52 protein-coding genes and 1 tRNA gene (1 of these 53 cut by a window edge) are annotated in these 51,281 nt (G+C 46.8%); 28 read left to right on the forward strand and 25 right to left on the reverse strand.

Translation table 11 applies throughout. From position 1 onward, the window contains the following. Positions 1–806, forward strand: the 3' portion of a protein-coding gene (gene clpX / locus AB3R30_RS02415) for an ATP-dependent protease ATP-binding subunit ClpX (RefSeq protein ID WP_458647544.1). Its footprint begins 538 nt before the window's first position; only the last 806 of its 1,344 coding nucleotides appear in the window; its start codon lies off the left edge, out of view; its stop codon occupies positions 804–806. 210 nt (positions 807–1,016) lie between these two features. Further along, positions 1,017–1,931, forward strand: a complete 915-nt coding sequence (locus tag AB3R30_RS02420) for an alpha/beta fold hydrolase (protein WP_458647545.1) — start codon at positions 1,017–1,019, stop codon at positions 1,929–1,931. Here the strand turns inward: AB3R30_RS02420 and pheA are convergent. Then, a complete protein-coding gene (gene pheA, locus AB3R30_RS02425) occupies positions 1,911–2,777 on the reverse strand; it encodes a prephenate dehydratase (protein WP_458647546.1) in 867 nt (288 codons plus the stop codon). The genes AB3R30_RS02420 and pheA overlap by 21 nt on opposite strands. Before the next feature lie 372 nt (positions 2,778–3,149). Between pheA and AB3R30_RS02430 the strand changes: the two genes are divergently transcribed. Further along, positions 3,150–3,731 (forward strand): DUF1997 domain-containing protein, encoded by a 582-nt coding sequence (locus AB3R30_RS02430; protein ID WP_458647547.1) that lies wholly within the window; start codon positions 3,150–3,152, stop codon positions 3,729–3,731. On the opposite strand, the gene AB3R30_RS02435 is transcribed toward AB3R30_RS02430, so the two are convergent. Together AB3R30_RS02435 and rne are read right to left on the reverse strand one after the other, a co-directional pair. Continuing rightward, entirely contained in the window at positions 3,711–4,415 is a 705-nt protein-coding gene (locus tag AB3R30_RS02435; protein WP_458647548.1) for a ribonuclease HII, read from the reverse strand. The genes AB3R30_RS02430 and AB3R30_RS02435 overlap by 21 nt on opposite strands. 10 nt (positions 4,416–4,425) lie before the next feature. Beyond that, positions 4,426–6,669 carry a ribonuclease E gene (gene rne / locus AB3R30_RS02440; RefSeq protein ID WP_458647549.1) on the reverse strand — a complete coding sequence of 748 codons (2,244 nt, stop codon included), beginning with the start codon at positions 6,667–6,669 and terminating at the stop codon, positions 4,426–4,428. 392 nt (positions 6,670–7,061) lie between these two features. Between rne and AB3R30_RS02445 the strand changes: the two genes are divergently transcribed. Next, a complete protein-coding gene (locus AB3R30_RS02445; RefSeq protein ID WP_458647550.1) occupies positions 7,062–7,184 on the forward strand; it encodes a hypothetical protein in 123 nt (40 codons plus the stop codon). Here AB3R30_RS02445 and AB3R30_RS02450 read toward each other — a convergent pair. Both AB3R30_RS02450 and radA read right to left on the reverse strand, forming a co-directional pair. After that, positions 7,181–7,657, reverse strand: coding sequence for a DUF2141 domain-containing protein (locus AB3R30_RS02450; protein WP_458647551.1), 477 nt, complete (start codon positions 7,655–7,657; stop codon positions 7,181–7,183). The two genes, AB3R30_RS02445 and AB3R30_RS02450, sit on opposite strands and share 4 nt — an antisense overlap. 82 nt (positions 7,658–7,739) lie before the next feature. Continuing rightward, a complete protein-coding gene (gene radA / locus AB3R30_RS02455; protein WP_458647552.1) occupies positions 7,740–9,272 on the reverse strand; it encodes a DNA repair protein RadA in 1,533 nt (510 codons plus the stop codon). A 182-nt stretch (positions 9,273–9,454) separates the two neighbouring features. On the opposite strand from radA, the gene rpaB reads away from it, so the two are divergent. The 3 genes from rpaB (at position 9,455) to AB3R30_RS02470 (ending at position 12,160) form a co-directional block, all read left to right on the forward strand. Continuing rightward, complete coding sequence (gene rpaB, locus AB3R30_RS02460; protein WP_171574246.1) at positions 9,455–10,192, forward strand: response regulator transcription factor RpaB; 738 nt, start codon at positions 9,455–9,457, stop codon at positions 10,190–10,192. Between the two features lie 36 nt (positions 10,193–10,228). Further along, positions 10,229–11,392, forward strand: coding sequence for a cysteine desulfurase family protein (locus tag AB3R30_RS02465; RefSeq protein WP_458647553.1), 1,164 nt, complete (start codon positions 10,229–10,231; stop codon positions 11,390–11,392). Positions 11,393–11,479: 87 nt separating this feature from the next. Continuing rightward, positions 11,480–12,160 (forward strand): GAP family protein, encoded by a 681-nt coding sequence (locus AB3R30_RS02470; RefSeq protein ID WP_458647554.1) that lies wholly within the window; start codon positions 11,480–11,482, stop codon positions 12,158–12,160. A gap of 25 nt (positions 12,161–12,185) precedes the next feature. Here the strand turns inward: AB3R30_RS02470 and AB3R30_RS02475 are convergent, their stop codons facing one another. After that, on the reverse strand, positions 12,186–12,596 hold the full coding sequence (locus tag AB3R30_RS02475; protein ID WP_458647555.1) for a hypothetical protein: 411 nt from the start codon (positions 12,594–12,596) through the stop codon (positions 12,186–12,188). Between the two features lie 267 nt (positions 12,597–12,863). Between AB3R30_RS02475 and ftsH3 the strand changes: the two genes are divergently transcribed. Next, positions 12,864–14,738, forward strand: coding sequence for an ATP-dependent zinc metalloprotease FtsH3 (gene ftsH3 / locus AB3R30_RS02480; protein WP_458647556.1), 1,875 nt, complete (start codon positions 12,864–12,866; stop codon positions 14,736–14,738). 60 nt (positions 14,739–14,798) lie between these two features. Here ftsH3 and AB3R30_RS02485 read toward each other — a convergent pair whose 3' ends face one another. The 4 genes from AB3R30_RS02485 to glpX form a co-directional block, all read right to left on the reverse strand. Continuing rightward, positions 14,799–15,338 carry a dihydrofolate reductase family protein gene (locus AB3R30_RS02485; RefSeq protein ID WP_458647557.1) on the reverse strand — a complete coding sequence of 180 codons (540 nt, stop codon included), beginning with the start codon at positions 15,336–15,338 and terminating at the stop codon, positions 14,799–14,801. A 99-nt stretch (positions 15,339–15,437) separates the two neighbouring features. Further along, positions 15,438–15,926 carry a GNAT family N-acetyltransferase gene (locus AB3R30_RS02490; protein ID WP_458647558.1) on the reverse strand — a complete coding sequence of 163 codons (489 nt, stop codon included), beginning with the start codon at positions 15,924–15,926 and terminating at the stop codon, positions 15,438–15,440. A 92-nt stretch (positions 15,927–16,018) separates the two neighbouring features. Next, complete coding sequence (locus tag AB3R30_RS02495) at positions 16,019–17,311, reverse strand: glutamyl-tRNA reductase (protein ID WP_458647559.1); 1,293 nt, start codon at positions 17,309–17,311, stop codon at positions 16,019–16,021. Positions 17,312–17,427: 116 nt separating this feature from the next. Beyond that, on the reverse strand, positions 17,428–18,465 hold the full coding sequence (glpX, locus tag AB3R30_RS02500) for a class II fructose-bisphosphatase (protein ID WP_458647560.1): 1,038 nt from the start codon (positions 18,463–18,465) through the stop codon (positions 17,428–17,430). A 372-nt stretch (positions 18,466–18,837) separates the two neighbouring features. Between glpX and AB3R30_RS02505 the strand changes: the two genes are divergently transcribed. Further along, positions 18,838–19,320 (forward strand): NUDIX hydrolase, encoded by a 483-nt coding sequence (locus tag AB3R30_RS02505; RefSeq protein WP_458647561.1) that lies wholly within the window; start codon positions 18,838–18,840, stop codon positions 19,318–19,320. A 270-nt stretch (positions 19,321–19,590) separates the two neighbouring features. Beyond that, entirely contained in the window at positions 19,591–21,558 is a 1,968-nt protein-coding gene (locus AB3R30_RS02510; RefSeq protein WP_458647562.1) for a hypothetical protein, read from the forward strand. An 8-nt stretch (positions 21,559–21,566) separates the two neighbouring features. On the opposite strand, the gene AB3R30_RS02515 is transcribed toward AB3R30_RS02510, so the two are convergent. Then, complete coding sequence (locus AB3R30_RS02515) at positions 21,567–23,765, reverse strand: NAD(P)/FAD-dependent oxidoreductase (RefSeq protein WP_458647563.1); 2,199 nt, start codon at positions 23,763–23,765, stop codon at positions 21,567–21,569. Positions 23,766–23,906: 141 nt separating this feature from the next. Here AB3R30_RS02515 and AB3R30_RS02520 point away from each other — a divergent pair, with 141 nt between their 5' ends. Together AB3R30_RS02520 and AB3R30_RS02525 are read left to right on the forward strand one after the other, a co-directional pair. Then, complete coding sequence (locus tag AB3R30_RS02520) at positions 23,907–24,149, forward strand: hypothetical protein (protein ID WP_458647564.1); 243 nt, start codon at positions 23,907–23,909, stop codon at positions 24,147–24,149. A 105-nt stretch (positions 24,150–24,254) separates the two neighbouring features. After that, a complete protein-coding gene (locus AB3R30_RS02525; protein ID WP_458647565.1) occupies positions 24,255–25,409 on the forward strand; it encodes a pyridoxal-phosphate-dependent aminotransferase family protein in 1,155 nt (384 codons plus the stop codon). A gap of 84 nt (positions 25,410–25,493) precedes the next feature. Here AB3R30_RS02525 and AB3R30_RS02530 read toward each other — a convergent pair whose 3' ends face one another. From AB3R30_RS02530 to AB3R30_RS02550, 5 genes are all read right to left on the reverse strand, one after another. Then, positions 25,494–25,685 (reverse strand): DUF2949 domain-containing protein, encoded by a 192-nt coding sequence (locus tag AB3R30_RS02530; protein WP_458647566.1) that lies wholly within the window; start codon positions 25,683–25,685, stop codon positions 25,494–25,496. Positions 25,686–26,016: 331 nt separating this feature from the next. Beyond that, positions 26,017–26,583, reverse strand: a complete 567-nt coding sequence (locus tag AB3R30_RS02535; RefSeq protein WP_458647567.1) for a DUF192 domain-containing protein — start codon at positions 26,581–26,583, stop codon at positions 26,017–26,019. 49 nt (positions 26,584–26,632) lie between these two features. Then, on the reverse strand, positions 26,633–27,325 hold the full coding sequence (nblR, locus tag AB3R30_RS02540; protein WP_458647568.1) for a response regulator transcription factor NblR: 693 nt from the start codon (positions 27,323–27,325) through the stop codon (positions 26,633–26,635). A gap of 216 nt (positions 27,326–27,541) precedes the next feature. Then, positions 27,542–28,459 carry an NAD(+) kinase gene (locus AB3R30_RS02545; protein WP_458647569.1) on the reverse strand — a complete coding sequence of 306 codons (918 nt, stop codon included), beginning with the start codon at positions 28,457–28,459 and terminating at the stop codon, positions 27,542–27,544. A gap of 128 nt (positions 28,460–28,587) precedes the next feature. Further along, positions 28,588–29,580, reverse strand: coding sequence for an SDR family oxidoreductase (locus AB3R30_RS02550; protein WP_458647570.1), 993 nt, complete (start codon positions 29,578–29,580; stop codon positions 28,588–28,590). 394 nt (positions 29,581–29,974) lie between these two features. Between AB3R30_RS02550 and AB3R30_RS02555 the strand changes: the two genes are divergently transcribed. Beyond that, the gene (locus tag AB3R30_RS02555; protein WP_458647571.1) at positions 29,975–30,340 is read left to right on the forward strand and encodes an ArsR/SmtB family transcription factor; all 366 of its coding nucleotides are present in this window, start codon (positions 29,975–29,977) and stop codon (positions 30,338–30,340) included. A 65-nt stretch (positions 30,341–30,405) separates the two neighbouring features. Here the strand turns inward: AB3R30_RS02555 and petM are convergent, their stop codons facing one another. Continuing rightward, a complete protein-coding gene (gene petM / locus AB3R30_RS02560; protein ID WP_458647572.1) occupies positions 30,406–30,507 on the reverse strand; it encodes a cytochrome b6-f complex subunit PetM in 102 nt (33 codons plus the stop codon). A 111-nt stretch (positions 30,508–30,618) separates the two neighbouring features. Here petM and pdxA point away from each other — a divergent pair, with 111 nt between their 5' ends. Next, a complete protein-coding gene (gene pdxA / locus AB3R30_RS02565) occupies positions 30,619–31,731 on the forward strand; it encodes a 4-hydroxythreonine-4-phosphate dehydrogenase PdxA (protein WP_458647573.1) in 1,113 nt (370 codons plus the stop codon). 377 nt (positions 31,732–32,108) lie between these two features. Next, positions 32,109–32,330 carry a DUF4327 family protein gene (locus AB3R30_RS02570; RefSeq protein ID WP_458647574.1) on the forward strand — a complete coding sequence of 74 codons (222 nt, stop codon included), beginning with the start codon at positions 32,109–32,111 and terminating at the stop codon, positions 32,328–32,330. A gap of 142 nt (positions 32,331–32,472) precedes the next feature. On the opposite strand, the gene AB3R30_RS02575 is transcribed toward AB3R30_RS02570, so the two are convergent. Both AB3R30_RS02575 and AB3R30_RS02580 read right to left on the reverse strand, forming a co-directional pair. Further along, the gene (locus AB3R30_RS02575) at positions 32,473–32,832 is read right to left on the reverse strand and encodes a hypothetical protein (RefSeq protein ID WP_458647575.1); all 360 of its coding nucleotides are present in this window, start codon (positions 32,830–32,832) and stop codon (positions 32,473–32,475) included. Positions 32,833–33,014: 182 nt separating this feature from the next. Next, positions 33,015–33,365 (reverse strand): hypothetical protein, encoded by a 351-nt coding sequence (locus tag AB3R30_RS02580; protein ID WP_458647576.1) that lies wholly within the window; start codon positions 33,363–33,365, stop codon positions 33,015–33,017. A gap of 173 nt (positions 33,366–33,538) precedes the next feature. On the opposite strand from AB3R30_RS02580, the gene AB3R30_RS02585 reads away from it, so the two are divergent. The 3 genes from AB3R30_RS02585 (at position 33,539) to AB3R30_RS02595 (ending at position 36,196) form a co-directional block, all read left to right on the forward strand. Continuing rightward, a complete protein-coding gene (locus AB3R30_RS02585; RefSeq protein ID WP_458647577.1) occupies positions 33,539–34,237 on the forward strand; it encodes a hypothetical protein in 699 nt (232 codons plus the stop codon). Between the two features lie 223 nt (positions 34,238–34,460). Continuing rightward, positions 34,461–36,020 (forward strand): metallophosphoesterase family protein, encoded by a 1,560-nt coding sequence (locus AB3R30_RS02590; protein WP_458647578.1) that lies wholly within the window; start codon positions 34,461–34,463, stop codon positions 36,018–36,020. Positions 36,021–36,123: 103 nt separating this feature from the next. Continuing rightward, positions 36,124–36,196, forward strand: a tRNA-Ile gene (locus AB3R30_RS02595). A gap of 125 nt (positions 36,197–36,321) precedes the next feature. On the opposite strand, the gene AB3R30_RS02600 is transcribed toward AB3R30_RS02595, so the two are convergent. Continuing rightward, positions 36,322–36,819, reverse strand: a complete 498-nt coding sequence (locus AB3R30_RS02600; RefSeq protein WP_458647579.1) for a hypothetical protein — start codon at positions 36,817–36,819, stop codon at positions 36,322–36,324. Positions 36,820–37,150: 331 nt separating this feature from the next. Between AB3R30_RS02600 and pyrE the strand changes: the two genes are divergently transcribed. From pyrE to AB3R30_RS02615, 3 genes are all read left to right on the forward strand, one after another. After that, entirely contained in the window at positions 37,151–37,750 is a 600-nt protein-coding gene (gene pyrE / locus AB3R30_RS02605) for an orotate phosphoribosyltransferase (protein ID WP_458647580.1), read from the forward strand. A 153-nt stretch (positions 37,751–37,903) separates the two neighbouring features. Next, positions 37,904–38,371, forward strand: coding sequence for a hypothetical protein (locus AB3R30_RS02610; RefSeq protein ID WP_458647581.1), 468 nt, complete (start codon positions 37,904–37,906; stop codon positions 38,369–38,371). A 248-nt stretch (positions 38,372–38,619) separates the two neighbouring features. Continuing rightward, positions 38,620–40,986 (forward strand): amylo-alpha-1,6-glucosidase, encoded by a 2,367-nt coding sequence (locus AB3R30_RS02615; protein WP_458647582.1) that lies wholly within the window; start codon positions 38,620–38,622, stop codon positions 40,984–40,986. Positions 40,987–41,098: 112 nt separating this feature from the next. On the opposite strand, the gene mltA is transcribed toward AB3R30_RS02615, so the two are convergent. The 3 genes from mltA to AB3R30_RS02630 all read right to left on the reverse strand — a co-directional run bounded on the left by mltA (position 41,099) and on the right by AB3R30_RS02630 (position 43,668). Next, positions 41,099–42,304, reverse strand: coding sequence for a murein transglycosylase A (mltA, locus tag AB3R30_RS02620; RefSeq protein WP_458647583.1), 1,206 nt, complete (start codon positions 42,302–42,304; stop codon positions 41,099–41,101). A 31-nt stretch (positions 42,305–42,335) separates the two neighbouring features. Continuing rightward, positions 42,336–42,635 carry a hypothetical protein gene (locus tag AB3R30_RS02625; RefSeq protein ID WP_458647584.1) on the reverse strand — a complete coding sequence of 100 codons (300 nt, stop codon included), beginning with the start codon at positions 42,633–42,635 and terminating at the stop codon, positions 42,336–42,338. Between the two features lie 265 nt (positions 42,636–42,900). After that, positions 42,901–43,668: a hypothetical protein gene (locus AB3R30_RS02630; RefSeq protein WP_458647585.1), complete on the reverse strand. Its 768-nt coding sequence runs from the start codon at positions 43,666–43,668 to the stop codon at positions 42,901–42,903. 252 nt (positions 43,669–43,920) lie between these two features. On the opposite strand from AB3R30_RS02630, the gene AB3R30_RS02635 reads away from it, so the two are divergent. Further along, positions 43,921–45,789 carry a sensor histidine kinase gene (locus tag AB3R30_RS02635; protein ID WP_458647586.1) on the forward strand — a complete coding sequence of 623 codons (1,869 nt, stop codon included), beginning with the start codon at positions 43,921–43,923 and terminating at the stop codon, positions 45,787–45,789. 55 nt (positions 45,790–45,844) lie between these two features. Here the strand turns inward: AB3R30_RS02635 and AB3R30_RS02640 are convergent, their stop codons facing one another. Continuing rightward, complete coding sequence (locus AB3R30_RS02640) at positions 45,845–46,213, reverse strand: Mo-dependent nitrogenase C-terminal domain-containing protein (protein WP_458647587.1); 369 nt, start codon at positions 46,211–46,213, stop codon at positions 45,845–45,847. Between the two features lie 399 nt (positions 46,214–46,612). Between AB3R30_RS02640 and AB3R30_RS02645 the strand changes: the two genes are divergently transcribed. From AB3R30_RS02645 to AB3R30_RS02660, 4 genes are all read left to right on the forward strand, one after another. After that, on the forward strand, positions 46,613–47,230 hold the full coding sequence (locus tag AB3R30_RS02645) for a TetR/AcrR family transcriptional regulator (RefSeq protein WP_458647588.1): 618 nt from the start codon (positions 46,613–46,615) through the stop codon (positions 47,228–47,230). A 50-nt stretch (positions 47,231–47,280) separates the two neighbouring features. Next, a complete protein-coding gene (locus tag AB3R30_RS02650; RefSeq protein WP_458647589.1) occupies positions 47,281–47,664 on the forward strand; it encodes an STAS/SEC14 domain-containing protein in 384 nt (127 codons plus the stop codon). Positions 47,665–47,959: 295 nt separating this feature from the next. After that, the gene (locus tag AB3R30_RS02655) at positions 47,960–48,394 is read left to right on the forward strand and encodes an HNH endonuclease (protein ID WP_458647590.1); all 435 of its coding nucleotides are present in this window, start codon (positions 47,960–47,962) and stop codon (positions 48,392–48,394) included. Positions 48,395–48,466: 72 nt separating this feature from the next. Next, positions 48,467–49,849, forward strand: coding sequence for an aminopeptidase P family protein (locus AB3R30_RS02660; RefSeq protein WP_458647591.1), 1,383 nt, complete (start codon positions 48,467–48,469; stop codon positions 49,847–49,849). Positions 49,850–49,955: 106 nt separating this feature from the next. Here the strand turns inward: AB3R30_RS02660 and AB3R30_RS02665 are convergent, their stop codons facing one another. Beyond that, positions 49,956–50,231, reverse strand: coding sequence for a hypothetical protein (locus AB3R30_RS02665; RefSeq protein ID WP_458647592.1), 276 nt, complete (start codon positions 50,229–50,231; stop codon positions 49,956–49,958). Positions 50,232–50,397: 166 nt separating this feature from the next. Here AB3R30_RS02665 and AB3R30_RS02670 point away from each other — a divergent pair, with 166 nt between their 5' ends. Together AB3R30_RS02670 and AB3R30_RS02675 are read left to right on the forward strand one after the other, a co-directional pair. Further along, positions 50,398–50,814 carry a helix-turn-helix domain-containing protein gene (locus AB3R30_RS02670; protein WP_458647593.1) on the forward strand — a complete coding sequence of 139 codons (417 nt, stop codon included), beginning with the start codon at positions 50,398–50,400 and terminating at the stop codon, positions 50,812–50,814. Further along, positions 50,815–51,281, forward strand: a 467-nt coding sequence (locus AB3R30_RS02675; RefSeq protein WP_458647594.1) for a helix-turn-helix domain-containing protein, incomplete at its 3' end; no start/stop codon positions are given. It lies immediately after the preceding gene.

Raw genomic sequence — 51,281 nt, forward strand, 5'->3', positions numbered from 1 at the left:
AAGATGTGGAAAATATCTTACTGCGTTTGCTGCAAGTGGCAGATTTGGACGTGGAAGAGGCTCAACGCGGCATTATCTACATTGATGAAATTGATAAGATTGCCCGGAAAAGCGAAAACCCTTCAATTACGCGAGACGTGTCGGGAGAAGGCGTTCAGCAAGCTCTGCTCAAGATGCTGGAAGGGACGGTCGCAAATGTTCCGCCGCAAGGTGGGCGTAAGCATCCTTACCAAGACTGCATTCAGATTGACACCAGCAATATTTTGTTTATCTGTGGTGGTGCTTTTGTTGGTTTAGATAAGGCGATCGAACAACGAATTGGCAGGAAGTCCATTGGCTTTATTCAGCCAGGAGACAGCCAATCGAAAGATAAGCGAACGGCTGATATGTTAAAACATCTTGAGCCTGACGATCTGGTTAAGTTTGGCATGATCCCAGAGTTTATTGGGCGGATTCCAGTGATGGCAGTGGTCGATCCGCTTGATGAAGATACGTTGACTGCGATTCTGACTGAGCCGCGCAACGCTTTAGTGAAGCAATATCAAAAGCTGCTGAAGATGGATAATGTCGTTCTTGAGTTTAAGCAGGATGCGATTCGGGCGATCGCGCAAGAAGGGTATCGCCGTAAAACAGGGGCAAGGGCGCTTCGTAGCATCGTTGAAGAGCTAATGCTGGATGTGATGTATGAACTGCCATCTCGCAAGGATGTCACCTGTTGCACCATTACTCGTGACATGGTGGAGAAACGTTCTACTGCCGAATTGTTGCTTCATCCGTCGTCCTTGCCAAAGCCAGAATCTGCTTAGAAGATTTCTGACTGGCTAAAACGGTGTTGCTGAATGCAAGCATGATTTGCCCTCATCCCCAACCCTTCTCCCAGCGGGAGAAGGGAGCTAGAAGTCTTGTTCCCTCTCCAGCGGGAGAGGGCTAGGGTGAGGGCGAATTTTGATATTCATACCTCAATTCAGCAACGCCGCTAAAACTGCTCTTTAGATCACTATTAAGCGTCTTTAATCATGCCCTACAGTCTGGTTAACGGGATTAACCACTACTACGAGTGGATTACCTCTACAGAAACTCCTGTGCCGTCTGGGAAACCAGTTATGCTATTTATTCATGGCTGGGGTGGTTCTGCTCGATATTGGGAAAGCACTGCCCAAGCAATTTCTCAAACTTTTGACTGTCTGCTCTGTGACATGCGAGGCTTTGGGCGCTCAACTTTTTCTAATTCTTCAAATTTGGCGATCGCGGATAGTCTTGAGTCTGTATGCCCTAGCTATGAGCTAGAAACCTATGCTCATGATCTTGTTGAGCTACTCAATAATCTGGGATTAAAGCAGGTCTATCTTAACGCTCACTCAATGGGCGCTTCGATCGCAGTTTTTTTCCTAAACTTATATCCAGAGCGGGTTCACCAAGCCATTTTGACTTGCAGCGGCATTTTTGAATACGACAAAAAATCATTTGAGGCGTTCTATACCTTTGGCGGCTATGTTGTAAAGTTTCGCCCCCGCTGGCTCTATCAATTGCCATTTATGGATCGGCTGTTTATGCAGCGCTTTTTGCACCGTCCTTTGGCGGGAACCATCAGCCGTGATTTTCTAAATGATTTTTTGATGGCAGATTATGAAGCGGCTGTGGGCACAATTTTTACCTGTGTTAGCAAAAAAGCAGCGGAAGAGATGCCTGGAGAATTCGCTCGATTAAAGGTGCCAACGCTAATCATTGCCGGCGATCGCGATATCATTATTCCTGCTGAACTAGGGGAAAGAGCCGCCGCCCTTAATCCTGAATACATTCAATACATCGTTATGCCTGATACTGCTCACTTCCCAATGCTGGAGGACGCACCTACTTACCTGAAACATTTATCCAACTTTCTAAAGCTTGACTGTGCTGCCGCCCAACCTTCAACGCCACAAATTAGCTAAATCGACGACACTCTTCGGCAAAATATCGTAACTACCCAACACTTTTAGGGTGTCTGTATGATGTCTCAACTCTGCTAATGCCGATTGAACCGTATCTTGGCGAGCATCCGCTTCTAAGTCAATAAAAAATAAATAATCACCCAGCGATCGCTTTGTAGGACGAGATTCAATTCTGCTAAGATTAATCCCCTTCTGAGCAAAAATATCCAGTGGCTTTACTAGCGCTCCAGGCGCATCATACACACTGAAAGCAAGCGAGGTATGGTTTCCCCCCAAAGAAGAGTGCAAGCCTAACACCCAGAAACGAGTGCAATTATCAGGATGGTCATTGATTGGATGAGCCAAAATTGGCACTTTGTATAACAGCGCGGCTCTTTGAGAAGAAATGGCTCCTGCCTGCCTATCTGCTTCAAGCTGTTGCAGTGCTTCTGTTGTCGAATTGGTCGGAATCAACTGGGCAGTTGGGCGATGCTGCTCTAACCAAGACTGACATTGGGCAAGCGCTTGGGGATGAGAATAAATGGTTTGAATCGAGGTGATTTCATTCGCATGGGACATCAAAGCATGGGAAATAGGTAGGACGAGTGCCCGTTGAATTTGCAGAGTATCTAATATCCAAAGCGTGTCGAGTGTAGTTGTGACGCTGCCCTCGATCGAGTTTTCAATCGGCACTATGGCTAAGTCTGCCTGTTTTAGCGCGACCGCATGAAGCGTTTGGGCAATACTGGGATACGCGCACAGTAAGGACTCTTGATGAAAATTTTGGGTAAGCCAGTTGGAATAGACTAAAGCAGCGGCTTCAGCATAAGTGCCAGAAGGTCCTAAATGCGCGATCGATACTGCCATCCTGTTCTAATCTCTCCTGTCCTAAATTAACCAGCAGTCATACTTATCACTCCAAATCTTACTCTCTGATAAGGGGGCAGATTCTCAGTATTGTTACAGCCCTTCATCTAATTAAGCCTTAAATATTGCAAATGCAAAAGGATTTTTGAACTAAATAATTTCTATTTTTTAAGCGATGGCTCGAAAAGCTTTTTCAACACTGATGCCACATCAAGTTACTTTAAGCAGGTTTCTATTTTAAGTGGCAATGGGGAATATACTTGAGTTGTATAGTGGATCTATCTCAAAAGATTGAACACATTGACTTCTTAACTACTTACATTAAGTATTAATTCGTTACATTTTATCCTTCTCTTTTCAGTTGCGCTGCAAATGGATATTCAGTTTTTAGCTTCTCAATCGATAAATCTTCCTGTAGTTCAACAGCCCATACCTATTCAGCACTATTTGCGCCAGCCTCAACGCTTAATTAATGCTTTGGCAGGCTCTAGCCAAATTGAAATTTTGGGTAATGACCTATTTCGGCTGAAAATGCGCCCACTCAAATTCATGATGCTCAGCTTGCAGCCAACGGTTGATATGCGAGTTTGGACAGAACCGGATGGCGTTGTTCGGTTGCAGTCAGTACGGTGCGACATTCGAGGGATTGAATATATTAATCAGCGATTTTCATTAAATTTGACGGGTCACTTGCAGGTTGTTGATGACCAACAAACAACTCGATTAAAGGGAACGGCTGATTTAGAGGTATTGGTAGAGTTGCCGCCGCCTCTGTGGTTGACTCCTAAATCTATTTTGGAAACAACCGGAAATGGGCTGTTGAAGAGTGTTCTACTGACAATTAAACAGCGGCTAGTCTATCAACTATTGTCAGACTATCAAACTTGGGCGATCGCGCAAATTGAGGATAGAACTTTGAATCAGCCCATAACATTACCGGCGAGTAGTTTTTAAGCTAGCTTTTAATTCTGAATCTAAACAATTCGAGCTATTTTCTAAAAGCACTAGGCGACAAGGACTAAAAGATTTACGGTGATAAGGCGTGATGCCGGATTGACGAATTGCTTGCAGATGAGCAGAGGTGCCATAGCCCTTGTTCATTGCAAAACCATATTGCGGGTAGCGGAGTGCCATCCGAGTCAGCAGTTCGTCTCGCCACACCTTAGCAAGAATACTGGCTGCCCCGATAACGATGGATTTTTGATCTCCTTTCACTACCGTTTCTTGGAGAATCGATAATTCGGGTATGCGTTGATTTCCATCAATCAGACAAAAATCTGGCTGAACAGAGAGCTTCAAGATCGCCCGCTTCATGGCTAATAGAGAGGCTTGCAAGATATTCAACCGATCAATTTCTCGCACTGAAGCATAGCTAATGTTGTAAGCAACTGCAAGAGAACAAATTTGAATTGCAAGCTGTTGACGTTGTGATGCAGACAAAAGTTTGCTATCAGTGACTCCAGCGATCGCTAAATCAGCCAAAGCGCTATCCGGTAAGATCACGGCTGCCGCAACCACTGGACCAAATAATGCCCCACGCCCCACCTCGTCTACGCCTGCAATGATTAGGCTAGAATCCCAATTACTTAGCCCAGAAAATTCAAGTTGCTCAGTAGTGGGTGTTTTCCTACGTCCCATGACTGCTCAATTAATCAGTGGTGCTGGCGGAAGATCGACGGCGACGGCGACGAACAATTCCGTTATCGGGTTCAGGTTCAGATTGTGGTTCGGGTTCCATAGGTTCAATGATAACTTTTGGCAGCTTCGGAACAATTTTGATAGGAGGCGCGATCGTAGCCACCTCTTTTTCCTCTACAGGCTGCAAATAGTTAGATTCTTCAGATATTACTGGCTCCACTGGATTCACCGATGCTGAGGATACTTCTAATGCATCGATTGCGAATGGAACGGGGGGCGCTTGTCCTGGTAAAACGACTGAAATAAGGGCTGACTTAGGATTTTTCACAGTCTGTTGAGATAACACCAGCGGAGAGACACCCATCCAAGCGTAAACTTCTTGTTCTTCAGGAGTCATCTCAACCATCACCATCTCTTGGGGTTCCATCGGTTTACTCTCACGCCGAGAGCGCCCCCGCTTCTCCTCCACTTCAGTTGCGATTACTGCCTCTTTTTCTTCCGCTATGTCTCCTTGATCTAATCCATTGTCGGGACGAGCGCTATCTGGACGAGTGCGATTCCGGATAGCAGTTCCTTCGCGAGGTTCACGCCGTCCACGAGGCACTTCCCGATCTCTAGGTTTGCTTTCAACACTCTCTTCTCCTTTAATCTCTCCATCTGGCGCGCTGAGATCATCTAAGCCATTATTAGGGAGCCTACTGGGGACTCGGCTTTCATTCCAAGCAGCACCCCGACCGCGATCGCGGCTGGTTGTTGGAGGTTCTTCACCCGTGCGGCGACGGCGACGGCGACGATTATTCCCGCCAACTTCTTGATAATTGGGATGGCTAAGCATCTCTTGTAAATCGTCTGGTTCTTCATCCTCTCGCTCTTCCCAAGGAAACTCCGCAGGGAGAGAAATATCAGGCAACTCACGGCTGGGTAACTCTCGTCCACGAGTGACTCCACGGTCTGAACGATATTCCCGAATGGGAGTGACCGTAGAACCTTCAGCAACTTCTTCATCGGTATGATCGAGTTCACCAGGTAAATGTACGATTTGCCCCGTGCCACCACAGGTTGGGCAAGCGCGTCCAAAGAGTTCGTAAATGTTTTTACCTTGCCGCTTCCGGGTTAGCTCAATCAACCCTAATTCCGTTAGTTGAGCAATTTGAGGACGGGCTTTATCCGATCGCAGGGCTTTATTAAAGTGTTCTAGGACTTGCAACTGATCGCGGCGAGATTCCATATCAATGAAATCGACAATAATCACCCCAGCAATATTTCGTAGCCGAAGTTGACGAGCAATCTCAGTCGCAGCTTCACAATTAGTCCACAAGACGGTTTCTCGTGCCGTTGCAGACCGAGTAAAGGAGCCAGAGTTTACGTCAACAACCGTTAAAGCTTCGGTGCGCTCAATGATAATGTAACCACCAGAAGGCAGATCAACTCTGGGCTTGAGTGCTTCTCGGATGGCAGCATTGATGCGGAAATATTCTAATACTGAGACGCGATCGCGGTGGTGATCAATTAAAACGCCTTGAGGTAATTTCCCACCGCCCCACGTTGTCAAATGCTGTTTTATCCGTCTCAATCCTGTGTGTGAATCTGCCACGATCCGATTCACATCGCCACTGTATACATCTCGTAACACGCGCTGAATAAAGTCATCGTCCCGATTGAGCAGGGCTGGCGCACGGGTTGAAGCGGCTTCCCGGCAAATGGTTTCCCATTGCTCTTGCAATGCTTCCAAATCTTCGATGATGGCTTCTTCGGGAACCCCTTCCGCTTCAGTTCGCACGACCAAACCCATGCCAGCAGGCTTGATTAAAATGGCTAATGCTCTCAAGCGGTTGCGTTCGTTCTCAACCCGAATCCGGCGGGACAGGTTCACCCCTTTTCCATGGGGCATCAAGACCAGATATCGCCCCGGGAAAGAAATATTTCCCGTCAACCGAGGTCCTTTGTTACCAGTCGGCTCCTTCATTACCTGCACTAGCACTTTTTGCTGAGGGCGTAGCAGTTCGGTAATTGATCCGGCGGCTCGTTGCAGCTTTAAAGGTCCTAAATCAGTAACATGAATGAAGCCATTGCGGTCGGAGTCTCCAATATTGACAAATGCTGCATCTATCCCTGGCAATACATTTTCAACAACGCCTAAATAAACATCACTGACTTGGTGAGTTCCAGTGGCAACAATCAATTCTTGAATTTGATCTTCTGAAAAAACAGCAGCGATGCGGTGCTGTTCCGCGATAATGATTTGTTTCGGCATTCAGTTTCCTCAAGATTCAGCGATCGCATTGAGTGGCAAGCGTCCTGCTTATGAACCACCCATCGGGTTAAAAACAATTTTTGAAAGCGATAGAAGCTATGGGGCTTGCAGATGCAGCAAAAAAAACTCTCATCCAGCTAGGTGAAGAGCCTAAAAACAGCTAGCCCCAACATAGAATAACTGAGCCAAACAACTATATCCAAGACTGGAAAGCCCATATTCATTAGGGTATCAAGGTCTTGTTTCTTAGTAGAAAGCTTAGTGAAGCAAGCTGCTCCCAGTATTAACACTGGCGTATGAAGCGGTTCCCCAGGCAATCCCAGTCCGCAACAGCCTCTATTGAAAAGCATTATAGCGTGTAGAGGCTACCGAGATGTTAAATTTAATAGATCATGCGGTGTGCCGCTAATTTACTTGCACCTGGCTTGCAGTTTAAAGATTTTGCTGGAGAACGCTGCAAGGGCAAGAGTGAGATTTACAGCAGCGGCAAAACCCATGTCGTTTCGCCTGCTTAAGTGCCATACTTCATTTGAATCTTGACTCCGGTGCTAGGACCCGCTACTAAGAAAACAGCCTGACCAAACTTTGGTGGTCCCGTTTTCACGGCTGGATTATTGGAAAAGCCGTAGCCTTCGGTGGGCATTCCAGCGGCGTTGCGGTTGAGTTTGCGATCTCCATTCGCGTCGTGAAATGCTGCCACTGCATAGCTGCCTGCCGCCAGATTTTTGAAGGAAAACCGTATCGGTTCCTCTGTAATCTTGACGCACTCGCGCTTTGTGGATTTTCCGTCACCTTCGGGGAAGCCTTTGCTTTCAGTGAAAAGCCGAATACAAAGGAGACCTTTTTGGTTTTGTAGTCCGCCAATTTCAACGGTTAGGTTGCCCTTAAATTTAGATTGGGCAGTAGATTGGGCGTGGAGTGAAGTGATGATCAGGACACTGCTTAATGCAGCGATCGCGCCCAACCCAATCTGTAGACTCCTCAGCATGACAATTCTCCAAAACAGTGAGCGCAGACAAAATTACAGGCGGCAAGACGTAAACAAGCGGTGAATAGTTGCCGACTCTAGATTAATCGAATTCTTCCGCGATCTCAGGTCGTCCGCCTAAGGCAGTGGCGATCGCATCCACCACTCGCGCCACTTCTATCACCTCAAAACCCGGAAGCGATAAAGCTTGACCTTTCGGAATAATCGCCTGCTTGAAACCCAGTTTGGCAGCTTCCTTTAGCCGCAGTTCCATTTGCGAGACAGGACGCACCTGTCCCCCTAAGCCGACTTCGCCAATCAAGACTAGGCGCGGATCGACTAGGCGATCGCGAAAACTTGCAACTACAGCAACCGCCACACCCAGATCCGCAGCGGGTTCACTCACGCTTAGCCCACCGGATGAGGCAACATAGGCATCCAACTTGGATAATGGAATGCCTACTCGTTTTTCTAGCACTGCCAAAATTTGCAGCAGCCGATTATATTCAATTCCCGTGGTGGAGCGGCGGGGCGAACTGTAACTCGTGGGGCTAACCAACGCTTGCAGTTCCACTACAATTGGGCGGGTGCCCTCACAAGCTACAATTGTGGCACTTCCTGGCGAAACCTCATCCCGGTTGCCCAAAAATAATTCTGAGGGATTTAGCACCTCCTGCAAGCCCTGATCCACCATTTCAAATACACCGATTTCGTGAGTTGGCCCAAATCGGTTTTTGACCGATCGCAGCAATCGATGACTCGCAAAGCGATCGCCTTCAAAATACAGCACCGTATCGACCAAATGTTCTAGCACTTTAGGACCGGCGATCGCGCCTTCTTTGGTGACATGACCCACAATAAACAAAGAAATGTTCTGGCGTTTGGCAAACTGCATCAGCATGGAAGTACATTCCCGCACCTGCGCCACCGAACCCGAAGCCGACGTTAAGGCATTGAAATGTAACGCCTGAATACTATCAATCACCGCGACTTGGGGTTGAAGCGACTCTAATTCTTCCAAAATCGTGTCTAGGTCAGTTTCAGGCAATAGGTAAAGGGAGGAATCAGAAGGAATCAGAGGTAACTCCTTTGGAGACGCTGCGCGAACGGAGTTTGAGGTTCGGAGTTGCTCTTCTTGCTCCTTGCCCCTCGCCCCTTGCCTCTCCGCCCCATTCTCTCCTAGCCGCATTGCTCGTAGTTTTACCTGCTGTCCTGACTCTTCCGCACAGACATACAAGACGCGGTAATGTTGCGCTAGTTGGTTGGCAGTTTGAAGCAGAAGTGTGGATTTGCCAATGCCAGGGTCACCGCCAATCAGCACCAGAGAGCCGGGAACAATACCGCCACCAAGGACGCGATCGAGTTCAATGTAGCCAGAGGCAAGACGCGCTTGGGGATGATCAGAGATTTGAGCAAGGGTGAGGGATGCTTTGGGTTGAGCGGTAGTTTGGGCGGCGGTGCGTTTGCGACCTGTGGTGCGGTTGGTGCTGTCACTGTGCCGAGTAGACGAATTCGCTGCCGAAACCAGTTGTTCTTGCAGAGAGTTCCAGCTTTCACAGGCTAAACACTTGCCAAAATATTGAGAAAACTCAGCCCCACATTGATTGCAAACATACAGCGATCGCGATTTAGCCATTGTTTTTATACGGTATAAAATAGCTTTGTTTATGAACAGACCTATTCGTAAGAAATTGTTAAAAAACACTGAAATGTAACCAGGCAGGAATCTTTGAGGATTTCAATGTTTATCTATGAAGTACTATCTTAATGATAGGGTACGAAAATTAATGATTAGAAACTCGACTTAAGGAGCGGAAGTTGGAAAACCATAAAGAAAAAATACTGGTTGTGGACGATGAAGCCAGCATTCGCCGCATTCTTGAAACGCGCCTCTCAATGATTGGATACGACGTAGTGACGGCAGCAGATGGGGAAGAAGCACTGGACACTTTTCGGAATGCTGCTCCTGATTTGGTTGTGCTAGATGTGATGATGCCTAAGCTTGATGGATATGGGGTTTGTCAAGAATTACGCAAAGAATCGGATGTGCCGATCATTATGTTGACGGCACTAGGGGATGTTGCCGATCGCATCACAGGTTTAGAACTGGGCGCAGATGATTATGTCGTTAAGCCTTTTTCTCCGAAAGAACTGGAAGCTCGGATTCGCTCGGTTTTGCGTCGTGTTGAAAAAACGGGCAGTTCTGGCATTCCTAGCTCAGGTGTGATTCATATCAACAGCATTCGGATTGATACCAATAAGCGCCAAGTTTATAAAGGTGATGAACGAATTCGCTTAACGGGGATGGAATTTAGCTTGCTGGAATTGCTGGTTAGCCGTTCTGGAGAAGCTTTCTCTCGCTCTGAGATTTTGCAAGAAGTGTGGGGCTATACGCCAGAGCGCCATGTGGATACTCGTGTGGTTGACGTTCACATTTCTCGACTGCGCGCTAAGTTAGAAGATGATCCTAGCAATCCAGAACTAATTTTGACGGCACGGGGCACAGGCTATTTGTTCCAGCGGATTCTTGAACCGGGCGAACTGGAGAAGGCATAAGCTAGTAAGAGTCTGCGATCGTTCTTGATTTTTCCCATGCAAATTTACTTGGATTACAGTGCTACTACGCCCCCTCGCCCAGAGGCGATCGCCACAATGCAGCGGGTTTTGGCGGAAGAATGGGGTAACCCATCTAGCCTGCACGCTTGGGGACAGCGATCGGCGATCGCCTTGGAACGTGCCCGTGTGCAGGTTGCTCGGTTAATCAATGCGCCCCCAGAGTCGATTGTGTTTACCTCTGGCGGCACCGAAGCCGACAACCTGGCAATAATGGGAATTGCTCGGCACTATGAGACACCCCAGCACCTAATCATCTCTAGCGTAGAGCATTCCGCGATCGCCGAACCCGCCCGTTTACTAGAACAACAAGGCTGGCAAGTGACCCGGCTGACCGTTGATCGTCAAGCACGAGTCAACCCCCTCGATTTGCAAGCTGCTTTACGTCCAAATACAGTTCTGGTATCAATTATTTACGGTCAAAGTGAAGTGGGCACGCTGCAACCCATTTCCAAACTGGCAGAAATCACCCATCGTCACGGTTCTCTCTTTCACACCGATGCGGTACAAGTTGCTGGACGCTTGCCGATTGATGTGCAAAAGCTGCCTGTGGATTTATTGTCACTATCTAGCCACAAGCTCTACGGATCGCAAGGAGCAGGAGCGCTATACGTTCGTCCGGGGGTAACGCTGCTGCCTTTGCTGGCAGGAGGCGGACAGGAATCTCGATTACGCTCAGGCACTCAGGCAGTGGCAACGATCGCAGGCTTTGGAATTGCCGCTGGACTGGCTGCTGCTGAACTGGAGACTGAAACACCTCGCTTACTGCATCTACGCGATCGCTTATTTGACCAGCTTGCCGATGTGCCCAGATTGATGCCCACGGGCGATCGCCTACATCGCTTGCCGCACCACGTCAGCTTTTGTCTCGATCCTGCTGATAGTGACAGTCTTACGGGTAAAGCCTTGGTGCGCCAAATGAACTTAGCCGGAATTGGCATCAGCGCTGGAGCCGCCTGTCGCAGTGGCAAAGTTACCCCTAGCCCGATTTTGCAGGCAATGGGCTACAGCGATCGCGTCGCCAAATCAGGCATTCGCCTCACTTTGGGACATGACACCACCGAAGCAGACATTGATTGGACTGCAATGGTTCTGAAGCAAATACTGGCGCGATCGCCCAAACCTGCCCTGACTCACGTCTAGCGCTTTATTATACGTTGAGGATAATATAGTGAGGCTGACAAAGATTGAAGCTCTGCAAATTCCTATTCATTAGCTGGAAAATGTTTTATGGGAACTCTGCTCATTTCGCTCCTCCCATATATCATCGGCAGCGCGGTCGTGCCGCTGCAAATCATTGTTGGCTTGTTGCTTCTGAAAAGCCCTCAACAAGGACTTTTGAAAGCGATCGCCTATGTCTCTGGGATGACCATCACCCGGTTGTTGCAAGGCTTACTGTTTGGCTTTATTGTGTCCAGATCCACCGCATTTGCTGACGGCAGTAGCGGTAAGAGTCCAATCATTTCAACATTGCTTCTAGTACTCGGCATTCTCTTACTCATCGCCGCCTACAAAAAATGGAGTAAGGAGGACGATCCAGATGATCCGCCTCCTAAGTGGTTAACCAGAATTGACAGTTTAACGCCGCTTAAAGCGCTTGGACTTGGACTTGGCTTACCATTAGTCGCCGCCAAGCTATGGGTTTTCACCCTCAGCGCCCTGGCTACGATCGCCGCCGCACAACTGGGGCAAACCACCAGCGCGATCGCCTACCTACTCTTCATTTTGCTGGCTGAAACCTTGCTGATCTTGCCAATCTTGGTGCGTATTCTTATTCCCGACCGCTCACAAGCCATCCTTCTTAAACTTTCAACTTGGTTGACGACAAATAACCGACCAATCACCATCACAGTCTCGCTTGTTTTCGGTCTGTTGTTCTTGCAGTCTGGCATCAGCGGGTTACTTGCATAGGAAGTGTTATCAGCACCGACACGGCTCACAATTCACTGATCTCTTTTGCCAGAGTAAACTTTTCCCAAGTTGTGGGAATAAAGGTAATTCGGCGTAATCGCTTACTAATAACGGGTTTGCTTAATTGCTGCAAAGAGGATAACTCTAGTTTGCAGTAGCGCTTTTCACTTTTAATAGTTCGGGGTTCTTCAGGAAACAATTCCCAGCGGTAAACTTCATGGATGGCAGTCACTTCAGCATAGTAGCGAATCGTGTGCGCCTCAGCGCCAAACACTTTCGTTTGATAGAACGCTAGCCATTTCGGTTGCCAGCATTCTCGCTGTTTTAGCTTTGTCACTTGGTCAACCGGAATCCGATACCAATGTTGATCGCGGGCAATCTCCAGGTCAGCCCAATTATTCAAAATTGTAATGAGAACTTCGCCACAAAAGGACATAGGTGAGAGGGAGGAAGGGAGAAAGCGATCGCCTTTTTTTAGTCATCCCATTTAGCAATGACTTCTTTCTATTACCCGTAAGAACCTGCACTTTGCAAAGGCGAATCGCTAGGATGAAGGCTCAACCCAAACAAATGGCTAAATTACGGTTTTTGCCAAGTTGGTTTCTGAGAATTCCGTTCTGTGTCTTCTCAGATACGTTAATATTAGTTAACACAGTACGATAAAAATTGGCTCCGAACTCTGATAATAGGAGGATACACCCCGGTGAATAAGCGGTGGAGAAACGTTGGTTTATATGCTTTATTGGCGATCGTTGTCATTTCCTTAGCAACCGCCTTTTTTGATGGTCGTCAACCCCAAGGTGGACGAGACACGATGCCTTACAGTGAATTCGTGCAGCAGGTTGAAGCAGGAAAACCGCGACCTGGCGAAACTGAAAACACCAAAATAGGCAAGGTTCGGATCAGTGGCGATCGCTCCTATGCGCGCTTCCGCGCTGGCACGACTGACGTAACAGTCAACTTGCCTAGCGATCCTGACTTGATTGATATTTTGACGAAAAATGGGGTAGACATCGCCGTGATGCCTCAAGCGGAAGGAGGCGATTTCTGGTTTAAAGCACTCAGCAGTCTGTTCTTCCCAGTTTTGCTGCTGGTAGGTCTATTCTTTTTGTTGCGTCGTGCCCAAAGTGGTCCGGGTAGCCAAGCCATGAACTTTGGTAAATCCAAAGCGCGAGTGCAAATGGAGCCTCAAACCCAGGTTACGTTCGGCGATGTGGCTGGCATTGACCAGGCAAAACTAGAGCTAAATGAAGTCGTAGACTTCCTCAAGAATGCCGATCGCTTTACGGCGATCGGTGCCAAGATTCCCAAAGGTGTTTTGCTGGTAGGACCTCCTGGAACAGGTAAAACTCTCTTAGCTCGTGCAGTTGCCGGAGAAGCAGGCGTTCCCTTCTTTTCTATCTCTGGTTCCGAGTTTGTGGAAATGTTTGTCGGGGTGGGCGCATCCCGCGTTCGAGATTTGTTTGAACAAGCCAAAGCAAACGCACCCTGCATCGTATTTATTGATGAAATCGATGCTGTTGGTCGCCAACGGGGCGCAGGTTTGGGCGGTGGCAATGATGAACGGGAGCAAACCCTAAACCAATTGCTCACCGAAATGGATGGGTTTGAAGGCAATACTGGCATCATTATCATTGCCGCAACCAACCGACCTGACGTTTTGGACTCGGCGCTATTGCGTCCCGGTCGCTTTGATCGTCAAGTCGTGGTCGATCGCCCCGATTTTGCTGGACGTGCGGAGATCTTGCGGGTTCATGCGCGGGGCAAAACCTTGTCGAATGATGTGGATCTAGACAAGATCGCTCGTCGCACACCGGGCTTTACGGGTGCAGATTTGTCTAACTTGTTGAACGAAGCGGCAATTTTGGCAGCGCGGCGCAACCTGACCGAAATTTCGATGGATGAAGTAAATGATGCGATCGATCGCGTCTTAGCGGGTCCTGAAAAGAAAGATCGCGTCATGAGCGAAAAGCGCAAAACTTTAGTGGCGTATCACGAAGCGGGTCATGCTTTAGTGGGCGCGTTGATGCCTGATTATGATCCCGTTCAAAAAATTAGCATCATTCCTCGCGGTCGGGCTGGCGGTTTAACCTGGTTCACACCCAGCGAAGACCGGATGGATTCGGGGTTATATTCTCGCTCCTATCTGCAAAATCAGATGGCGGTTGCCTTGGGTGGTCGGATTGCTGAAGAACTAATCTTTGGTGAGGAAGAAGTGACCACAGGCGCTTCCAATGACTTGCAGCAAGTGGCGCGGGTTGCCCGTCAAATGGTGACGCGGTTTGGGATGAGCGATCGCCTGGGTCCTGTAGCATTGGGTCGTCAGCAGGGCAATATGTTCCTGGGACGCGATATTGCGGCTGAACGGGATTTCTCTGAAGAAACTGCTGCCACGATTGATGATGAAGTGCGTAACTTGGTGGATCAAGCGTATCGTCGTGCTAAATCGGTGCTTTCCGGCAATCGCCATGTATTGGACGATCTGGCAAACCTGTTGATTGAAAAAGAAACGGTCGATTCTGACGAGTTGCAAGAACTTTTAGCAACCAGTGATGTCAAAATGGCAACGATCGCCTAACTGCAAGTCAGTTTACAGATCGCTAGTTCTGTCATAAATCACTTTGTATTCGGGGTAACCTCATTTGAGGTTGCCCTTTTTGCTTTCGTAGGTTAGCTGCACTACTCCACTCGATCGGTATTGTTGCACATCTGTTAATTGCAGAGCAGTTTCTGGGTTTGGAGATGAGAACAAAGGAATTCCATTTCCTAAAATGACGGGCATGATGGAGAGGATGTATTGATCGATTAGTCCAAGTTTTATGAAGGTTGCAACGAGGGCGGCTCCTCCCACAAGCCAAATACGCTGAAATCCTTGTGATGTCATTTCCTGTACGAATTGATCGGGAAGGACTGAGGTGAAAAAAACATCAGGGCGATCGCTGGTGAGCGACTGCCGGGTAAATATATAGGACGGTTTACCGGGATATACCCATTCGCCAAAGCTCAAAACTTGCTCGTAAGTAGTGCGTCCCATTGCCAGCACATCCACTGATTCATAAAAGTCAGCGTAGCCAAAGTCCTCGCCTGCTCCGCCAGGAGGTAGCCAGTCTACACTGCCGTTGCTCCGGGCAATGTAACCATCAAGGCTTGTGGCAATGTACAGCACAACTTCTGTCATTGAATGCCCTAAATAAACAACAGGTCACTTTGAATTTAGCATCCGTGTTTTTCAAATCTCTATACCTGCGGCTGGTTAGGTATGTGTATATTTAAATGCTTAACGAATTAAATGCTTAACGAAGCAAACACGATGCTGTCCTGCACCATCGTAGTTCATGTGATATGGTATGCCGTCTGCTTGAGTTGCGCTAGGTTCAGCTTCAAATCCCATATGTAAATGGTAGGCAATTGAATCCTGATTGGTTGGGGACGTGACGCACCGAATGCGGACACACCCCAGTTTTTCAGTGGTTTGAAAAAATTGATTGTACAAGGTGCTGCCTATACGCTGTTTCCTAAAATCTGGATCAATTCCTACAAAGTGGATGTAGGCTTCTTCTGGATAGGTTTGAGAGACAAAACCAATCAGAAAGCCAATGACTTGACTGTTGATTTCTGCAATAAAGCTTGTCTTGCAGAAATGGATGAAAAAAAGTTTGGGAAGCATGTTGCTCATTTGCCGCCCTCCCCACCATTCGTCTAGAACGCTGATGATGGGTTGATAGTCAATCGGTTGAACGTTACGAATATTCATTTTCGTTTTCATGCTGCATTGCAGCCTTTTGCAGGAAATTAAACGACAAAAGACGCGATCGCTCACGTCTCTTGCCCATTTGAGTACTTAAATGATTACTGTAATTAGCTAAACTGCTTCTTACCAGTTTTCTCTAAATTGAACAAAACGCTCAGCGTTTGCATTGCCTGCTGTCTGGCTTCAATATCCTGTTGGGCACGGAGTTGCACCATGGGATCATGCAAAATTTTGTTGACGATGCCACGAGTCAGCGCTTCAATTACTTCCTGCTGCTTTCCACCAAACTCTGTGCCTAGACGAGACAGGGCTTTTTCTAACTCTTGCGTCCGAATGGTTTCTATCTTGTCACGCAGGCTGCTGATAGTCGAAACCGTATCCAGCGATCGCCACCAAGTTGCAAAAGTCTCCACTTCCTCATCCAACAGCACTTCTGCTTCCATTGCCATTCGCCGACGGGCTTCATGGTTCTGAGCCACGACTGCTTTCAGGTCATCGACATTGAATGCTTGCACATGGGGCAACTCATTCACGTCAGAATGCACATTACGCGGCACGGCAATATCAAACACCATTAACGGCTGCACTGGATCGAGCATGGCTTCTAGTTTGGCGCGATCGAGAATTGGTTCAGTAGAAGCAGTGCTAGTGAACACCAGATCGGCGTGGGGCAACAGTTGGGCTAAGTCCGAAATGGGATGCAACTGAAGTGCTGCTTCGGGAAAGTCCTTCGCTAGGTCTTTTGCCCGTTCCATGGAGCGGTTCAAAATTGTGATGTTGCCTGCTCCCTTGGCTAGCAAATGCTGCACCAACAAGCGCGCCATCTTACCGGCTCCCAAAATCGTAACGCGACAGGCAGCTAAGTTCTGTACCTTCGTTTGCGCCATTTCCACAGCGGCTGAACTAATAGAAACGGCTCCTGTACCAATGCTTGTTTCGGTGCGAACCCGCTTTCCGGCAGTCAGAGATTGTTTGAAAAGCTGGTTTAGGGTGCGTCCAACTCCTTTATGTTCTTGACCGAGTTTATGGCACTGCTTTACTTGAGCCAAAATTTGCCCTTCGCCTAAGACCAAGCTGTCTAACCCGGCGGACACGCGCATTAAGTGCATGACTGCATCTTGATGGAGCAAAATAAATAGATAGGGGCGCAAGTAGGCGATTGGTAGCTTGCTATGGTCACTCAAAAACTGAGTAATCTCCCGGATGCCGTTCTCAGTTTCGTTAACGACCACATAAATTTCCAGACGATTGCAGGTGCTGAGAATGGCAACTTCTTCAAGATGAGGATAGCTGCACAGTTGAGCGATCGCCTTATCGCAGCTAGTTTCTGGGATACTCAGCTTTTCTCGAACTTCGACCGGGGCAGTTTTGTGACTCAAACCCACAACAACGATGTTCATATGTCTTAATTAATGTCTTATTTATTAAACCGCTTTTTTGATGAGGGGATCAGCCAATCAACCGTTAGCTTTAGCGTTAATTTTGCGATCGGCTAACGGTTGATTGGCTCTACTTTCTAGTGCAATTGAATCACTTTAGGTTGCTCAAACATATGAATAGTATCCACAAATCGAGCCGTTTTAGATTGGCTGGAGATTACCAAAGTTTGGCTACGTGCCCCACCTTTGAAAAAGCTTACGCCTTTGATCAGGTTGCCCGATGTAATCCCGGTTCCAGCAAACAGCACATCTTTACCAGATGCAAGTTCATCTGCGTCATAGATTTTATCTGGATCGGTAATGCCCATTTCATTCAATCGAGCAATGTTCGCTTCCTTGCTTTCCCCAATCAGCCCAGTTTTGACGACAGCGGGATCGTAAATCAGTTGTCCTTGGAAGTGACCGCCTAAGCAGCGCATGGCAGCAGCAGAAATGACTCCTTCCGGTGCGGCACCAATTCCCATGAGGGCATGAATATTAGTTCCAGAAAAGCCACAGTTGATCGCAGCACCCACGTCGCCATCGCTGATCAGTTGTACTCGTGCGCCGGCTTCTCGGATCTCTTTGATCAAGTCAGTGTGGCGATCGCGCTTCATCACCACCACCACAAGCTCATCAATGGCACGATCCAGACATTCTGCCAGGATCTTCAGATTTTCAGTCGCAGATTTGGATATATCGACATGCCCTTTGGCTGCTGGAGGAGCCGCCAGTTTTCTCATATAGAAATCGGGTGCTGCAAACAGTCCACCTTTTTCAGAAATTGCCAATACTGCCATAGAGCCAGGTTGCCCATAGGCACAGAGATTAGTGCCTTCGCAAGGATCTACCGCAATGTCAATTTCGACGAGTTCGTCTGGATTGCAAAACGTTTTGGCATCAGGTTGCGAACAAACGCCCACTTCTTCGCCAATGTAGAGCATGGGGGCATCATCCCGTTCTCCTTCCCCAATTACAATGCGACCCCGCATGTAAATTTTATTCATCCGTTCCCGCATGGCTTCGACTGCCACTCGGTCTGCTTCGTTCTTATCTCCCTTCCCCATCAACCGGGCAGAGGCGATCGCAGCCTGCTCAACGACTTCAATAATCTCTAAACCGAGTGTATTTTCCACTGCGTAAGCCCTCCAAACTGCTGATTTTGCGCGGTTTTGCACATCCACTTCAATGTATAAGTCTATCAAAAGGGGGAGACGTGCTTACCAGAAATCTGGGTAGAAGTGTGTGTAAAGTTTTACTGCTAAAGCGTAAAAAGAGAGCAAGAATCAATAGGGGACGTTTGATTGGCGAATTCGTAACTATGAACACTGGATAGAATCGAGCCAAACTGCTATTGTTTTCGCTAGCTGACGCGATCGCTGAACTTGCTCGTTTTTGTTCTTAACCCGTAAAGGAGCTTTCCGCTGCTAAACCCACTGCATTCCCTAGCTCGCGTCCCTCATTTTGCAGAGCCAGGGCGAATTAATCCAAAAACTCATCAAGATTTGATGCCAGAAGTCGCCTATAGCAATGCTTTAGATCATCTTGTTTTTACCTGTGTGGATATTGCTTTCCTGTATGGCGATCGCCTATTGCTAGCAAAACGCACTCACTACCCGCGCAAATCCTGGTGGATTATTGGGGGACGAATGGTGGCTGGCGAAACTCCCATAGAATCTGCTCAACGAAAAGCATCCGAAGAAGCTCAACTCCATCACCTCACGGCCGAACGATTTCAATACATTGGCGTATATTCGACCTCTTTTGCCTTTCGCGAACAGCCTCCAATTCATCACGGTTCACACAGCGTCAACTTAACCTACCAAGTCACATTGAGTGAGCCAGAAACCCAGTTACTTCAGTTAACCAGCAACGAATATGATTCCAACTACCAATGGATTCGATTGGAGCAAATCAGCGAACTGATAGATGTCAATAGTCCACTGGATCAAGCTCTGCTGCAAATCAGCCAAGACTTACGACCCGAATAACTAATTGCTGACTGGCTGTTATCCTAAAAAACTCTGTACTCCCAACTCTTTTTGTATTCTTGCTTAACAATCTGCCAAATATAGATTTTGTATGGTACTACAGTGGGGAGATTTAGCATTGCAAGGTTATTATCCAGAAGCTTTGAATATTATTCAGAAGTTTTTAGCGATAGGTAACCTTGAATTGAGCGCAAATTGCTAAAGCGAATATATCATTAGCATCGCGCTGATTGATTTATCTAAATTTCCTATCCTTCAGGATTCAGAGCTATGAGTGAAGCGGTGAGTTCAGACCACGATCCAAATTCAAGATTACCCGAAGCCAACCAGCCGCAAGGGACACCTGTTAAGCAGGAAGAGCTTACTTCCCAGCAGAGTAACAAGGTTGCTTCTGGCGAGTCTTTGCAAGGAGCGATGCATGAAACGCACCCTCTAGGAATCGCTGATTGGCAGCCAGTAGAATTTCCTGATGCAATCAGTTTGACTCAGCTATCTCATCCAGCGTTTTCTAAGAGTGAGCTTACTCAGTCCAAAGCTTTAGATACGGAAGATCCTCGATCAGACTTAAGAAACCTGGTTGCTCAATTACGGCAAGAAAATTCAGCGTTTCGGGTTCAAGTGAGTCAGCTAGAGCGTGATCTGACCCAGGCGCAGGTGGAACTACAGCTAGAAGTCACTCGCTTTTACTGTAAGGAAGCTGAAGCAGCTATTTCGCAAAGTGAATCTCTTACGGAAATTGCGGCTCAGTCATCGCTGAGTTCTCAGGAGTTGGCGGCTATTCATCAGCAAATTAGCCAACTTTCTCAGGAATTAGATTTGTCTCAGAAGATGGGGCATCGCCAGCAGATTTTAGTCGAAACGCTGAGTGAACAGTTGGAAAGCGGGCAGGAACGTATTGCCCACCTAGAAAGGGATTGTGCTATCACTCAGCAGCGATATAACGAGCAAGTGCAACTGGTCTTACAGGCAGAAAATGTTTGTCGGGATTTGCGGATGCGGTTACACCGCCAACAACGCCAAGCACTCCAGTTTAAAGCTGCCTTAGAAAAAAGCTTGGAGATGGGATCGATGCAGGGAGGGGCGATCGCTCAGTCTGATGTAATTTCACCCAGCGCTGTCGATGTCACTCCGTTTACCCCGAAAGTTCAGTCTGTGCAACCCTGGTCGCAGGTAGCACCCGCAGGAACACCAGGATACGCAAATTGTCGTAGTAACGGAACTGTTTTACCCAATTTGCTTGCAAAGCTACTCCCCACCGATCAGCAATCAACCGCAGAGGTGGAAATGACTCCAATTCAAGAGGTGGAACTGCCACCCGTGCAAGCGCCTATGATCATAAATGAGGGGATAAATGAAGCAAATCAATCAGAGGGTGGAGTTGCTGGTGTTTTGGTGTCATCCGTAGAAGCGGCATCTACTGTACCAGCAGTTATTACTTCTGATGATGTGTCTCAATATATGAGTTTAATTTTTCCGAAACAGGTCGATTCTTCCCCTCAATCTGCAGCTGTTACACTGGTTCCGTCAGAAGCGATTTTTGACCTTAGCCCATTTTTGGAGGAAGGTGAGGCTGATTCAATTGGTACTCCTGCTGTGGAACTGCGCCCGATCGCTAAGAATATTTTGCCGCCGTTATTGCATCCACCTCGCCCCAAACAATCTGTAGTCCCTCAAAAAACTTCTGGGGAAGCCCCATTGCAATCCTCGGTTTCAAGTCAATCGAGCGATCGCGAAGATAATTTATGGGCAGATTTAGCCAAATTGATTGAGCCGGATCTGTTAGTAGACGAGTCTAGTTCACCGTCTGACTTGTCGAATCCAATAGTGGAGCAAGTTTCAGTACCAGCTAATCCATTTGAATCTGCGGCTGAGTTGATGAGGAATGAGCAATCTGATCAGGAACCCATTCAATCGGTGAAGGAGCCTAATAAGGGCGATAGCCCTTCAGCAAAGCCTCTTTCGCTAGATTTCTTTGCTTATATTGAAAAAAAGTCGAACAACGCGCCCCAGCCTGAAGCTTTGAATACTCCCAAGCCTGAGCCTAAATCTGTCAATGCAAATCTATCTCACTTTGAGAAGAAGAGCGCTGCACCTGAAGAAACGTTGGAGCCATTACCGAGCCGACCTCACACCAGTGAGAACAAGTCTATCCCTTGTCCTTCGCCAATTCTGTATCCTTTTCGTCCTGCTAAAAAGCTTAAATCCATGTCAGCCGTAGATTTACCGTCCTTCCGATAGGCGATATATTAGGGACTTTCACAGTCCATTGTTGATTCGGGTAGGGGCGAAATATTGGGGGATGGGGTCGCAAGAGGGCGATCGCGCTCTACGCTAAATCCTCCGGCTTTTTTCCCTGTTGCTTGAGGTTTTCCCATGCCGTCGGTCATGCCATAGCTGCGTGCTAATAACCACAGCCACAAAGCGGGAAACCTAAGCTCGACCCCAGGTTGAATTTGGCGTATCCAATGAGGAAACCAACTGGCAAATAGCGCACTAATAAATGCTTGCAGCGTGAAATCTAAATAACTGCCGAGCCAACGCAGTAGATCTTTTGCCCCTGCCATTTGCCAAATCCAGAGCAACAAAGCCGGATTTTTCCAGGCAGCCGTCAATGCCATTCGGTTAAATTGTAGCCAACTTACCCGGTCTTTAATGAAGGCTTCAGCGATCGCGGGAGGTTCATTTGCCAAAATGCCAAAGAAGGTATTGAGCATCGCATTCACTCGTTCTGGCGCAATGAATTTTCCGGTAGGCACCATCATCCCTTTAGAAAATAGCCAGGTCACCGCTACATTGCTCTGAAAGGCGCGAATTTGATTCAGGTGATGGGCACTCAATAAATCGTGTTTGAGGGCAGTATCGAGCAAGTGCGTCAGGCGGGGTAGATTTCGCACGAGGGAACCAAACCCAGTAAACACTAAGGGCGATTGCAGAGAAGCAGAATCACCAATGGCAATCAGCCGATCAAACGCCACGGTGCGATCGCGACTGCCCACGCTAAAATGCCCCGGAATATAGCCAAACGTGGGTTTTTTCCACACCAGTTTTTCCATGTCGCAACGGCGATATTCTGGCAAAATCGCAAAAAAGTCTTCATACATTTCCAACAGAGAGCCAGGATTTACTGGATTCACCTGATGGTAGTGAAATAGATAAACGGTCAATTCTTCGCCTTCTGCGGGAAATAGTTCCCAAATTAACTGCCGCCCCCGCGAAATATCTCCATGACTGTTTAGCACATCTCCATAGTGCCGATCCCATACGCCCGGTTCAAACCCGCTAGCAATCACCGCGCCTACTGTCGGACAGACGCTATCAAAGGTACGTCCGCCGTTGAGTTGCCACGCGATTGGCGAAGCGGTGCCCATGGCATCGACCAGAAGCCGACCGCTAACTTCTTTGGCAGTTTGAGTCGGCAAATGCTGACACTGTACGGTGACTTGATCTGTGCCCACATCCGCTTTAACAAACTCTGTTTCATCCCAAATCTCGCCGCCATGCTCCCGCAGCTTAGTGCCACACAGTCGCAGCAGTTTTTCGGCATCTAATCCCACGTTCAGCACTGTCGGTGTATGTAAGACTGGAGCTTTTGCTTGGGGTGGATTATTGGCATCAAAAAACTTATGGAATCCATTGATATATTCGCGGGCGATCGCACTTTCAAACTCAACCAGCGTAAATAGACCCAGATCAATCAGATTTTGAAATTCACTACGGGAAATATTCCATTCTCGGTTCATCTTGCCAAACGGCAACCGCTCAATCAGCAGCACCCGATAGCCCAACCGCGCCATCACCGCCGCATGAATCACGCCCAAAGCACCACCCAAGTAAATCAGGTCATATTTTTCATCTCTGCCCCCTGTTTCCTGTTCCCTGTTCCCTGTTCCCTGTTCCCTCCTAAACACCACCTGCTTCGGCTGCTGAGGATTTTGTACACTTTCTCGCCAACGCTGCTCCCACCAATAGACCCGTTTTAAGTCATATTCCCCATTGGGCATCATTTGAAAATATTTGACGGTGAGAGGATATCGCTCCTCTAAGGCGGCAAAAATCGACTGTTGAGTTAAATCAACTTGGGGGGGAGCCGGATAATTATTGGGAAATTGTTCCCGAATGGATTTGATCAGGTATCTTAAAATATCTTGCTCCCCAGCAAGAGGCTTTCCCCAGCGAAACGCCTTGAGATAGGTGGTGCGCTGAACAGCCCAGACGAAAATCGAAAGCTCGTCTGGCAGGGCAATTTCCTTAGAGATTGTTTTAGGAATTGCAGATTCAGAAATTTTTTGATGTGGAGATGTAGTTGAAAAAGCCCCAATCTTAATTCCTGATGGCGTGATGCTTTTCTCCCCAGTTGTAGGGGCAAAAGCACCTTGTATCCAGAGCTTAACGGCTGCTGTGTCTGGGGTAGGAATTTCAATATAAAGAACCTCTTTCATTTGCATTTATAAACTCCTATGAGCCGCCGCCATCAATCAGGTTAAGAATTTCTTAAATTACGTTAAACTCTGCACAAGTTCGTACGCTGAAAATCTTTAAGTCATCCCCATCCTAGTTTTAATAGTGCTTCTGTTGTTATCTTTGCCATGAATTATTCTATTTCAGCCACCCCTCAAGACGTGTCACCCAAGAAGCCAGTGAGTGAAGAACTCATTGCGGCTGCGATCGCGGGGGTGATTCAAAGTGCCCGTTCCAATGGACAATCCTTGGAAGATTTGATGCGGGACGTTTTGGCAGACGATGCTTTGCTAGATGGGCAGCAGCGGCGTTGTTTAGGAGAAGTTGTGGCGGATGCATGGAAAACGTTACCCAATCCTGACTCTTTATGATCTCACCCTGACAGTAACTCGACGCTTACTCGATAGAGGGGCGATCGCGAAAAGATATAATCCTCAAACGTGACGAACCATTGAATTTTTGAAAGGCTGAGGGAAATGGACAATAAATTGATGCTGATGATTCCCGGACCCACCCCCGTTCCGGAGACTGTGCTGTCGGCAATGGCAAAGCATCCAATCGGGCATCGCAGCGGTGATTTTTCCGCAATCATGGCAGAAGTTACAGAAAACTTAAAGTGGCTGCATCAAACCCAGAATGATCTGCTAATTTTGGCGGCAAGCGGTACAGGTGCAATGGAAGCTGGAATTATTAATTTTCTGAGTCCAGGCGATCGCGTTTTAGTGGGCTGCAATGGTAAGTTTGGCGATCGCTGGGCAGAAGTTTGCGACGCTTACGGGCTGAACACTGAGAAAATCACTGCTGAATGGGGTAAGCCACTCGATCCAGAGCAATTTCGGGCAGTCTTAGAAGCAGATACGACCAAAACTATTAAAGCGGTGATTATCACTCACAGTGAAACCTCGACAGGGGTTTTGAATGATTTGGTAGCCATCAATCGTCATGTTAAAGCTCATGAAGAGGCTTTGATTATCGTCGATACAGTGACCAGTCTAGGCGCAGTCAGCATTCCAACCGACGAACTAGGTCTAGATGTGGTCGCGTCGGGTTCGCAAAAAGGCTACATGATTCCACCGGGGTTAAGCTTTGTTGCTGTCAGCGCTAAGGCATGGAAAGCATACGCCACTGCAAAATTGCCCCGATTCTATTTTGATCTGGGTAAATATAAAAAGGATGCTGCCAAGAACACGACTCCTTTTACTCCTGCAATTAACTTGATCTTTGCGTTGCAGGCAGCTTTACAAATGATGAAGGCAGAAGGATTAGAAAATATCTTTGCGCGCCATCAGCGCCTCACTCAAGCAACGCGAGCAGCAGTAAAAGCAATGGGCTTACCGCTGTTAGCCTCTGATGAGAATGCTAGTGCTGCGATTACAGCCGTGATGCCTGATCAAGTGGATGCAGAAAAAGTCCGCTCGGTAATGAAAAAACGGTTTGATATTGTGTTGGCAGGCGGACAAGATCATCTGAAAGGCAAAATCTTTCGGATTGGACACTTGGGTTTCGTCGGCGATCGCGATATTTTGGCAGCGATCGCGTCTTTAGAAGCCACCTTACAGGAGTTGGGCTATGAACACTTTGCACCTGGTGCTGGAGTTGCCGCCGCTGCTAAGGTCATTGCAAAGCTTTAGATAGGTTGTTCGGGGTTCGGGGTTCGAGGTTCGGGGTCACTTCCTGAATTTTTAACTCCGTACTCTGCACACCGTACTCTGCACTCAAACATTTTCGAGCCAGTCATAAATCCGGTCTAGCTGCTCTAAAGTGACTAAACCGTATTGCCACAGAATCATGGGTAAAGGACCTGGATCTTGCTCTACGTGGCGAAGCGCAATCGCAATAGAAGAAGCAGAAACGGCTAAATCTTCCTGCAAAAAGCGGATTAAACGGGCATATGTTGCTGAACCCATACGACTTTATCTCCCTCAAGGGTCGTCTATTAATTAATCGATTGCTCTTAAAAATGCTGCTGTTGTATTCTCAACAACACAATTTCAAACGATTTGAACTTTTATCCCCACATCAAAACACTCTTTTTATTCAAAAAGCTGTCACAGACAGCAATACACTACACAAAAAACTTACAGATGAATATTTTATGAATAATAGGTTAGGCGATTTGACCCTAGATAAACTCTGTCTCCCGAAAGACTAGCGTATATTTACAGCGAATGATTAATGTAGACCAAAGGATCTACAAAGTTTAACTCTAGAGCGATCAGATTAACTTTATTCGAGTTCTTACAAAGCGTTGTTAATGGGCTTTTTTGAATTGAACTGCACAGGCAGGCGATCGCCTGGTTTAATGCCTAATTCCGCAGCACGCCCCCCCCGCAACTCAATCACCTGATCAATCGCGTCTTTAGGACCATAAACTGGACAGGATTCTGCTTTGCAGGGTGGCACATTGCTAGAAACTGAAACAACCTGCCCATCGCGCAAAAACACCATATCTAAATCAATCACCACATTCTTCATCCAGAAACTGACTGGGCGCGGTGGCGAAAAGGGAAACAGCATTCCATGATTGGCATCCAGCGCAGAACGATACATCAATCCCATTGACTGTTGCTCGGTCGTGCGTGCCACTTCTAGTTGAATCAATTGATCGCCCACTTGGACTTGAGCAGAAACAGGTAACATTTGCCCGACCTTGGCTAGCTCTAGGGGGAATTCTGATGGCTGAGGACTGTTATTTTCAGGTGAAACTGATGCCACTGGAGTAGAACAGCCGCTGATCAATAGTCCCAGAACTAAAACACTTCCTGAAACGATTTGTGTGTAGTGCTGCTGAGTGCGATCGCTCATTCTACTCCATTGCCTCATTTGCTTTTAATTTGAAAAGCCAGCTTCAACATTACGCCTCACGTAAAACGTAACCGACACCCCGCACCGTTTGAATCAGCCGCTTTTCGCCTTCATCTTCAATTTTTAAGCGGAGATAGCGGACATAGACCTCAATGACATTCGATTCGCCTACAAAGTCATATCCCCAAACGTTTTCTAAGATTTGTTCGCGGGTTAGCACTTCGCGGGGGTGTTCCATCAGATATTTGAGCAGTTCAAATTCCTTCATGGTGAGATCAATTGTACGGTTATTCCGAATGGCTCGACGAGTGGCTAGATCTAAGCTTAAATCTCCAAAACGCAATTTTTCTGTTGTTTCCTCATCGGATTTTAAATAAAGCCGTACCAGCTTTAAAAAATCATCGGATCGGTAAGGCTTAAGAAAATAATCATCGGCTCCTGCTTCTAAGCACGCCACCCGATCTTCTACCGTATCTCGCGCCATCAACATTAAGATTGGCACCCGCGTTCCTGTTGCTCGAAGACGATTGCAAAACCAGAGTCCTGATTCTCCCGCTAACATGCGATCGACCACAACAAGTAAAGGCTGCACTTCAGCAATTTTTCGCAGCCCGCTGACGGCATCTAGGGCGATCGCAGTTTCATAACCAGATTCGTGCAAATCTACACTGACATTTTGGGCTAGTGTTTCATCGGTTTCGATCAACAGAATTTGAGTACTATCAGCAGGTGCAGGATTCATAAGCGAAGAAGAGAGGTTTACAAAGGGCAGTCAAAATAGCTTGTTAAAAAATTAGCTTGATGAATGACTAAGTATTAATTCCTAGTGCCACTCTGTTTTAACATAATCTTCTGGCTAAGTTGATTTTCTCGGTTCAACTTTCTCTCTTGGTGTAAATTTTCAGTTTAATCTGACTCTACTAGTTTGATTTCTGTTCCCTAATTTTCTGTTCTTTAGTTAGGGCAGTTCAACTGAGGTTGGCTTGGCGATATGGGGCAATCCCCACCCTAGTTTTTCGCGCAGGATATGAAAGAACTCTGGGGGTTGCAAGCGAATAAACCGGGCATTATAGGGCGATCGCTCAATTCGGACGCGATCGTCTGGCAGCACATAACAGCCGCCATTGCCATCAACCACCATGACCAGCCGAGTCGTATTGGCAGGAAAAATAGTCACAGGTTCACTATTCGCAAACACCAAGGCACGGGAGGCAAGCGAGTGGGGGCAAATCGGCACCAATTGAAGAACAGGAACACCGGGCGTGATCACAGGTCCGCCGGCTGACAGCGAATAAGCCGTTGATCCAGTTGGAGTAGAAATAATTAGCCCATCCGCCGCAATATCCACAGGTGCATGACGACCAATTTCTACCTCAAAATGGCACATGCTCGTTAGAGGTTCTCGATGGATCACCATCTCATTGAGGGATAGAGCTTCCCACAATAAATGTTGGTCTCGAAAAAGTTGCACTCGCAGCGTCGATCGCTCTTCAACATGGTAAAGATCCGATAGAACCGCTTCCAAGGCTTGCGGTAGATGGTTGACATAGGTTTCAGTTAAAAAACCCATGTGCCCGGTATTCACCGTCAGCAGTGGAATACCATAGGGAGCCAATTGTCGGCAGGCAGACAGCACGGTGCCATCTCCGCCTAAAACAACGGCAAAAGTCATATCGCGATCGAAACCAGGAGGATTTAGACTATCGATCGGCGTATTACAAACGGGACCACTGGGGTTTGAATAGCCCAAAATTCCACCAACTCCCGTAGCCAAGTGAACCTCCCAGCCACGAGAAAGTAGCTTGTCTTTAATTTCTTCGGCAATGCGACAAGCAGCGGGTTTAATATCGTTGTAAATGATGCCAGCTTTAGGCACGTCAAAGTTTGGCTAAGGGCTAATAAATCGGTATAAGGGACTATACCATTCTCGGTAATCCACGCGATCGCTTCTCAGTTAATCATTCACAAGGGAAAATAATTATCTGTAAGGGAAAGGTGCGATCGCTAGAAACGAGGATAATTCCGCTGCTTATCCACCTTGTCTGATTTTTTCTTTTGCTTTTTCTGCTTGTCATAATCTAACTCGCGCAGCTTTTTCATAATCCGCTCAAAGTACTCTTGTAAATAGCTTTCTACTGTAGTCGTATCACTTGGATCAAGCCCAAAAGCCGTGTAAGTTTCGTCCATGGGTGCTACTAACGGCTTACCCGTAGCAATCACTTCAGCAAAAGCCAATCGATCCGCAATATTCCAAGTCCATTGGAAAAACTGAGTCACTTGGCGCGTAAATCGGACGACACCGATAGGAACGCGCGTAATTTTGGCATCTCGTCCTGACAACTTCTCACAAAGCTGAATTAGTTCATCGGCGCTCCATGCCCGCGAACCCACGACCGGAAAAGACTTATTCTCAGTTTCAGGCACCTTCAATGCTTGAATCGCAAATTTTGCAATATCTTGGGTGTCCATATATGCCGTTGGCGAAGCAGTTCCCATCACCCAAATCGATTGCCCTTCCAGCATCGGAATCGCATACTGACCAATCAATCCTTGCAAAAAACCACAAGGACGAAGAATGGTGTAATTTAAGCCAGATTCAGCTAAATAGTGTTCAACACACCGCTTAATTTCTAATAGCGGCACTTTAGGATATTTTTCGGCATCCAAGATCGATAGATAAATGAACCGCTCCACGTTTGCAGCCTTTGCCGCTTGAATTAAATTGACGCTCCCTTGCCAATCTACTTGTCGAATGCTCAAAGAGTCAGTTGCTCTGGCAGTTGCGGCATGAATCACTGCTGAAACTCCTTCCAATGCAGGCGGTAGTGATTCAGGCTTACACAAATTTCCCGGTACAAGTTCAGCGCCCCATTCCCTTAAGAAGGCTGCTTTCTTCTGACTTCGCACCAAGCAGCGAACTTCATACCCCTCATCTAATGCTCGTCGGGCGATCTGTCTTCCTAAAGTACCTGTGGCACCAATAACTAAGAGTTTCATGAGGGGTTAAGTAACGAAATTTTAACTTTTACTAAGATACTATCAGAATTGATGAATATCCTAAGAAAATTTGCGGAATAACTTTGATTTTTTAATTTTCTTTTCAACAATTCATGTCAGCAGTTCATGCAAACAACCGGATTCTCTTAGGCATCATTTTATAATTCACAGGAATCATGGGTGCTTGGTTACTATTGTCCAAGTAAATGAGAAATATATAAAGTAGTGTGCTGTACCGTTGGATGCTGTGTCGGTGAATCGATAACATTTCAGATGCTTTACGTTAGTCTAAGGATAAACTAAGCCATCTTTATATATTGATGCTTCTCTGAACATGCCTAATCTTAAGCAAACAGCTATAAATCTTTCTTCAAAAGAAATTGAACAAAGTCGAATGAATGTTCCCAATTGCACCATAGCCCATCCTGTTGATCTCAATCAGGTTCACCAAATTCACCGGGATATTTTAAGTTTAGAAAAATCTCAACGGATGGCAGAGTTCTTTAGCTTATTGGGCGATGGGAATCGTTTAAGAATTCTGTCTGCTTTGGCGCTTCAGGAATTGTGCGTGTGTGATTTGGCAGCGGCGGTAAAAATGACTGAGTCTGCTGTTTCTCATCAACTGCGGACTCTCCGCACTATGCGGCTGGTTGGCTATCGTCGTCAAGGGCGGAATGTGTTCTACTGTCTAAAAGATAGTCACGTTCTGAACCTATATCGTGAAGTTGCTGAGCATTTAGATGAACCTGAAGATTCCTAAAAGCTAGTTGTCGAAGGATGAAGCGATCGCTTCAGAAAAGAGTATTCATCCTTCAACTAGGCTGTTTACTCTTCGCCGCCTTGGACTTTCAACATGACAAATCCTAGTCCTAACCCCACTAAAATTAGGCTAGATGCCAAAATAGCAGCGGTAAAAATTTCTCCCATGAACTGATTGCTCCTTATGCGATCGCGTTAATTAAATCGTGTCAATCGTGTAATACAAGTATCACTACTTATCCAAAATTCTAAACTAGATTGATCCTACTTCCAGTAACAATGGACAAACCCTCCAATCCTCTGTTTCGTCCTCGCTTGGCAATTCCTTTGGGTGACCCGGCTGGAATTGGCAGTGAAGTGATCTTAAAAGCTCTAGCCAATCCGCAGATTCACCAACGCTGTGAGATTACTTTGATTGGCGATCGCCGATTGGTAGAAAAAACGTATTCCGATTTGCTAGACACAGGTATGGAAGACCCATTGGCAAATCCAGATAGTTTAACTCTATGGGATGTTGAACTCGATCCAAAAATTGGGGGGCAGATTCACTTAGGTAGCGGTAATGCAGCTAGTGGTGCAGCTAGTTTTCAATTTTTGGAGCAGGCGATCGCCCAGACGCTCTCTGGTGATTTTGATGCCATTGTCACGGCACCGATCGCAAAATCGGCGTGGAAAGCGGCTGGACACCATTATCCAGGACAAACCGAACTGTTGGCTGAACGAGCCGGAGCTACCCGCTTTGGCATGTTGTTTGTGGCGCGATCGCCTTACACGGGCTGGACATTACGAACTCTTCTAGCAACCACGCACATTCCCTTGAAACAGGTTTCTGCAACCCTAACAGCAGAGTTAATGACGCAGAAACTAGAGTTGTTACTCGACTGTCTCCAGCAGGATTTTGGCTTAGAAACTCCCCATATTGCGCTCGCGGGACTCAATCCACATAGTGGTGAACAGGGGCAACTAGGGCATGAAGAACAAAATTGGCTGATCCCTTGGCTCAATCAGATGCGCGATCGCTTTTCCACAATCACTTTAGAAGGACCCGTGCCACCCGACACACTCTGGGTCAAGCCTGGACAAGCTTGGTTTGGAACAGAGATATCCCGCAAGGAAAGCATTGCGAAGAATGTTCAAAACTCAAAACTCAAAACTCAAAATTATTGTGATGCTTACCTCGCTTTGTATCATGATCAAGGATTGATTCCGGTTAAACTTATGGCGTTCGATCGGGCTGTCAACACCACGATTGGGTTACCCTTCGTCCGAACTTCACCTGATCATGGCACCGCCTTTGATATCGCCAAACAAGGAATTGCAGATGCTACTAGCATGAAAGCGGCGATCGAATTGGCTGTGGAATTGAGCGATCGCCGTCAACTAGCTACCTGAAGCAAAAGCGAAAACTTTAAAAGAATAGAAAAGCGATGCTTTGTAACTTGCTAATCCTAATTAGCTAACTAGAATACAAAAGCTCTACCAGCACCTTTAAGGCTGAAAACAATTCCGCTATTCAACCAAACTGAAACAAAGAATCCAACCAGATATTAGTCAAGGTTTAGTGACTTTTGTAAGTTTTCTTAATATACTCAGAAGAAGATTGGCGTAAAAATACAACTTATACGGTATATCAGGCTACAGATAGAAATTCTTCCTGTCCCCGAATAATTTTTCTACACTTTAAAAAACTTAAATTTTATCTACTCTCTTGATTCGTTCAATAGTGCTACTTGTCGTTTTGATTTGCTACGAAGCTTAGAAGGGTGATTATGCTTCAATCAATTCAGTATTCCTTACCTGTCATTCAAGACGAGGCTCGTCAACTGGTTCAAGAAGGGCTAGTGAGCCGACATCAACCGATCTATATCCTGTGTCAGTATATTCCTGCTCGTGAGTGGGCATGGATTGAATGTGAGTTAGAGCGCTGCAATTTTCTACTGAGAGATCGGATCGGTGACCTAATGGGTTCCGAAAAATGGGAAAACGATTAGCGGCTAATCTGCATTCATTCATCTACCACTCCCGCTATTTTGATCTCAGTTTGAAGAGATCCCAGTTTGAAGACGCATCAACACATTCAAGATTTGGCAAGCAAGTTACTCACCAGATCTTGAATTGGCTGAAGTTGTTTTGCTACTCTTGGTTTCTTAGCTTTTCAAGTTCTGCTCGAATGGTGGCGATTTGAGCAGTAAGTTCCTGTATTTCAGTTTGTACACCAGGAGCGGCTGAGGTAGGCACAGTTGCCGTTGGTGGATAATCGTTTTGGGCACGGCGTTGACTTAAAACGGTGTCTACAAAATTACGCGCGTCTTGCTCAGTTGATTCTCCCTTAACTGCCCATTCATCGGCAAGTTGACTCCATTCTTGGCGAAGTTTCGATAGGTTTTCATGTCGTTTTTGTGGGTCTTGAACTACTTCAATCAAGGATGCCGTTGCCCCTAGCGTGACACGAAAACCATTTTGCAGTAGCTGAATTAATGTCTCAGAATTCATGAGGTGTGGTTCCTTAAGTATCAAGGGAATGGTTTCTAAATATCTTCTAAATATTTGGCGTAGGGTCTGTGCAGCGATCGCTTTTCAATCAAAGCTTTTCACAGAAACTATAAAAGTTCTGAATGAAAAACTGCAACGATTCTACTGTAATCTTGCTAATTTCTGCCTGAGATATCGCGATTCTAACTAGCTTGATCTAGATATTGGTTCACGTCGTCTACCAAGCGGCTAAGCTCGGCTTCAGTGGTCAGGCGAATGCGATCGTCTCTAAGGGTGATCAGCACTTTTGCGGCAAAGGGCGAAGACCAAATATTGGGATTACAGAAGATTTCTAGAAAAACATCCCCGGTATATCGATACTCCATCGGTTTCTGCGGCTTTGGTTTGGTTGCAGGCGACCCTTTGGTCGCAACAATTTTGAGGCTAGTCATTAACTCAGCAATGTGAGTTTGTAGCGTGTGGGCGGCTTCAGGAGCAAACTGCAACGAAACCGATCCTTCAATGAGATTAAGCGTTAGTGGGGGAGTAGGCATGTACCGAAAAACCGAATGATTGGCATTCTTATGGTACGGGGCAACGGGCGCAAACGCGATCGCGCTAGGCAGAATTAGGGCGATCGCCTTTTGTCGAGTGCTACACTTCTCTAGACTCGACTTAGGCTATTCCTTAAATCGGTGTTTGCTTAAAGATGGGAAAGAAAAAATCTTTGAATGCAAAACGGCTTACCAAGCAGCAGGTTCAAGAACTCATAGAATCTGAGGGAACGCTGCATACAGAATTTACAGATTTTTTTGAGGAAACCTACAGCACTGGATACAAAAATCAACCTCAAGTCTATGAATTAATCGGTGATAGGTTTCTGTTTGTTTTTGACCCTAAAGGAATTTCCCTCCCTGGCAAAGGCGACATTTACTCTAGAGATCATTTTTTACACTGGATTCGCTGGCATCAGAGGGTTAGAGAAGACTATGTTCATGGTCGCGGCAATTCTGTAAGTCATTGGAAGTATTATTCAAAGCACAAAGTAGAGCTTATTAACAAGATTCCTGAATTAATCGATGAGCTAATCGGCTGTCTAAACATTTCACCCGATCAGCTAGATTCTTCCTATAAAAGCTTAGATATTGTATCTAGAAAAGCTGAGGATCATGGACTGGAAAAAATTCAAGCGGAACTATACGACAATCTAGTCGCCTATGTGGGTGAGGTTATGCGACATCGAGTAGCAGGGCGTTGGGTTATCAGAGAAGACTATCCCGGTTGTGAATATCCTATTATTAGCGCGAATGAGGGTGTGCTAATGCCGATTAATGTGGTGTGGCAAGAGTTGTATGAGTATGAGCCAATGAATTTACGTAAGGAAACTGCGAACGAAGTCCGACGTTTTTCACTGAGATATCGCTGAATATACAAAGTTTCTACATGGAAGTAGTTGCTCTGCGTTGTCATTCTGGTGTTGGACTGTTGAAAGACGTTGGTGATCCTAAAGCTTGTTTGAAGGGGTAAGTTTCGCGTAGGGTGAGGTCATTCTGACTTAATTTATAGCTTTGTTTAGAGATAAAACTATGGGTCGATCTATTGCTGAAGCAAATCGTGGATAGTGACCTGTAAGTGGAGCGGGTGTAGGAATGACTTTTGTAATCGATCCAGATAGCGCGACGAAGATTGCCAAAATGCAGCAGCGGGTTCGTTGGCGCGATCGCTTAATCGCTCAGAAAAATATTGATCAAACTACGCTGGTGCTAGATGACGGGAGTGATGACAGCCCTGATTTTTCCTTTATGGTGATTGGCGACACGGGTTCCGGCTACCATCGAGGACACAATCCTCAACGGAAAATTGCTGAACAAATGTTGCCTCATCGTCAAGACTGCCGCTTTGTGCTGCATACAGGCGATGTCATCTATTTAGTTGGCTCTAGCGAATATTATCCCAAAAATTTTATTGAACCCTATCGTGAGTTTTTAGCCGGCGGCGATCGCCCTAGTCGCATCACTTACGATCAAATGACTTTCAACCAACCCTTTCTGCCAATTCCAGGAAACCATGATTATTACGATATGCCTTGGTGGTCTGGGGCGATCGCTCAAGCGGCTTCTCCCTTTCGATACCTAGTTCGAGATCGACTCGATTTGGATATAGGCTGGCATGGCTCTGGGCAAGGAAATGCCTATGCTCAAGCCTTTTTAGATTATTTGAAGCGGTTCAACACCGATGCAGAGCTAGAACACCATCTTGACCAACACTACACCGCGAAAACTGATGCGGGGCGATGCCTGCGCTATCAACCTGGAGAATTTACTCGCTTGCCCAATCGCTACTATACATTTCAGGCAGGAGGAATTGATTTTTTTGCACTAGATTCTAATACCTTTAACGCGCCCTTGCCCTTACCCAAAAATCTGGCTGGAGAAGAGGCACGACAGGCACTCTCTCAAAAACGGAATGAACTGGAGCAGGAACAGCGATCGCTGCTTGAACAAGCCGATCGCCTAGATTGCAAACAGCCTGAACAGGAAGAACAGTGGAATGACATTCAGGCAAAGGTAGAGCAATTAGCGGAAATTATTCGCGATATTACGAAACAACTCACTGTAGATGAGACTAGCTTCAGCGATCGCGAACAGTTGGAATGGCTAGAGCAACGCTTGATCAAATCCTGGAACACGGACTCGGTGAGGGGGCGCATTCTTTACTTTCACCATCCGCCCTACGTAACCGAGGCGACCAAATGGCATCAAGCGCAAACCTTAGCAATCCGTCATCGCTTACGGCAAGTGCTAGATGCGGTTGCCAAAGCCGTAAGTAAAAAAGCGGGCGATCGCCCAATCGTTGATTTAGTGATTAACGGTCATGCCCATTGTTTGGAATATCTCCGCACAGCCAACACAAAACACGCAGATTCTGACATGAACTGGATCGTTTGCGGTGGCAGTGGTTTTAGTCTACGGCGGCAGCGACTTGAAGGCTCAGAACTATTAGAAAACCTGGGACATCCCTATCCAGTTGCCCACTCGAAATTATTTATAGGTCGCAGTGGACAAGGTTCTCAGAAACGCCGCCCTTACTCTTTTATTCGGATTGACGTAAAAGACGGATCTCCTCCCCAATTTACGGTTCGTCCTTATGTTGCCGAGTGGTATCAACGCAGGTGGAAAGAATACGCGGTTAACCCTTTTACAATTTAAAGTCGGGTGCCCAGCTATTTGAAGTCTGGCGAATTGCTCTAAGTAAACAGAGTGTTTGCAAAAGCAACCAAAGTTGAAAATCAATATACAATAGATGCAAAACCCAGGGTTGGCCGAGCGGTTTAGGCAGCGAACTCATAATTCGCCCCAGGCAGGTTCAACTCCTGCACCCTGGATTAATTTAATACTGTTAGCCTCTACAGTAGCTTGACTGATGAGTTGCCCGTTAAAGCGGGTTACGGCTCTACTCAATCTACCTAGAGAAGATGTTGTACACCTAAAATTAGCTGCTGTTGCAGGCTTACCAAAGCCCTGGAACTGGACTTTGGGGAATCGGTTTTACTTCTGGTTGTGGCGTTTGGGGAAATAGGATTACTGGGGGTGGTGCTGTGTCATTGGGTAGGACTACAACTGAGGAGGGTAGGTCACGTACAGAGTATTGAAAAGGGGTCGGTAAATCTACTGTGCGAATGATTGGACCTGAATTGACTTGTTTATATAGGACTTCTCGATAGAGTTCATTGATTGCTTTCCCATCACGAGCGATATTGTTTTCGGAGAAAGGACCAAAAAGAAATTTGAGTTGTCCTCCAAGAGTACGGCTGTCATAAAAATTGCGACCGTTGCTGAAAAAAGCATCATCAAATTTTTGGGGAAGTTCTCCAAAGGGAACTCCTGAAACCAGTGGAAACTCTTGGGCGATCGCGGCAGTAGAAAACCCAATTCCAACTGTAGCGGCTACCAATCCTGCGATCGCAGAACGACAGCCAATAGCGATAAAACGACTCTCAAAATTCATGCGATAACTCCTCAAGTTTCTCAATGGTTGGTTACTTAGATAGGTAGACTTAGGATGGGCACTTTTTCAAAAACAATCGCAATTTTTGGCTGCTTTTTTAAGCAAACCGACTAATATCTACTCGTTAGCCTTTCAATTGTACTCATGAGTTTCTAAATTCATGACATCAATTTGGATCAATTTTATGAGTTTATTTTTACGATAGTTCTGGACTATTGGATCATGCAGACGAACGGACTGGGAGACTGTTTTTCTGGGGAGAGCTTTTTTGCAATTTCAGTTGAATGCCTTCGCTCCATATCAATTTATCTCACATTATTTTTAAATATTTATGCCGCTATCCTTGTCATTTTCAACGCTCGAATTACCTGCGCTTCGCCAAGAACTCCTAGATCTGTTTTGTCAAGTTGCCTATCAAGAAGGGGATTTTGTTTTGTCGTCTGGGCAACCCAGTTCTTATTACATCAATGGCAAACAGGTGACGCTTCACCCTCAAGGGGGCGTGGCGGTTGGCAGGTTAATGCTGGCAATGGTGCCGCCTGAATCTATTGCGGTTGCCGGGTTGACCTTGGGAGCCGACCCGTTGGTGACGGCAACCAGTGTGGTAGCTGCCTATGAAGGGCGATCGCTAGCAGCGTTGATCGTTAGAAAAGAAGCCAAAGGGCATGGCACAATGGCGTATGTTGAGGGTCCTAGTTTGCCAGAAAAAAGCTCAGTCACCGTTTTAGAAGATGTGGTAACGACCGGGCAGTCTGCATTGAAAGCCGTCGATCGCCTGCGCGCTGCGGGTTATCAAGTAAATGGCGTACTGGCGTTAGTCGATCGGCTTCAGGGTGGCGCAGAATGCTATCGGCAAGCAGAGATTCCCTTTCAAGCGGTCTTTACGATTTCAGATTTGCAGCACCGGTGGAGTGAATTGCATTCGACATAAGTTTACTGGCTGCGGGATTTTACGGTCGCAAGAGCCTAAATAGTTGTTTAAACTACAAACTATTAGTTGCTTGAGTGATGTTGAGAGTTTTCAGCAAATCACTGAATCAAACCCTAAAACCACTAGGATTGTTTTAAGTGCTGAATACAACATGTGCTGCAATCACCACAAGCCAAATTCTTCAGCGATCGCCCTCACCAGTTGAAAGATAAACCGATGCCTCTTTCGCCAACGAATGCTGAGTTAACATCTTCTACACTGTTAGCAAGTCCAGCCCTATCCTATCTTGACGATATTATTGGTGCCGCCATTTTTGATGTAAATGGTCTGCCGAAGGAGTATTTCACTACTCTTGAAAGCACCAATATGAGTTGGGTTCAAACCATTTTTCAAGCGCTTGGCTTGCGATCGCTGCTGATGTCTTCCTTGCAGCTTGAAAATTTTCACCATGCCACTATTGAAGGACAAGAATACCTCGCAATCATCGTCAAACAGCGCACTCAATATACTGCGTTGTTGCTCCGCCCCACTGAAAACGAATGTTCAGATCAATTGCTGAAGTGGATTCAGAACTTTCAGACTGACACACTCAAGCAACACTCCCGATTTCGAGCCGCTTAGGGAGGCATAAGGAGGGAGGTGAAAAGTAAAAAGTCAGCAGAAATTTATACATCAAAAGTACGAGGAAAGGTCAAGACAACAACCATCTGATTTTCCTGCCTTCTCAAGGATTTTTGTGTCCTAACCTATTCATCCGTTGCTATGCATTTGAAGTATTTGAATCCTCTAATATTTCATTTGGAACGGCATCGACCTTAACGGTTTGCTACGCTAAGCTTGCGTGCTTTTTGGTTTTTCCCGATACGACAATGCTTCATCCTTATATCGACAGTTCTTTCCAACCTATGGATGGTATGACTTTGGAAACCATTGAAATCGGCGGACGACAGTTTGTTCGAGCCGATCAGCTTCCCCAGCCTGAGTGGGCGTGTGTTTTGAGCGAACGTCCTCAAGCTCACTTAACGCTCAAAGATGATGATCTCTTTTTGTTGACCGATATTTTGGGTAATGTTGGCGGTTGCACGAACGACGATCGCAGCAGCAGTATGGGTTTGTACTGTTCAGATACTCGCTTTCTGAGCCGCTTAGAATTGCAAATTGAGGGGCGATCGCCGACTCTGCTAAGCAGTACGGCAGATAAAGGATTTGTGCTGTCCGTGCTATGTACGAATCCTACATTGGGCGATCGCATCAAAGCCGAATCTATTGGCATTAAGCGAGAGATTGTGATTAACGGTGGACTCTTTGAGGAAATTGAAGTTTCTAACTACAGTACCAACCCGGTTAGCTTTGAACTAAGCCTCAGTTTTGATGCGGATTTTGTAGACCTGTTTGAAATTCGTGGCTTTAATCGAGAGCATAGAGGGCATCGGCTGCGGCTTATGCCTCCCTTACTTGAAAAGCAGCCGGATAAAGAGTTAGAAACCGAGAGTCAAACTGAAGCGAACCCAGAGCTAGAAAGCACTGCTTCATTTTCGACCTCTCTACCACTTCATGCCCATGACGCTGCTAACTTTGAACTTATTCTTGCCTACCAAGGGCTTGATGGTGCTTTGATCGAATCGCGGATTTCTTTTGTCGATCGCCAACCCGATCAATTTAAAGGGGACACTGCCATTTGGCAATTAGAACTCGAGTCTCACGAAACCCAACGCCTCGGATATCGCCTGCAAGCTCTTGTAAATGGACGCTCTGCCTCAACGGTCAGCGCTCCCACAACATTAATGCAGGCAAAAGCAGCAGAATTGATGGAAGAACAAACTTGGCACCAGCAGGTTACTTCCATTCGCTCCGATAAAAACACGTTTAATCAAATCATCGAGCAAGCTGAACAAGATGTTTACCTGCTGCGGCAGTCTTTTAACAAAGGAAAAGCACTGTCAGCAGGCGTGCCCTGGTTCTCGACTCTGTTTGGGCGTGATTCCATCATTGCTGCCTCTCAAATCTTGATGTTAGATCCGCAAGTTGCTCGTGAAACCTTGAAAATTCTGGCTTACTATCAAGGCAAACAAGAGGATGAATGGCGAGATGAGCAACCGGGCAAAATCTTACACGAAATTCGCTTTGGGGAGATGGCACGCTGCCAGGAAATCCCTCATACGCCTTACTATGGCACCGTAGATGCTACGCCACTCTGGTTGATGCTCTATTCTGAATATTTTGCTTGGACGGCAGATCATGAAACGCTAGACCAGTTGTGGGGTAATGCGCTGGCGGCAATGGATTGGATTGATCGGGGTCGCAAGCAGACTGGCTATCTTATCTACGATCGCAAATCGAGTCGCGGGTTAGATAACCAAGGTTGGAAAGATTCCGATGACTGCATTGTGAATCGGCAAGGGCAACTGGCTCAAGGAGCGATCGCCCTGTGTGAAGTGCAGGGTTATGTGTACGCTGCCAAAATCCGGCTTGCCCAAATTGCCCGGATGAAAAAGCGCATCGATCTAGCCGACCAGTGGGAAGAGGAAGCCCGTGATCTCAAATTTCGGTTTAATCGCGATTTTTGGATGGAAGACCAAGACTACTGCGCGATCGCTCTTGATGGAGACGGCAACCCCGTAGATAGCATTTCCTCTAACCCTGGGCATTGCCTTAACTTGGGCATCTTCACCCCCGAAAAAGCGTATAGTGTTGCCGAACGGCTCCGCGCCCCGGATATGTTTAACGGCTGGGGCATTCGCACCCTCAGCAGTCTTTCTCCGGCATACAATCCTATGGGATATCACATTGGTTCGGTGTGGCCCCATGACAATGCTTTGACGGCGATCGGGTTGCGCTCTTTAGGCTTGATCGATCAAGCGCTGGAGTTGGCTCAAGGAATTTTGGATATGACCCACCACCAGCCCTACCAACGTCCGCCAGAACTGTTTTGCGGCTTTGAACGCTCGGATGGCGGTGAACCGGTGCAGTATCCGGTTGCCTGTTCGCCCCAAGCTTGGGCAACGGGTAGCGTTTTTCAACTGCTGCAAATGATGGTCAACTTAGTGCCTGATGCGCCCAATAACACCCTGCGAATTATTGATCCGGCGTTGCCGCCTTCAATTAATCAACTTTCGTTGCACAATTTGCGGGTAGGTCCGACTTTGTTGGATCTAGAATTTGAGCGCTCTAATGGCACGACTGCCTGCCGGGTTTCCAAGAAACGCGGCAATTTGCGCGTGGTGATTGAGGCGTAGGGTGTTTTGTGTAGGGGCAATTCCTTGTGGTTGCCCTCAGCTTTGTCTGGGTAGGCACAAGACTACCCAGACATTCTAGAAATCATCTTTGCATTCAGCAGCGTCCACAATCCTACTTTTTGAGCAGAAGATAATAAAGCTGACCGTTGGAGTTGATCAATCCTGCGCGATCGCCTGCCAAAACTCCCGTTCCCATAAACACATCGACCCGCCCTGCGCCTTTAATCGCGCTACCCGTATCTTGATCTAGCACGTAGCGGGTTGCAGGTTGCTGTAGTAGCTTGCCAGTTGTGGTTTTCTGCGGAATTTGAGTTTGAATTACTGCCAAAGCGCCAGGAGGAAACAAGGTTTTATCGGTGGCGATCGATCGCTCTGGTAGCACAGGTACGCCAATACTGCCCATAGCCGGTGAACCTTGAGTTTCTTTAAAGAAGACAAATCGCTGATTGCGCGGTAAATACACGTTCATCTCAGACGGGTTATCTCGAAAGTATTGAGTCAGCAAAGGCAGGGTTAGTTCTTCTAGTTTGAATTTGCCTGCTTTCACCAGTTCGCGCCCAATGCCCGTGTAAGGGTAATTTGTACTTCCGGCATAGCCCACTGTCATCGTGCTGCCGTCTGTAAGGTTGAGCCGAGCGGAACCCTGTACCTGAATCAAAAAGGCTTCTAGGCGATCGCGCAACCAAGCGATTTCTGCCCCTTTCAGCGACCCTTTGGCAAACTGTAACCCGTCGGCTCCTTCTAAGGTAGCGCGGGTGGGATGGGGTTTTGACCAGCCAGAAAAAGTGGAGGGCAGCCGAAAAATGGGGTAGCGAAACTCGTTTGTTGCCGTGCGACTTGCTGCATAGACGGGTTCAAAATAGCCCGTGAAGTCGATGGTTCCTTTGCCATCTTTGCCTGTTGCCTGATAAAAAGCAAACTCGCGCTGGATTGCGGTTTGCAGTTCTGCCGCCGATTTGCTAGTGATTATCAGAGAGCGGAATCGTTGCAAACTACGCCGCACTCGGTCAACTGTGATGCCGTTTGTCGTAAGCTTGCCATAATCCGCGATCGCCTTTTGGGTTCCTAAATATCGCAAGCTGTGGTCAATCGCTGCCACAAGAGTTTTGCGATCGCCACTTTGCCGCCCCATGCCAAACAATTGCAGATCTAACCCCAAATTTTTTGGAAAAGCGACTGAAATCAGTGGCTTGGGCTTGACAGCAGTTTTTATAGTCGGTTCAACTCTAGGAGTTGCAGCCACAAGCCTATGATCTATCCCCAACAGTCCCAGAATGCTGAAGGCACTGATCGCGATTCCGCAAAGCGGATCTCTCATGAGAATCGCCCAAAATCGTATAATCAATTTTCTAGAACCGTTCCACACTAGAACTAAACACAGGCTCTACCCGAATCGCTAGCACCTTCGAGGGTCGTAGCACCATATATTCGCCCTGAATATTTTTGATTGGCACCGTAATAAAATCACTGGAAGCGGCTTTGGGCACCAATTCACCGCTGTACCATTTTTGAAACTCTTGAATAGTGGCAAAGCGAACTTCTTCCCGATGCCCCCCATCGATCAAGAGATGCACCGCATACTCAGACGGGGTACGGGCATATTTGCTTTTCCGCTGTTCTCCAGGCGATCCATCTGTTGCTTGAGTCATAGAGTCTATTGTGTTTCGTGTATTGCCATTATCCAACAGGAATGCCAGATACAATCACTTTGCCCAGACTGAAGCAAAAAGTATCAGATAACAACCCGCTACTAAAATTCGGTGTTGCTGAATCTGGGGATGCAATTAGTAGGGGCAATCCCTTGTGGTTGCCCTCCATCTCTGGCAGGGAAGGCACAAGGCGCTACCCCTATCAGTGGAAATCATGTCTGCATTCAGCAATGCCAAAATTCTTACAGTCAGCAATTCTTAATTTTTAAGAAAACAAGTTGAATCGCTGCAACTGAGTTTCTACTAGAGCAGGTAAGGTTTTGTGGAGTTGAGATTTATCTTTAAATGGCAATCGTTGCTGGCTAGGCAAATCGAGCGGAAACTGTCCTGGCAAATCGGTTCGCTCCATTTGAGCCACTAAAATCTGCTCAGACCGTTTGCTGTGTAAAGCGTAGCCAACTTCTACACAAACTGTCGGGCTAAGTAGCACTTGGTTGGGGATAGCAGGATTGGGCGCGATCGCCGTGGTATCGGCAATAAACAGCAAACTTTGGCGCAGCGATCGCATGAGGGTGCTATCCAACCGAACTGGGCCATCGGTGAGGCGATGCGATTCCTTCAGCGCGATCGGCAACCGAGATTTTTGATTCAGCTTCTCAATCACAGACTGCAACTCATCGCGCAGCAACTCGCTTGAGTCAGGAAACTCCGTCTGATAGCAAAAATAAATAATTGGCTCTAAATGAGCCATGACTTCTTGCTTGTTAAAATAAATCTCATGGCTGCGAAGATCAATATTGGCTATGGTGTAACCACCGCTGCCTTCAATATAAAACTCGATCAAGTCGCCTTGCAGATAGCGCTGAAACCATTCCGACTGGCTAACTTCGTCAATATCATCCAAAAAATCTGCCCGTAAGCCCGATTTCAACAAGCTATTTCGGCTCAAACGCAAATCATGGGGACGTTTTTCTAGCTCTTTAATTGGCTCATATTCTCGGAGATACCACGCTTTCAGAGCAATAATCGCCATGGTGCGCTCTTTCCTTTTAGTTTGAAACTACAACAGCACCCAAATTTTACTCTCTGAGTGATTTTCTCTCGTTTATCTATTGTATCTAGCGCTCTAGAATTTACCCTACCTCTGCCGTCGCAATCTACAAGTCGTTTTCGCTTACTCAAAAAGCAAGTGTCAATAAATTTATTTTTAAGGGATTGTTAACTTAAATTTTACTCAAACAGGGATGACTAGAGAAAGCGTTCTATGAAATCCGAGTGAACCAGTATGTCAAAAATAAACTTTAAGCTCTCGCTATCGCATTTACCAGTCGGGCAAAAAATTGGCATAGGATATGTGCTTGCTCTTGGCATTGCTGCATCAGGCGCGATCGCCGGCTTTAATATTAGCAAGCATTATCAAAACCAAGCCATTTATCAAGAAGAACACACTCAAGAGGAACTAAGCTTACTTCGTCAGCTTCAGACCAGTGTTCTCCAAGCTCGAACTCATCAGCAACAACTCATTCCCTTGGCTAAAATTCCAAAAGATTTTGATGAGGAGTATGCTCATATTTTGGAACACAGAAAGGAAATTGAGCGGGTTGTGGCAGAACTCGATCGCTTTTTGGCAATTCAGTCAATTTGGGCAAACCATGCCCACCACCAAAAAATAGTAGGCTTCTTGCAAGCGAATCAAGCGGTGCCAAATCGGTATCTACAGGAACTCGATCGCCGCGTTCAAGCAGTTCGTAACCTTAATCTTGCTACCCCAAATGATAGTGCCCAAGCCCAAAAGATATTGCTAGACTTCACGAATAGCGACCTTGCGCTCAAGTTTGATGGAATTTCAGATAGTTTAGTAGAACTGATTGAGCAATCCAATAAGGAAGCCATTGCAGCGGAAGAAGTTTCTCACCAATCTAGTGATTTGGCTCAAATCATTGTACTAGGCAGTATTGCTCTATCCGCCGCGATCGCCAGTTTACTAGCCATCTTAACGAGTCGGGCGATCGCCCACCCTATTCAAAAATTAACCCAAATTGCCCAACGTTCTACCAAAGAGTCAAATTTTGACCTGCAAGCACCCGTGAATAGCAACGACGAAATTGGTTCGCTTGCCCGTTCTTTTAATCAATTGATTGCTTCGATGAAACAGCTACTAGAGCAGCAGCAAACCGCCAACCAACAACTTGCAGACTATAGCCAAACATTGGAAAGCAAAGTTGAAGAACGAACCCAAGAATTAGGCAACAAAAACAGCCAACTGCAAGATCTTTTGGAAAAACTGCATCAATCTCAAGTTCAAATTGTGCAAAGCGAAAAAATGTCTAGCTTGGGGCAGCTAGTCGCGGGGATAGCCCATGAAATCAACAATCCAGTTAACTTCATTTATGGCAACCTTGCTCATGTGCAGGACTACGCCCATAATCTGCTGAGCTACATACAGCTATACCAAAAGCACTACCCCACCCCACCTGCTGAAATTGCTCAGGAAGCCGAAGAAATTGACCTAGAATTTTTGCAAGAAGATTTGCCTAAACTCCTTAGCTCAATGCAAATTGGCACGGATCGCATTCGTCAAATTGTCCTGTCGCTGCGGAACTTCTCCCGCATGGATGAAGCTGACTTCAAGGCAATTGATATGCACGAAGGGCTGGATAGCACGTTGCTCATTTTGCAACATCGTCTAAAAGCTAAACCTGAAAGCCCAGAGATTGAGGTAATCAAAAACTATGGCGATTTACCCTTGGTAGAATGCTACGCCGGACAACTCAATCAGGTGTTTATGAATATTTTGGCAAACGCGATCGATGCGATCGATGAACTGAATGCTAAGCGAACCTATCAGGAGCGTGAAGAAAACCCTGGACGGCTCACCCTTCAAACGTCTGTTGTTTCGCACTGGGTCAAAATCGCGATCGCTGACAATGGATCTGGCATTCCTGAAGCCATTAAAAAACAAGTTTTTAACCCATTTTTTACCACAAAACCTGTGGGTAAAGGGACGGGAATGGGAATGGCAATCAGCTATCAAATCATTGCCGAAAAACATGGCGGTAAGCTAGATTGCTTTTCATCTCCCGGCAAAGGTGCAGAGTTTGTGATTCAAATTCCTATTTTGCAGCGCGATCGCCTGTGGGTAAACAGGGGCTAAATCAAGGGATTTAGAGAAAGAACGCGGTGCTCCAAAAAGAGAATTGCGATGAATCTTAGCAGTAGGGAGAAATATCTTCGCCACAGTCATCTGCTAAATAACAGAGGGAGCGAAAACGCAATCCAACTACTTCATCATAAAACGGGTTGAGTTTACACAAGGGTGGAATGTGCAAAATGGGGCGACCCAAGAATTTAATGGTGCGCTCAAATGGACATTGAGCGGGGATCACGGAGCAGAAGACATGAGCAGTGTCGCGATCGCTAATTTCAATGCCATCTAGCCACTGCCGAATAGGCTTCAGTGGTGCAAATGGTTCCTTCAACGGGGGGTGAATCTCTTGAGGCTTCGCTGAAATTTCAGAAGCAATCCAAATAAGGCGATCGGCTTGTGGCGATTCAATCTCGTAATGTGAGCTTTCCATACCTATTTTCCTCACTTTTGGTGGGTTATTTCCCCGGTGGTTGCTACACAGATTCAGTTAAAGATTACTGGACAAACTGAATTTAATTGTGAGCTTCTACAGTTTAGTAACAACAATCGGCGATCGTGTTCAGGATATTTGTAATCAAAAAGTCGGTTTTCTTTACCTGACAATGCCATAGTGCCCAGAACACTCAAGTTTTTTATGAGCAAAACTACTGAAATTTGAGTAGAACATTTTTCAGACGACCCAATATATCGGAAAAACTGCTGGGCTTGAGTAGATTTTGTAATGATCTATGGCACAGCGATCGCTTTGAGGCGTTTATATTACAAGATAGCGCTAACCTGATGTGCAACTAAAGTCAGTAATTTGTTCATGGGCAATGTCGTAAAACCTATGCAATCCTATCAAGCCCCCGCTTCGGAATCTGAACCCCGCGATCGCATTCTCAAGTCAGCCTTAAAGCTGTTTGCTCGCCAAGGCTACGATGGCACGACTACACGAGATTTGGCAGAAGCGGCGGGTGTCGCAGAGGGCACATTGTTTCGTCACTTCACGAACAAAAAAGCCATTTTGATTGAGGTGGCAACTCAGGGTTGGATTGATATCTTGACCGATTTGTTGACAGAACTCAGCGGCATGGGCAGCTATAAAGCGGTGGCACAGGTGATGCGACGACGAATGCTGCACCTGCACGAAAATGCCGATATGCTTAAAGTTTGCTTCATGGAAGCGCAGTTTCACCCTGACTTGCGCGATCGCATTCAAACCGAAGTCATCGAAAAAATGACCGATGTTGCCGAAGCCTTTTTTCAGACTGCCATGGATCAAGGTGTATATCGTCCGATGAATCCTAAAATGGTGGCGCGAGTGTTTTTGGGAATGTTCGCGGTTGCTGGATTTAGCCAAAGTACAGTGATGTCTCCTGGAGCCGCTGCTGCCGAAATGAAAGAAATGGCAGAAGCCTTGGCAGAAATCTTTTTGAATGGCGTACTGGTCAAAAGTGCAAATTAGCGAAGTTTAGTAGAATGGCAACATTAGAAAACCTGTGAATGTGTTAAGTCATGACTAAAGAAGAGATTTTAGAAGCAGTTAATGAGTTAAGCACACCCGATTTGGAAGAGTTTGTTACGCAAGCGATCGTCCTACGGGCACACCGCAGAGCACCAAGTCTGCCGCACTCCGAATCAGAGCTACTGTTGAAAATTAACCAAGGATTGCCTGCGGAACTGTGGGATCGGGTTGATGTATTGAGAGCAAAACTTGCGGATGAAATGTTGACCCCAGAAGAACGTGTAGAGTTGCTTCAGTTGAATGAGCAGATTGAAGAATTAAATGTCGATCGAGTCAAACTTTTAGCCGAGTTGGCAGACCAGCGCGGCGTAACACTCTCAAAGCTGATGCAAGATTTAGAAATCAGCACTTCCTACTCCTTGCAGATCGTGTAGAATGTCGCTGGTCGTACAGAAGCTTTACTGAGAGCGAACCTCAAATCTATGAAACCGAATATTTTTAAGTCTCGATCTCGAAAGAGGCAGATTGGCGCAAGCTGGTCTGCCTCTTTCGGGTTTTTAAGGGCAGTTCGGGGACGTTTACGATTAGCGTATGGTTTCAAAACTCAAGACAAGCCCAGATTTGAAAGGTTATTTCCGAAGAAACCTCCGTAAAAGATTTCACCAGTAGCACCCTCACCCCAATCCTTCAAATTCCTAAAACTCTGTCCACTCAATCACTCAAGCCAAAATGTCAACGAATCGAAACGCCCAAATAAGAAAGTCTGTTGCAGATAGAGCTAAGGGTTGCTGCGAGTACTGCCGTAGCCCAGATAAATTTTCACTCGACTCTTTTGAAGTTGAACACACTCTTCCCAAAAGTCGGGGTGGTGCTGATTCTTTAGAGAATTTGGCGTGGTCTTGCGGCGGGTGTAATCGGCACAAAGGCACAAAGGTAGAAGGGCGAGATCCGGTGACTGGTGAGCTAATCCCGCTGTATAACCCTCGAACTCAAAATTGGAGTGATCACTTTAAATGGAGCGACAATTTTACTGTGGTCATAGGGATAACTGCTACAGGTCGCGCTACGGTCAACGAGTTGAAGCTAAATCGAGAGGGTGTTGTTAACTTGCGGCGGATTTTGTACGAGTTCGCTGAACATCCTCCAATGGAATCGGTGTCGTAAGTTAAGGATGCGCGATCACGCTTTTTTGATAAACAGTACGATGAGAGATAACGCTTGTGTTCGCTTTAGATTATGCAAACTCTTAACCAAATCTCTCTTGCCGAAACGCTGAAAGCAAGGCGAGAAAGGTTATCTCAATTAATCGATCTTCCTGTCATTCTCTGGTCGGGGCGCAGCAGTGCGCGCAACTTTCCCGCAAATACCTATCCATTTCGGGCAAGCAGCCATTTTCTCTATTTTGCTGGCTCGCCCTTAGAAAATGCTGCGATTCGGTTGGAGCAGGGCAAGCTAACGCTGTTTATGGATGATGCCAGTCCAGCCAGTGCACTGTGGCATGGAGAGTCGCCCGCCCGAACCGCGATCGCCCACCAAATTGGTGCAGATGCCGCCTATCCCCTGGCACAGTTGCAAACAAAGGTGGAGGACTGCGCCACGGTGCTGGTGCAAGATCCGGGGACTCATGAATGGCAAACTCAAGTGTTGAACCGGGCGATCGCGATCGCTCCTGAAGCTAAGGGCATCGATTTGGCGCTGATCCACGCGATCGCGACTTTGCGAATGAGCCACGATGTAGCGGCGATCGCGGAACTTCGTCAGGCGGTTGCTGTGAGCATTGCGGCACATCAAGCAGGCATGGCAGCCACCTGCACCGCTAAAACCGAAGCGGACGTGAAAGCGGCGATCGAGCAGGTGATCCTGGCAAACAACATGACCACGGCTTATACCAGCATTATCACGGTTCATGGCGAAGTGTTGCACAACCATCACTATCACCATGAATTGCAAGCCAGGGATCTGCTACTGGTAGATGCAGGGGCAGAAACGGCTTCTGGTTGGGCAGCGGATATCACCCGCACTTGGGCAGTATCGGGCAGATTTTCACCGACTCAACGCGCCATTTATGAAGTTGTGCTATTGGCGCATGACCTCTGCATTGCCACAATGAAACCGGGCATTGAGTATGAAGCGATTCACCTGACTGCCGCTAGGGTAATTGCGGAAGGTTTAGTGGATTTGGGCATTTTGCGCGGCAACCCTACGGATTTAGTGGAAATGGATGCTCACGCGCTCTTTTTTCCCCATGGAATCGGTCACCTGTTGGGCTTAGATGTGCATGACATGGAAGATTTTGGCGACTTGGCAGGCTATGCCGAGGGCAGAACAAGGAGCGATCGCTTTGGTTTAGGTTACCTGCGGCTCAATCGCCCATTGCAGGCGGGAATGCTGGTCACGATCGAACCCGGTTTCTATCAAGTTCCGGCAATTTTGAATGATCGCGATCGTCGAGAAAAATATGGCGATGTGGTCAACTGGGAGCGCTTAGCAGAGTTCTCTGATGTACGCGGCATTCGGATTGAGGATGATGTGTTGATTACAGCCACCGGAACGGAGGTGCTGACGGTTGCCTTACCAACCAACATTGAGGCGATCGAGCAACTAATCAGCGGCAATTAATCTGGCGCAATTCCCTAACTTCACTATTCTCCAGAGTGTAAAATTGCCTTTTCTAGCATATCTGCATGGATGAGGGCGCGATCGACAATAGCTCCCCCAGATACAGCTACTTATAGTCAGTTTTGTCTTCCTGATCGGAATCTTCCCTTTGCAACGCTGCCAAAACATGAAAGCATAAGCGGAGCAAGAACAGCAGAACCCCTGCTTGGGGATTGATTAAGGTAGCGGTGCCCACTACCGCAAAAGCGGTCACTTCGAGCCATTTCTTTTTGTTATGTATTGCCTGCTGCGAAGGACTATGTGCCTTACTGCATTGTTCTCGACTAGCGACCTTAAAGATGGCAGTAGTAGAAGCCAACTTGAAACGAAAGCTATTAGCCATGAGAGTTAATTCCTTGAAAGTGGGGGGATGAATCTCAGAGCGCTTGAGTAACAATGGGTCTAGCGCTCTCTTGATTCCAAACATAAAATGTGTCCCCCAGAATGCGAAAGATTGCCGATTTTCTATTGAATTGCTACTGCCATTGAATTCAACGGTTGAACTTGGAATGACTTATAAGCCCGAAGAATCTAGAAAGCTCGGAACTGCACTGAGAGAATTGTTGAAGCAGAGAGGTCTTAGCGACCGTCAATTCGCCAAGGGTTGTGACTTGGGTACGGACTATATTTCCAAACTGCTTAATGGGGAGATTGATCAGCCCCGACAAGAAAAGTTGAACCAACTGGCTAAGGGCTTGAAACTGCCGGAGAAATCATTTTCATTTGATGAGCTATATGAGGAAATACAACGGCTGATTTCAACCCAGCGATCGCCTAGCCCATCTTCCATACCACTAGAAAGTTCAGGGATTGATCAGGTGGTTCAAGAGGTGCGATCGCGCCTCCTACCTGTTATCACTGCTCCAGACAGCACCATTGGCACAATGCGGATACTAGTAGGCTGTCAACTTTATTTTGGTGGATAGATGGGAGAGAATAGAGCGGCAGCTACCTCTGAACCAATCATGCCTCAAAAGAAGTACATCGTCGCTCTGAGTCCTGAAGAACGAGAAACTCTAGAGCGCCTCACGACAACGGGTAAAACATCGGCTTACAAACTCAATCACGCTCGGATTCTGCTCAAAGCTGACATCAATCAGCAAGGGGGTGGCTGGCGAGATCAAGCCATTAGTGAGGCACTCGACATTAGCGTTTCTACGATTGAACGGGTGCGCCAACGCTTAGTCGAAGCGGGGTTGGACGCTGCCCTATCACGGCGGATTCCAAGTCGCACCAAACCTCGCTTACTCGATGGAGAGCAAGAAGCTCATCTGATTGCTCTTGCTTGTGGTGAAACGCCTCAAGGACAAGCAAAATGGACAGTGCGTCTGTTGGCAGAGCGCCTGGTTGAGTTGAAGTATGTCGAAAGCATTTCTCACGAAACAGTGCGGCA

It is taken from the genome of Sivoneniella epilithica UHCC 1019, assembly GCF_040830845.1.
GTDB lineage: Bacteria > Cyanobacteriota > Cyanobacteriia > Leptolyngbyales > Leptolyngbyaceae > ULC077BIN1.

Bases quoted from the DNA above. Each gene is read 5' to 3' on its own strand.
- AB3R30_RS02475 (WP_458647555.1), bottom strand. From the start codon at position 12,596: ATGTCCTTTTGTGGCGAAGTTCTCATTACAATTTTGAATAATTGGGCT.
- AB3R30_RS02520 (WP_458647564.1), top strand. From the start codon at position 23,907: ATGAATTATTCTATTTCAGCCACCCCTCAAGACGTGTCACCCAAGAAG.
- AB3R30_RS02465 (WP_458647553.1), top strand. From the start codon at position 10,229: ATGCAAATTTACTTGGATTACAGTGCTACTACGCCCCCTCGCCCAGAG.
- AB3R30_RS02490 (WP_458647558.1), bottom strand. From the start codon at position 15,926: ATGAAAACGAAAATGAATATTCGTAACGTTCAACCGATTGACTATCAA.
- AB3R30_RS02550 (WP_458647570.1), bottom strand. From the start codon at position 29,580: ATGAAACTCTTAGTTATTGGTGCCACAGGTACTTTAGGAAGACAGATC.
- AB3R30_RS02640 (WP_458647587.1), bottom strand. From the start codon at position 46,213: ATGGAAAGCTCACATTACGAGATTGAATCGCCACAAGCCGATCGCCTT.
- AB3R30_RS02430 (WP_458647547.1), top strand. From the start codon at position 3,150: ATGGATATTCAGTTTTTAGCTTCTCAATCGATAAATCTTCCTGTAGTT.
- AB3R30_RS02650 (WP_458647589.1), top strand. From the start codon at position 47,281: ATGACTAAAGAAGAGATTTTAGAAGCAGTTAATGAGTTAAGCACACCC.
- AB3R30_RS02630 (WP_458647585.1), bottom strand. From the start codon at position 43,668: ATGGCGATTATTGCTCTGAAAGCGTGGTATCTCCGAGAATATGAGCCA.
- AB3R30_RS02645 (WP_458647588.1), top strand. From the start codon at position 46,613: ATGCAATCCTATCAAGCCCCCGCTTCGGAATCTGAACCCCGCGATCGC.
- AB3R30_RS02660 (WP_458647591.1), top strand. From the start codon at position 48,467: ATGCAAACTCTTAACCAAATCTCTCTTGCCGAAACGCTGAAAGCAAGG.
- AB3R30_RS02625 (WP_458647584.1), bottom strand. From the start codon at position 42,635: ATGACTCAAGCAACAGATGGATCGCCTGGAGAACAGCGGAAAAGCAAA.
- AB3R30_RS02575 (WP_458647575.1), bottom strand. From the start codon at position 32,832: ATGAATTCTGAGACATTAATTCAGCTACTGCAAAATGGTTTTCGTGTC.
- AB3R30_RS02600 (WP_458647579.1), bottom strand. From the start codon at position 36,819: ATGAATTTTGAGAGTCGTTTTATCGCTATTGGCTGTCGTTCTGCGATC.
- AB3R30_RS02450 (WP_458647551.1), bottom strand. From the start codon at position 7,657: ATGCTGAGGAGTCTACAGATTGGGTTGGGCGCGATCGCTGCATTAAGC.
- AB3R30_RS02505 (WP_458647561.1), top strand. From the start codon at position 18,838: ATGCCAGAAGTCGCCTATAGCAATGCTTTAGATCATCTTGTTTTTACC.
- AB3R30_RS02615 (WP_458647582.1), top strand. From the start codon at position 38,620: ATGCTTCATCCTTATATCGACAGTTCTTTCCAACCTATGGATGGTATG.
- AB3R30_RS02670 (WP_458647593.1), top strand. From the start codon at position 50,398: ATGACTTATAAGCCCGAAGAATCTAGAAAGCTCGGAACTGCACTGAGA.
- radA (WP_458647552.1), bottom strand. From the start codon at position 9,272: ATGGCTAAATCGCGATCGCTGTATGTTTGCAATCAATGTGGGGCTGAG.
- pheA (WP_458647546.1), bottom strand. From the start codon at position 2,777: ATGGCAGTATCGATCGCGCATTTAGGACCTTCTGGCACTTATGCTGAA.
- pdxA (WP_458647573.1), top strand. From the start codon at position 30,619: ATGGACAAACCCTCCAATCCTCTGTTTCGTCCTCGCTTGGCAATTCCT.
- AB3R30_RS02485 (WP_458647557.1), bottom strand. From the start codon at position 15,338: ATGACAGAAGTTGTGCTGTACATTGCCACAAGCCTTGATGGTTACATT.
- AB3R30_RS02590 (WP_458647578.1), top strand. From the start codon at position 34,461: ATGACTTTTGTAATCGATCCAGATAGCGCGACGAAGATTGCCAAAATG.
- pyrE (WP_458647580.1), top strand. From the start codon at position 37,151: ATGCCGCTATCCTTGTCATTTTCAACGCTCGAATTACCTGCGCTTCGC.
- AB3R30_RS02510 (WP_458647562.1), top strand. From the start codon at position 19,591: ATGAGTGAAGCGGTGAGTTCAGACCACGATCCAAATTCAAGATTACCC.
- AB3R30_RS02495 (WP_458647559.1), bottom strand. From the start codon at position 17,311: ATGAACATCGTTGTTGTGGGTTTGAGTCACAAAACTGCCCCGGTCGAA.
- AB3R30_RS02635 (WP_458647586.1), top strand. From the start codon at position 43,921: ATGTCAAAAATAAACTTTAAGCTCTCGCTATCGCATTTACCAGTCGGG.
- AB3R30_RS02420 (WP_458647545.1), top strand. From the start codon at position 1,017: ATGCCCTACAGTCTGGTTAACGGGATTAACCACTACTACGAGTGGATT.
- AB3R30_RS02530 (WP_458647566.1), bottom strand. From the start codon at position 25,685: ATGGGTTCAGCAACATATGCCCGTTTAATCCGCTTTTTGCAGGAAGAT.
- AB3R30_RS02535 (WP_458647567.1), bottom strand. From the start codon at position 26,583: ATGAGCGATCGCACTCAGCAGCACTACACACAAATCGTTTCAGGAAGT.
- rne (WP_458647549.1), bottom strand. From the start codon at position 6,669: ATGCCGAAACAAATCATTATCGCGGAACAGCACCGCATCGCTGCTGTT.
- nblR (WP_458647568.1), bottom strand. From the start codon at position 27,325: ATGAATCCTGCACCTGCTGATAGTACTCAAATTCTGTTGATCGAAACC.
- AB3R30_RS02515 (WP_458647563.1), bottom strand. From the start codon at position 23,765: ATGCAAATGAAAGAGGTTCTTTATATTGAAATTCCTACCCCAGACACA.
- AB3R30_RS02555 (WP_458647571.1), top strand. From the start codon at position 29,975: ATGAATGTTCCCAATTGCACCATAGCCCATCCTGTTGATCTCAATCAG.
- AB3R30_RS02525 (WP_458647565.1), top strand. From the start codon at position 24,255: ATGGACAATAAATTGATGCTGATGATTCCCGGACCCACCCCCGTTCCG.
- AB3R30_RS02445 (WP_458647550.1), top strand. From the start codon at position 7,062: ATGCGGTGTGCCGCTAATTTACTTGCACCTGGCTTGCAGTTTAAAGAT.
- petM (WP_458647572.1), bottom strand. From the start codon at position 30,507: ATGGGAGAAATTTTTACCGCTGCTATTTTGGCATCTAGCCTAATTTTA.
- AB3R30_RS02435 (WP_458647548.1), bottom strand. From the start codon at position 4,415: ATGGGACGTAGGAAAACACCCACTACTGAGCAACTTGAATTTTCTGGG.
- AB3R30_RS02580 (WP_458647576.1), bottom strand. From the start codon at position 33,365: ATGCCTACTCCCCCACTAACGCTTAATCTCATTGAAGGATCGGTTTCG.
- AB3R30_RS02570 (WP_458647574.1), top strand. From the start codon at position 32,109: ATGCTTCAATCAATTCAGTATTCCTTACCTGTCATTCAAGACGAGGCT.
- AB3R30_RS02665 (WP_458647592.1), bottom strand. From the start codon at position 50,231: ATGGCTAATAGCTTTCGTTTCAAGTTGGCTTCTACTACTGCCATCTTT.
- AB3R30_RS02470 (WP_458647554.1), top strand. From the start codon at position 11,480: ATGGGAACTCTGCTCATTTCGCTCCTCCCATATATCATCGGCAGCGCG.
- AB3R30_RS02655 (WP_458647590.1), top strand. From the start codon at position 47,960: ATGTCAACGAATCGAAACGCCCAAATAAGAAAGTCTGTTGCAGATAGA.
- mltA (WP_458647583.1), bottom strand. From the start codon at position 42,304: ATGAGAGATCCGCTTTGCGGAATCGCGATCAGTGCCTTCAGCATTCTG.